Source organism: Psychrobacter immobilis, from assembly GCF_904846285.1.
Taxonomy (GTDB): domain Bacteria; phylum Pseudomonadota; class Gammaproteobacteria; order Pseudomonadales; family Moraxellaceae; genus Psychrobacter; species Psychrobacter immobilis_D.
On the sequence record NZ_CAJHAD010000018.1, the window covers coordinates 1 to 57,671 of the forward strand.

At 43.4% G+C, this 57,671-nt stretch carries 40 protein-coding genes and 1 tRNA gene; 30 read left to right on the plus strand and 11 right to left on the minus strand.

Annotated features, from left to right (window positions below; all coding sequences use genetic code 11):
- The first annotated feature begins 394 nt into the window (after positions 1 to 394).
- The 10 genes from JMX13_RS10345 (at position 395) to JMX13_RS10390 (ending at position 14,413) form a co-directional block, all read left to right on the plus strand.
- A tRNA-Trp gene (locus JMX13_RS10345) sits at positions 395 to 470 on the plus strand.
- 51 nt (positions 471 to 521) lie between these two features.
- Entirely contained in the window at positions 522 to 1,010 is a 489-nt protein-coding gene (gene secE, locus JMX13_RS10350) for a preprotein translocase subunit SecE (protein WP_201544317.1), read from the plus strand.
- Between the two features lie 69 nt (positions 1,011 to 1,079).
- Positions 1,080 to 1,610 carry a transcription termination/antitermination protein NusG gene (gene nusG / locus JMX13_RS10355; protein WP_201544318.1) on the plus strand — a complete coding sequence of 177 codons (531 nt, stop codon included), beginning with the start codon at positions 1,080 to 1,082 and terminating at the stop codon, positions 1,608 to 1,610.
- Positions 1,611 to 1,702: 92 nt separating this feature from the next.
- On the plus strand, positions 1,703 to 2,134 hold the full coding sequence (rplK, locus tag JMX13_RS10360; RefSeq protein ID WP_068405081.1) for a 50S ribosomal protein L11: 432 nt from the start codon (positions 1,703 to 1,705) through the stop codon (positions 2,132 to 2,134).
- Positions 2,135 to 2,836, plus strand: a complete 702-nt coding sequence (gene rplA, locus JMX13_RS10365; protein ID WP_201544319.1) for a 50S ribosomal protein L1 — start codon at positions 2,135 to 2,137, stop codon at positions 2,834 to 2,836.
- 431 nt (positions 2,837 to 3,267) lie between these two features.
- Positions 3,268 to 3,795, plus strand: a complete 528-nt coding sequence (gene rplJ / locus JMX13_RS10370; protein WP_201544320.1) for a 50S ribosomal protein L10 — start codon at positions 3,268 to 3,270, stop codon at positions 3,793 to 3,795.
- Between the two features lie 126 nt (positions 3,796 to 3,921).
- Positions 3,922 to 4,293, plus strand: a complete 372-nt coding sequence (rplL, locus tag JMX13_RS10375) for a 50S ribosomal protein L7/L12 (RefSeq protein ID WP_201544321.1) — start codon at positions 3,922 to 3,924, stop codon at positions 4,291 to 4,293.
- A gap of 857 nt (positions 4,294 to 5,150) precedes the next feature.
- Entirely contained in the window at positions 5,151 to 9,269 is a 4,119-nt protein-coding gene (gene rpoB, locus JMX13_RS10380) for a DNA-directed RNA polymerase subunit beta (protein WP_201612412.1), read from the plus strand.
- A gap of 188 nt (positions 9,270 to 9,457) precedes the next feature.
- Positions 9,458 to 13,678: a DNA-directed RNA polymerase subunit beta' gene (rpoC, locus tag JMX13_RS10385; RefSeq protein ID WP_201544324.1), complete on the plus strand. Its 4,221-nt coding sequence runs from the start codon at positions 9,458 to 9,460 to the stop codon at positions 13,676 to 13,678.
- Positions 13,679 to 13,885: 207 nt separating this feature from the next.
- Complete coding sequence (locus tag JMX13_RS10390) at positions 13,886 to 14,413, plus strand: DUF6586 family protein (RefSeq protein ID WP_201612413.1); 528 nt, start codon at positions 13,886 to 13,888, stop codon at positions 14,411 to 14,413.
- A gap of 155 nt (positions 14,414 to 14,568) precedes the next feature.
- On the opposite strand, the gene JMX13_RS10395 is transcribed toward JMX13_RS10390, so the two are convergent.
- A complete protein-coding gene (locus JMX13_RS10395; protein ID WP_201612414.1) occupies positions 14,569 to 17,265 on the minus strand; it encodes a penicillin-binding protein 1A in 2,697 nt (898 codons plus the stop codon).
- A gap of 193 nt (positions 17,266 to 17,458) precedes the next feature.
- Between JMX13_RS10395 and JMX13_RS10400 the strand changes: the two genes are divergently transcribed.
- The 11 genes from JMX13_RS10400 (at position 17,459) to JMX13_RS10450 (ending at position 34,543) form a co-directional block, all read left to right on the plus strand.
- Positions 17,459 to 18,514: a pilus assembly protein PilM gene (locus tag JMX13_RS10400; RefSeq protein ID WP_201612415.1), complete on the plus strand. Its 1,056-nt coding sequence runs from the start codon at positions 17,459 to 17,461 to the stop codon at positions 18,512 to 18,514.
- A complete protein-coding gene (locus JMX13_RS10405; RefSeq protein ID WP_201612416.1) occupies positions 18,514 to 19,167 on the plus strand; it encodes a PilN domain-containing protein in 654 nt (217 codons plus the stop codon). Before JMX13_RS10400 ends, JMX13_RS10405 begins: the two co-directional genes overlap by 1 nt.
- Positions 19,164 to 19,898, plus strand: a complete 735-nt coding sequence (locus tag JMX13_RS10410; protein ID WP_201612417.1) for a type 4a pilus biogenesis protein PilO — start codon at positions 19,164 to 19,166, stop codon at positions 19,896 to 19,898. The genes JMX13_RS10405 and JMX13_RS10410 overlap by 4 nt, the downstream gene beginning before the upstream one ends.
- Positions 19,898 to 20,431: a pilus assembly protein PilP gene (locus tag JMX13_RS10415; RefSeq protein WP_201612418.1), complete on the plus strand. Its 534-nt coding sequence runs from the start codon at positions 19,898 to 19,900 to the stop codon at positions 20,429 to 20,431. Before JMX13_RS10410 ends, JMX13_RS10415 begins: the two co-directional genes overlap by 1 nt.
- 27 nt (positions 20,432 to 20,458) lie before the next feature.
- On the plus strand, positions 20,459 to 22,840 hold the full coding sequence (pilQ, locus tag JMX13_RS10420) for a type IV pilus secretin PilQ (protein ID WP_201612419.1): 2,382 nt from the start codon (positions 20,459 to 20,461) through the stop codon (positions 22,838 to 22,840).
- Positions 22,841 to 23,003: 163 nt separating this feature from the next.
- Positions 23,004 to 23,567, plus strand: a complete 564-nt coding sequence (gene aroK, locus JMX13_RS10425; protein WP_201612420.1) for a shikimate kinase AroK — start codon at positions 23,004 to 23,006, stop codon at positions 23,565 to 23,567.
- Between the two features lie 99 nt (positions 23,568 to 23,666).
- Positions 23,667 to 24,854: a 3-dehydroquinate synthase gene (gene aroB, locus JMX13_RS10430; RefSeq protein ID WP_201612421.1), complete on the plus strand. Its 1,188-nt coding sequence runs from the start codon at positions 23,667 to 23,669 to the stop codon at positions 24,852 to 24,854.
- 144 nt (positions 24,855 to 24,998) lie between these two features.
- The gene (locus JMX13_RS10435) at positions 24,999 to 26,105 is read left to right on the plus strand and encodes a hypothetical protein (RefSeq protein ID WP_201612422.1); all 1,107 of its coding nucleotides are present in this window, start codon (positions 24,999 to 25,001) and stop codon (positions 26,103 to 26,105) included.
- Between the two features lie 972 nt (positions 26,106 to 27,077).
- Complete coding sequence (gene gltB, locus JMX13_RS10440; protein WP_201612423.1) at positions 27,078 to 31,541, plus strand: glutamate synthase large subunit; 4,464 nt, start codon at positions 27,078 to 27,080, stop codon at positions 31,539 to 31,541.
- A 143-nt stretch (positions 31,542 to 31,684) separates the two neighbouring features.
- Entirely contained in the window at positions 31,685 to 33,106 is a 1,422-nt protein-coding gene (locus tag JMX13_RS10445; protein WP_201612449.1) for an FAD-dependent oxidoreductase, read from the plus strand.
- Positions 33,107 to 33,307: 201 nt separating this feature from the next.
- Complete coding sequence (locus JMX13_RS10450) at positions 33,308 to 34,543, plus strand: FUSC family protein (RefSeq protein ID WP_201612424.1); 1,236 nt, start codon at positions 33,308 to 33,310, stop codon at positions 34,541 to 34,543.
- Positions 34,544 to 34,632: 89 nt separating this feature from the next.
- Here JMX13_RS10450 and JMX13_RS10455 read toward each other — a convergent pair whose 3' ends face one another.
- On the minus strand, positions 34,633 to 35,754 hold the full coding sequence (locus JMX13_RS10455; protein ID WP_201612425.1) for an ABC transporter substrate-binding protein: 1,122 nt from the start codon (positions 35,752 to 35,754) through the stop codon (positions 34,633 to 34,635).
- Between the two features lie 405 nt (positions 35,755 to 36,159).
- Here JMX13_RS10455 and JMX13_RS10460 point away from each other — a divergent pair, with 405 nt between their 5' ends.
- Entirely contained in the window at positions 36,160 to 36,423 is a 264-nt protein-coding gene (locus JMX13_RS10460) for a hypothetical protein (RefSeq protein ID WP_201612426.1), read from the plus strand.
- A gap of 213 nt (positions 36,424 to 36,636) precedes the next feature.
- Here JMX13_RS10460 and JMX13_RS10465 read toward each other — a convergent pair whose 3' ends face one another.
- Positions 36,637 to 37,467, minus strand: a complete 831-nt coding sequence (locus JMX13_RS10465; RefSeq protein ID WP_201612427.1) for an HAD family hydrolase — start codon at positions 37,465 to 37,467, stop codon at positions 36,637 to 36,639.
- 352 nt (positions 37,468 to 37,819) lie between these two features.
- Here JMX13_RS10465 and JMX13_RS10470 point away from each other — a divergent pair, with 352 nt between their 5' ends.
- On the plus strand, positions 37,820 to 38,419 hold the full coding sequence (locus JMX13_RS10470) for a hemerythrin domain-containing protein (RefSeq protein ID WP_201612428.1): 600 nt from the start codon (positions 37,820 to 37,822) through the stop codon (positions 38,417 to 38,419).
- Positions 38,420 to 38,497: 78 nt separating this feature from the next.
- On the opposite strand, the gene JMX13_RS10475 is transcribed toward JMX13_RS10470, so the two are convergent.
- Together JMX13_RS10475 and parC are read right to left on the minus strand one after the other, a co-directional pair.
- Positions 38,498 to 39,544 (minus strand): TIR domain-containing protein, encoded by a 1,047-nt coding sequence (locus JMX13_RS10475; RefSeq protein WP_201612429.1) that lies wholly within the window; start codon positions 39,542 to 39,544, stop codon positions 38,498 to 38,500.
- Positions 39,545 to 39,620: 76 nt separating this feature from the next.
- Positions 39,621 to 41,945: a DNA topoisomerase IV subunit A gene (gene parC / locus JMX13_RS10480; protein ID WP_201612430.1), complete on the minus strand. Its 2,325-nt coding sequence runs from the start codon at positions 41,943 to 41,945 to the stop codon at positions 39,621 to 39,623.
- A gap of 583 nt (positions 41,946 to 42,528) precedes the next feature.
- Here parC and JMX13_RS10485 point away from each other — a divergent pair.
- The 5 genes from JMX13_RS10485 to JMX13_RS10505 all read left to right on the plus strand — a co-directional run bounded on the left by JMX13_RS10485 (position 42,529) and on the right by JMX13_RS10505 (position 49,283).
- Positions 42,529 to 44,256 carry an AMP-binding protein gene (locus JMX13_RS10485; RefSeq protein WP_201612431.1) on the plus strand — a complete coding sequence of 576 codons (1,728 nt, stop codon included), beginning with the start codon at positions 42,529 to 42,531 and terminating at the stop codon, positions 44,254 to 44,256.
- 554 nt (positions 44,257 to 44,810) lie between these two features.
- Complete coding sequence (locus JMX13_RS10490) at positions 44,811 to 46,592, plus strand: AMP-binding protein (RefSeq protein WP_201612432.1); 1,782 nt, start codon at positions 44,811 to 44,813, stop codon at positions 46,590 to 46,592.
- Positions 46,593 to 46,782: 190 nt separating this feature from the next.
- On the plus strand, positions 46,783 to 47,499 hold the full coding sequence (gene rph, locus JMX13_RS10495) for a ribonuclease PH (protein ID WP_183620154.1): 717 nt from the start codon (positions 46,783 to 46,785) through the stop codon (positions 47,497 to 47,499).
- A gap of 73 nt (positions 47,500 to 47,572) precedes the next feature.
- The gene (locus JMX13_RS10500) at positions 47,573 to 48,064 is read left to right on the plus strand and encodes a hypothetical protein (RefSeq protein WP_201612433.1); all 492 of its coding nucleotides are present in this window, start codon (positions 47,573 to 47,575) and stop codon (positions 48,062 to 48,064) included.
- A gap of 340 nt (positions 48,065 to 48,404) precedes the next feature.
- Complete coding sequence (locus JMX13_RS10505) at positions 48,405 to 49,283, plus strand: hypothetical protein (RefSeq protein WP_201612434.1); 879 nt, start codon at positions 48,405 to 48,407, stop codon at positions 49,281 to 49,283.
- Positions 49,284 to 49,409: 126 nt separating this feature from the next.
- On the opposite strand, the gene hemJ is transcribed toward JMX13_RS10505, so the two are convergent.
- From hemJ to serB, 6 genes are all read right to left on the minus strand, one after another.
- Positions 49,410 to 49,844, minus strand: a complete 435-nt coding sequence (gene hemJ / locus JMX13_RS10510) for a protoporphyrinogen oxidase HemJ (protein WP_201612450.1) — start codon at positions 49,842 to 49,844, stop codon at positions 49,410 to 49,412.
- 104 nt (positions 49,845 to 49,948) lie between these two features.
- Positions 49,949 to 51,118: a biotin synthase BioB gene (gene bioB, locus JMX13_RS10515; RefSeq protein WP_201612435.1), complete on the minus strand. Its 1,170-nt coding sequence runs from the start codon at positions 51,116 to 51,118 to the stop codon at positions 49,949 to 49,951.
- A 231-nt stretch (positions 51,119 to 51,349) separates the two neighbouring features.
- Positions 51,350 to 51,856, minus strand: coding sequence for a hypothetical protein (locus tag JMX13_RS10520; protein ID WP_201612436.1), 507 nt, complete (start codon positions 51,854 to 51,856; stop codon positions 51,350 to 51,352).
- A gap of 211 nt (positions 51,857 to 52,067) precedes the next feature.
- Positions 52,068 to 52,457 (minus strand): AciT family ciprofloxacin tolerance protein, encoded by a 390-nt coding sequence (gene aciT / locus JMX13_RS10525; RefSeq protein WP_201612437.1) that lies wholly within the window; start codon positions 52,455 to 52,457, stop codon positions 52,068 to 52,070.
- A 227-nt stretch (positions 52,458 to 52,684) separates the two neighbouring features.
- Entirely contained in the window at positions 52,685 to 53,695 is a 1,011-nt protein-coding gene (locus tag JMX13_RS10530; protein WP_201612438.1) for a DUF368 domain-containing protein, read from the minus strand.
- A 136-nt stretch (positions 53,696 to 53,831) separates the two neighbouring features.
- Positions 53,832 to 55,019 (minus strand): phosphoserine phosphatase SerB, encoded by a 1,188-nt coding sequence (serB, locus tag JMX13_RS10535; RefSeq protein ID WP_201612439.1) that lies wholly within the window; start codon positions 55,017 to 55,019, stop codon positions 53,832 to 53,834.
- Between the two features lie 520 nt (positions 55,020 to 55,539).
- On the opposite strand from serB, the gene JMX13_RS10540 reads away from it, so the two are divergent.
- Entirely contained in the window at positions 55,540 to 57,075 is a 1,536-nt protein-coding gene (locus tag JMX13_RS10540) for a hypothetical protein (RefSeq protein WP_201612440.1), read from the plus strand.
- A gap of 188 nt (positions 57,076 to 57,263) precedes the next feature.
- Positions 57,264 to 57,500 carry a PA3496 family putative envelope integrity protein gene (locus JMX13_RS10545; RefSeq protein ID WP_045443968.1) on the plus strand — a complete coding sequence of 79 codons (237 nt, stop codon included), beginning with the start codon at positions 57,264 to 57,266 and terminating at the stop codon, positions 57,498 to 57,500.
- Positions 57,501 to 57,671 lie beyond the last annotated feature (171 nt).

Here is a 57,671-nt window from a genome sequence, read left to right on the forward strand (position 1 = left end):
GCATTAATACTATCGGAGCAATCTGACAGTGTTAGTTAGCAAGTAAAAAGCCATCCTCTTAGAGGGTGGCTTTTTTTTGGATGATTTATTTCGATAAATGATTAAAATAAATTTTTGTAGAGTAGGACAGACAGTAAAGCAATACTAACTCAAATGTATTTATAAAATACGCTTTGAAAGGAGCTTACTATCTATTGTAATTTTTAAGCGAGCTTGCTATATTAACGCTGCAGCTTATAAGCACCTTTTATGTTAAATTTTTAAGATTATGATGCATACAAAGTGTTTAAATAATAAGCTTTAAGAGCAGCAACATGAGAGTGATAGAAGAATTTTATTCCTAAATGCTTGCATTCTATGCTCAATATTGTATAATGCTGTCCTTTACACCCATAGGCGATTGGCTCAATTGGTAGAGCATCGGTCTCCAAAACCGAGGGTTGTAGGTTCGAGTCCTACATCGCCTGCCATCTTTTTATCACATCTTTGTCATACCCCATCATCTCCGAAGTGAGTTCTTTATGAGCAATAGTCAAGATAACCTCGACAATAAGTTATCTGATGCCAAGGCACTTGATGGTGGAATACTGTCTAAAGATAAGCATATCTCAGCGGGCAATCAAACGACTGCTGTTGAAGTTGCTAAGACAGGTTCAATAAAAGATGTGATCTTGTGGCTACTTGCCGCAGCTGTTTTAATTAGTGCAACTTTAGTTAATCAATATCTACCTGGCTATTGGCAACCTGCTAATGACCTCTGGGTACGTATTGGTATTATTGTTGCGCTTTTTGTGTTGGCATTGGTTTGTTTGGCAATGACGCATCAGGGTACTGCTTTTAAAACCCTATTAAAAGATGCTGCTGTCGAATTACGCCGTGTGACATGGCCTGGTAAAGACGAAACTTTTCAGTACACGTGGCAAACGATTGTCATGATTGCGATTGTTGGTTTCCTTGTTTGGCTACTAGACAACTTTTTTAATTGGTTCGTTGGCATATTTATTGGCTAATCACGCGTATTGGCATGATTTTCCAAGATGTATTGATAACGACTTAAATTTAATGATCAGGAGCGTGATATGCGTTGGTATATTGTCCAAGCATTTTCAGGATATGAAAAGCAAGTACAGCGTTCATTAACTGATCGTATTAATCGTAGTGAATTCGCTGAATTTTTCGGCGATGTATTGGTACCTACTGAAGAAGTCGTCGAAATGAAAGATGGCAAAAAACGTAAGAGTGAGCGTAAATTCTTTCCGGGTTATGTATTGATCCAGATGGAAATGAACGACAATACTTGGCACATCGTAAAAGATTGCCCACGTATTATGGGTTTCGTTGGCGGTACGCCAGAAACACCAGCGCCGATTACCGAAGTAGAAGCTGATCGTATTTTAAACCGTTTAAATCAGACTGAAACCGACCCACGTCCTAAGACTCTATTTGAGCCCGGCGAAGAGTTGTTGGTTATCGATGGTCCATTTACTGACTTTAAAGGGTTGGTTGAAAAAGTGGATTACGAGAAGTCTAAACTACATTTAACCGTAAACGTATTTAATCGTCCGACTCAGGTCGAGCTTGAGTTTAGTAAAGTTGAGAAGCTAGACTAAACCCGTAACAAATTCATCAACCGGGGAGCTGTTAGTCAATAAGGTTTATACCACGTTGATTTGGCGCTATTACCCATTTAGGAGAGTATCTCATGGCTAAGAAGATTGATGGTTACATCAAACTGCAAGTGCCTGCAGGCAAAGCAAATCCTTCACCACCGATTGGTCCAGCATTGGGTCAAAAAGGCGTGAACATCATGGCGTTCTGTAAAGAATTTAACGCTGCGACCTCAAACCAAGAGCCGGGTTTACCGATTCCTACTGAGATCACTGTATACAGCGATAAGTCTTTTACCTTCATCATGAAGTCACCACCAGCTGCATACTTACTACGTAAGGCTGCTGGTATCGCTAAAGGTTCTGGTACACCAAACACCGCTAAAGTCGGTAAAGTTGACCGTGCTCAGCTAGAAGAGATCGTTAAGACTAAAGATGCAGACTTAACTGCTGCTGGTCTCGATGCTGCTGTCCGTACCATCGCTGGTACTGCACGTTCAATGGGTATTACCGTGGAGGGTGTGTAAATGAGTAAACTTACTAAGCGTCAAAAATTAATCGCTGAGCGTGTAGAAAGCGAAAAGCTATATACTATTGAAGAAGCGGTTCAAATCCTAAACGATTTACCAGCTCTTAAATTCAAAGAGTCTATCGATATCGCAGTAAACTTGGGCGTTGACCCACGTAAATCTGACCAAGTCGTTCGTGGCGCTACCAATCTACCTGCTGGTACTGGTAAAACCAAACGCGTTGCGGTATTTGCTCAAGGCGCTGCTGCTGAAGCCGCCAAAGAAGCTGGTGCTGACATCGTTGGTATGGATGATTTAGCAGATCAAATCAAAGCCGGTAACATGGACTTTGATGTCGTTATTGCTGCTCCTGATGCCATGCGTGTGGTTGGTCAATTAGGTACTATCCTAGGTCCACGTGGCTTAATGCCTAACCCAAAAGTCGGTACGGTAACTCCTAACGTTGCTGAAGCGGTTCTTAACGCTAAAGCTGGTCAAGCACAGTATCGTGTTGATAAAGCGGGTATTATCCACACGACTATCGGTCAAGTTGGCTTTACTGCTGAGCAAGTAATACAGAATGCTGAAGCACTGATTTCAGATTTGAGACGTGCTAAGCCTGCTACTTCTAAAGGTACTTTCCTGAAGAAAATCACCTTGTCTAGCACGATGGGTCCTGGTCTAAGTATTGATCCAGTTCCATATCGCACAGCGAAATAATTAAATAGATGCCTTTATTTGACGATTTCAAATAGAGGTATAAAAATATTTTAAAGAATTAGGTCAGCGTAGCAAACGCTATGCTGTCTAAGACCGTAGGTAGAAAGCGGTTTTGCGCTATCATTGATAATCTTCGGATTATTTTGTAATAACAACGAGCTGCTTTTGTTAATCGACGACAGATGAAAATCTTAGTTGTCCTACGCAGACGGTGGCCCACCCAGTTTAAGACTAGAGCGAGTAGGGCAACCTATTACTCAACGTCATTCTGATAACGGTGCCGTAATCAGTCGTTATGAGTAAACTCTTTATAGAGTTTATAAATAACGTGTCGTATCAAGTCAGTCTTATTAAGTTGTTCAAATTGTTTAAAACCTCGGTTTTAAAATATTGAATAATTAGCAGATTGATTAGATTAAAGGAGTCAACTTATGGCATTAACGCTAGAGCAAAAACAACAAGTTGTGGCTGAAGTGTCTGAAGTTGCTGCTAATGCTTACTCAGCAGTAGCTGCCGAATATCATGGTATTGGTGTTGCAAAGCTTACTAAGCTACGCGAACAAGCCCGTGAAAAAGGCGTCGTTTTGAAAGTGGTAAAAAATACCCTAGCAAAACGCGCGTTTGAAGGCACTAAGTTTGAGAGCATGTCAGACCGTATGACTGGTCCATTACTTTTGGCTTTCTCTATGGAAGATTTGGGATCTGCTGCTCGAGTCGTTTTCGACTTTAGCAAAGATAACAAAGCTTTAGAGACCAAATTGGTATCAGTCGGTGGTGTTGTTTATGGTCCAGAAGAGCTAGAGCGTGTATCGAAGCTACCAACTCGCGACGAAGCACTATCTATCTTGATGGCTACTATGAATGCACCAGTTACCAAGCTTGTTCAAACTATGAACGCTGTTCCTAGCAAGCTTGTTCGCACGGTAGCAGCAATCAAAGACGCAAAAGAAGCGGCATAATTGCTTGTTTTAACGTAACTTTGACATCGCAGATTGCACTTTATTGCTAACCCTATTTGAAAATTTAGCAAGCAATCCAAGCGATATTAAAATCAATTAATTTTTATCAGATAACGGAGAGTTCTCATGGCACTATCTAAAGATGACGTGTTAAACGCAATCGCTGAAATGTCAGTAATGGATATCGTTGAATTAATCAGCGCTATGGAAGAAAAATTCGGCGTAACTGCTGCTGTTGCCGCTGCTGCACCTGCTGCTGCCGGTCCTGCTGCTGCTGCTGAAGAGCAATCAGAGTTTGACGTAGTTCTTGCCAGCTTTGGCGAGAAGAAAGTTGGCGTAATTAAAGCCGTACGTGAAGCTACTGGGCTTGGCTTGAAAGAAGCGAAAGATTTGGTTGAAAGCGCTCCAGCTCCAATCAAAGAAGGCGTAAACAAAGCTGAAGCTGACGAGTTGAAAAAGAAACTTGAAGAAGCTGGTGCAACTGTTGAACTAAAATAAGCCTCGCTTATCTTAGTGTTGTACAAAAAAAGCTGGTAATGCCTTGCATTGCTAGCTTTTTTTTATTATAATTCGTAGCTTGACCTTTTGTGTCTGCCAACAGTCGCATGCAACATCACGGTGGATACCCATCAAAAGGACAGACGATAGCTATGCAAGTAAACACAGCGCAAGCACACTTAGTAATTTTTGAAGTCAGTTAATATAAGCTAAACGTCGATCGATGTTTGGCGTTTTTTTGTGTCCGCATGCTTTCCTATTAACACTATAGTTTGTATTGATTTTAACAGTCATTGCTCTAAAATTTATAGTTACTCCAATTAGCATTAATTCTGAAACGTTATAAATCTTAGGTTATTTATTTAGCATGGTTTTACTGTCAGTAGGTAGGCTCGTAGACGGTAGATATCAGCGACGATATTACTTATGATGGTAGATAGTGAGTAGTTTGCTGTTTAGTGCTAGATAGTGTAAGAATTGAATTTTATAGGCAACACCCTTGTTTAAGATATCAACAACGCTTTAAAGGTATTACCCACACTTTAAGTGAATTTATCAACAGAATCAATAGTATTTAAATACCAGTGCTTGGTTGTAAGTATTATAGGGTGTACGACATTGAAATTTGCAATGTCAGCACCCATATAGGCATGTTTAGATGCCGATTTTACGCTTAAATAAGCTGGGTTAATCATGCACTATACGCGTGAATTAATCATCAGTCATTAAATGAGCAGGAATAACCGTTTTATATTATCGTTTACGTCGCCAAGTTTGCATAATATTAATATCAACTAATATTGATGCACGCTGGCCACGCTTTCAATTTGTTTCCACGTTTACTGTAAGGACTCTCGATGGCATATTCTTATACTGAAAAAAAGCGTATTCGCAAAAGTTTTGCTGAATTGCCTACTGTGATGGACATTCCCTATTTGTTGTCTATCCAAGTAGATTCTTATGAGCAATTTTTGCAAGAGCATAAAAAGCCAAAAGCTCGTGAGAATACTGGTTTGCAAGCTGCGTATTCCTCTATTTTCCCAATTGAGAGTCACTCTGGTAATGCTGAGTTACAATTCGTTGAATATTATTTAGGTACGCCTGAATTTGATGAGCGTGAGTGTATCTTACGTGGCTCGACCTTTGCTGCGCCGATGCGTGTCAAAATTCGCCTTATCATCAAAGACAAAGACAGCAAAGATAAAGACAGCAAAGCGGCAATCAAAGATATCCGTGAGCAGAGCGTCTATATGGGCGAGATGCCATTGATGACTGCCAACGGCACCTTTATTATCAATGGTACTGAGCGAGTGATCGTATCGCAGCTGCATCGTTCACCGGGTGTATTCTTTGACCATGATAAAGGTAAGTCGCATTCAAGTGGTAAGGTGCTATATAACGCCCGTATCATTCCTTACCGTGGTTCGTGGTTAGATTTTGAGTTTGATGCCAAAGATTTGGTTTTTGCTCGTATTGACCGTCGTCGTAAGCTTCTTGCATCTATCATTCTACGCGCGTTAGGTTTAAGCACATCTGAGATTTTAGATTTATTCTTTGATAAAGTGACTGTTTATAAAGGCGAAGAGCAGTTCGAAATTGATCTGGTTGCTGACCGCTTACGTGGCGAGATGGCACAGTTTGATATCGTAACGCCTGAAGGCGAAGTGGTTGTCGAGCAAGGTAAACGTATTAATGCCCGCCGTATCCGTCAGCTTGAAGAAGCGGGTATGACCAAAATCTCTATCCCTGATGAATACTTATACGAGCGTATTTTAGCGGAAGATATCGTCGTTAATGACGAAGTTATCGCTAAAGCCAACACGCTGATTGACCATGAGTTGTTGGTCAAATTAAGTGCATTTGAAGCCAGTGAGTCTATCAAAGAATTCAGCATTCTGTTCACCAACGATATCGACCAAGGTAGTTATATTGCCGATACACTACGCGCAGATAGCACCTCAAGCCGCGAAGAAGCCTTGATTGAAATTTATAAAGTCATGCGCCCAGGTGAGCCACCAACGGTTGAAACCGCTGAGAAGCTGTTTGACAGCATGTTCTTTAACGCCGATCGTTATGACTTGTCTAACGTTGGTCGTATGAAATTTAACCGCCGTTTAGGTCTTGAGTTTGTAGATACCGATGATGCTGATATTCAGCGCGAACGTAGCGTATTGACCAATGCCGATATCGTCAACGTCCTAAAAGAGCTGATCGAGATTCGTAACGGTCGCGGTGAAGTCGATGATATTGACCATTTAGGTAACCGCCGTATTCGTTCGGTTGGCGAGATGGCTGAAAACCAATTCCGTGTTGGTCTAGTACGCGTTGAGCGTGCCGTTAAAGAGCGTTTGTCTTCAGCGGAATCTGATAACTTATCGCCACAAGATTTGATTAACTCAAAACCTGTTGCCGCTGCGGTTAAAGAATTCTTTGGTTCAAGCCAGTTATCGCAGTTTATGGATCAGAATAATCCATTGTCTGAAGTGACGCATAAACGCCGTGTATCAGCATTAGGACCCGGTGGTCTGACCCGTGAACGTGCAGGCTTTGAAGTACGTGACGTCCATGATACCCATTATGGCCGTGTATGTCCGATTGAAACGCCTGAAGGTCCAAACATTGGTTTGATTAACTCACTAGCAACCTTTGCTAAAACCAACAGCTTTGGCTTCTTAGAAACGCCATATCGCCGTGTGGTTGACGGTAAAGTAACCGACGTTATTGAATATCTGTCAGCGATCGAAGAAGTCGGTACGGTTATTGCACAGGCTGATTCGCCAGTGACCGCAGAAGGCGCGTTATCTGATGAAATGGTCAGTGTGCGTAGCTATGGTGAATTTGTCCGTATGCCGCCAGAAAAAGTGACGCATATGGATGTGTCACCAAGTCAGGTAGTATCGGTAGCAGCAGGTTTGATTCCGTTCCTTGAGCATGATGATGCTAACCGTGCCTTAATGGGCTCGAACATGCAACGTCAGGCGGTTCCTACGCTACGTGCTGATAAGCCGTTAGTAGGTACCGGTATGGAGCGTCACGTTGCGCGTGACTCTGGTGTTTGTGTCATCGCTAAGCGTGGCGGTGTGATCGAAGACGTTGATGCCTCACGTGTTGTCGTTCGTGTAAATGAAGATGAAATGGTCGCTGGTGAAGCGGGTATTGATATCTATAACTTAGTTAAATATACGCGTTCTAACCAAAACACTTGTATCAACCAACGTATTATCGTAAACCAAGGCGATGCTATTGCTGTAGGTGATATCTTGGCTGATGGTCCATCAACGGATCTTGGCGAGTTGGCACTAGGTCAAAACATTCGCATCGCATTTATGCCGTGGAATGGTTACAACTTCGAAGATTCTATCTTGCTATCTGAAAAAGTGGTAAAAGAAGATCGTTTCACGACCATTCATATTCAAGAATTGACTTGTGTGGCACGTGATACTAAGCTTGGAACCGAAGAGATTACTGCGGATATTCCAAACGTTGGTGAAGCCGCTCTATCAAGCCTTGACGAAGCAGGTATCGTTTATATCGGTGCTGAAGTGGATGCTGGCGATATCTTAGTTGGTAAAGTCACGCCAAAAGGTGAGACCCAACTAACGCCAGAAGAAAAACTCCTACGGGCTATCTTTGGTGAAAAAGCAGCTGATGTTAAAGACACGTCACTACGTGTTCCAACATCAAGTAAAGGCACGGTTATTGACGTGCAAGTCTTTACCCGTGACGGCGTTGAAAAAGATGCGCGTGCAAAAGCGATTGAAAAATCACAACTCGATAGCTATCGCAAAGATTTAAAAGAAGAACTACGCATCTTTGAAGAAGCTGCTCGTGGTCGTATTGGTAATCTGTTAGATGGTCAAAAAGTCAGTGGCGGTTCTGGTCTAAAAGCTGGTACGGTTATGGCATTGGCTGATATGAAAGACATGAGCCTTGAGACCTTGCTTGATATTCAACCGGTTGAAGAAGAAATATCTGAGCGTCTCACGCAAATCGCCGAGTACTTAGTCGATAAACAAAAAGACATCGATGTGAAATTTGCTGAGAAAAAACGCAAATTGACCGCTGGTGATGACTTGCAGCATGGCGTACAAAAAATCGTGAAGGTCTATCTAGCGGTTAAGCGTCGTATTCAGCCTGGTGATAAAATGGCGGGTCGTCATGGTAACAAAGGTGTGGTATCGCGCATTATGCCGGTTGAAGACATGCCTTATGACGAACATGGTAATACCGTTGATATCGTCTTGAACCCGCTGGGTGTACCATCGCGTATGAACATCGGTCAGGTTCTCGAGACGCATTTAGGTATGGCAGCGAAGGGCTTGGGCGAAAAAATCGATGGTATGCTCAAAGCACAAGCAGCGATTAAAGATTTGCGTGATTTCTTAGACCAAATCTATAACAAAGTGGGCGGCGAGCAAGTAGATCTTGATAGCTTAAGTGATGATGACATCATGGCGCTATCTGATAACTTACGCGGCGGTGTACCGATGGGCACGGCAGTATTTGATGGTGCACATGAGCATCAAGTCAAAGACTTGCTAGAGCTTGCTGGTATGGCGCGTGATGGTCAGCAGACCTTGTATGACGGTCGTACTGGTCAGAAGTTTGACCGTAAAGTAACTGTTGGTTATATGTATATGCTAAAACTTAACCACTTGGTTGATGACAAAATGCATGCGCGTTCTACCGGTTCTTACTCACTAGTCACGCAGCAGCCGCTTGGTGGTAAAGCTCAGTTTGGTGGTCAGCGCTTTGGTGAGATGGAAGTCTGGGCACTAGAAGCATATGGCGCGACTTATACCTTGCAAGAAATGTTAACGGTGAAGTCGGATGACGTTGAAGGCCGTACCCGTATGTACAAAAACATCGTCGATGGTGAGCAATATATGGATCCAGGTATGCCTGAATCGTTTAACGTGTTGACCAAAGAAATCAAATCACTGGGTATCAATATTGAGTTAAAGCAAACCCATTAAGCACGGCTGACTGAAGCTACCTTTAACATAGCTTTAGTTAATTATTATCCTTAGTGGTCAATCTAGAAGCAGTACGCGCATCGCTGCTGCTTTTAGTGATTTGTCTCAACCCTATTCATTGCCTTCATTCATCTTATTCGCGTTAATAGCACGCCATCAGATGATTATAAAGATAACGGAGAAGCAACTTGAAAGATTTACTCGATATCATGCAAAGCCCTACCGGCAACGGTAACCAAGAGTTTGATAGTATTCAAATTACCTTAGCCTCACCTGATGTGATTAAATCATGGTCACATGGTGAAGTTAAAAAACCAGAAACGATTAACTATCGTACGTTTAAGCCTGAGCGTGATGGTCTATTCTGTGCCAAAATCTTTGGTCCAGTAAAAGACTTTGAGTGTTTATGTGGTAAATACAAACGCCGTAAGTTCCAAGGTGTTATTTGTGAAAAATGTGGCGTTGAAGTCACGACTGCTAAAGTTCGTCGCGATCGCATGGGTCATATTGACCTAGCTAGCCCTGTTGCGCACATTTGGTTCCTAAAATCATTACCAAGCCGCATTGGTTTGTTACTTGATATGACGCTTCGTGATATCGAACGCGTCCTATATTTTGAAAGCTATATCGTGACTGAGCCTGGTTTAACTTCTTTAGAGAAGTACCAGTTGCTTGATGATGAAGATTATTATAAAGCGCTTGAAGAGTTTGGTGATGAATTCGTTGCCAAGATGGGTGCAGAAGCCATCCAAGACTTATTAAAAGACATCGATTTAGATATCGAAATTGATGAGTTGCGTGAAGCGATTCCGCAAACTGGTTCTGAAACCAAGCTTAAAAAGATGTCTAAGCGTCTTAAATTATTAGAAGCGTTCCGTGATTCTAATAATAAGCCTGAATGGATGGTCATGACCATCTTGCCAGTACTACCACCAGATTTGCGTCCGCTAGTACCACTAGAAGGCGGTCGCTTTGCGACATCAGATCTAAATGATTTATATCGCCGCGTGATTAACCGTAACAACCGCCTAAAGCGTCTGTTAGAGCTAAGTGCCCCTGATATCATCGTACGTAACGAAAAACGTATGTTGCAAGAATCAGTCGATGCTTTGCTTGATAACGGTCGTCGCGGTCGTGCGATTACAGGTAGTAACAAGCGTCCATTGAAATCCTTGGCAGATATGATCAAAGGTAAGCAAGGTCGTTTCCGTCAAAACTTACTTGGTAAACGTGTTGATTACTCTGGTCGTTCGGTAATCGTTGTTGGTCCAACCCTACGTCTACATCAGTGTGGTCTACCGAAGAAAATGGCACTTGAGCTATTCAAGCCATTTACTTATAACAAATTATTATCACACGGTTTAGCAACGACGATTAAAGCTGCTAAAAAGATGGTAGAACGTGAAGAGCCACAAGTGTGGGATATGCTGGCCATGGTTATCCGTGAGCATCCAGTACTGTTGAACCGTGCGCCAACGCTTCATAGATTGGGCTTGCAAGCATTTGAGCCAGTATTAATCGAAGGTAAAGCAATCCAATTGCATCCTTTGGTTTGTACCGCGTTTAACGCTGACTTTGATGGTGACCAAATGGCCGTTCACGTGCCATTGACCCTAGAAGCACAGCTTGAATCACGTGTATTGATGATGTCGACTAACAACATCTTGTCGCCTGCCAACGGTGAGCCAATTATCGTCCCATCACAAGATGTGGTATTGGGTTTGTACTATATCAGCCGATCGTCAATCAATTCTAAAGGCGAGGGCATGATTTTTGCCACCGTTAATGAAGCATTGCGCGCGATTGGTTCAAACGATTTGCATGTAAACGCTAAGATTAAAGTACGTGTGACTGAAACGCATATCGACGAAGAAGGTAATGAGACTAAAGAAGTCAAGTTACAAGATACCGTCGCTGGTCGCCTACTTATCTGGAACATCATGCCTAAAGGTATGTCGTTCGATGAGTGTAACGAAGAGATGACGAAGAAAAACATCTCTAAATTGATTAACTCTTGCTACCGTAAAGTTGGCGTGAAAGAAAGTGTTATGTTTGCTGACCAATTGATGTATCTTGGTTTTGCCCAAGCAACACTATCTGGCGTGTCTATCGGTATCGATGACATGGTCATTCCACCATTGAAAAAGCAAATCATTGAAACCGCAGAAGGCGAAGTTCGCGAGATCGAAGATCAATTCGAGCAAGGTTTTGTGACTGCCGGTGAGCGTTATAATAAAGTGGTTGATATCTGGTCACGTACCAATGACAAAGTCGCCAAAGCGATGATGGACAACTTAGCCACTGACAAAATCATGAATGCTAAAGGTGAGGAAGAAGAGCAGAAGTCATTCAACTCTATCTTTATCATGTCAGATTCTGGTGCTCGTGGTAGTGCGGCCCAGATTCGTCAGTTGGCAGGTATGCGTGGTTTGATGGCAAAACCGGATGGCTCAATTATCGAAACGCCGATTAAAGCCAACTTCCGTGAAGGTTTGACCGTACTTCAGTACTTTATCTCAACGCATGGTGCCCGTAAGGGTCTTGCGGATACGGCACTGAAAACCGCTAACTCGGGTTACTTGACTCGTCGTTTAGTTGACGTGGCACAGGATTTGGTTATTACTAGTGAAGACTGTGGTACTGAGCAAGGTTTGCTCATGAAGCCACATATTCAAGGTGGTGAGATCATTGAGAAGCTCGGTGAGCTAGTACTTGGTCGTGTAACCGCTCGTGATGTAACCTATAACGATGATGCTGATAAAGTATTGATTCCAGCAGGTACCTTGATCGATGAGCATTGGGTAAATGTGCTTGATAGTAATGCGATTGATGATATCTGGGTACGTTCAGTGATTACCTGTGATATCGAGCATGGCGTTTGTTCACAGTGTTATGGTCGTGACCTTGCACGTGGTCATCAAGTTAATATCGGCGAGTCAGTCGGTGTTATGGCAGCGCAGTCTATCGGTGAGCCTGGTACTCAGTTAACGATGCGTACTTTCCACGTTGGTGGAGCGGCGAGCTCTGCGTCTGTGGACAATAGCATCTCAGCACGTAATGCTGGTCAAGTGCACTTTGAAAACATGAAAACGGTGCAACATACCGATGGTCATTTGGTTATCGTGTCGCGTTCAGCTGAACTGGCATTGACTGATGAGCTTGGTCGTGAGCGTGAGCGCTATAAAGTTCCTTATGGTTCAAGCGTGCTTGTGAAAAACGAAGAGCAAGTTGAAGGCGGTCAAACCATTGCTAAATGGGATCCGCACACGCATCCAATTATTACCGAGTTCGCTGGTACCGCACGCTTCAGTGATATTACTGATGGTTTAACGGCAACGGTAAAAGTTGATGATGCGACCGGTATGAGCTCGTTTGAGATTCTAGCGACTCGTGACCGTTCAAGTTCAGCCAAAGACTTACGTCCGGCGATTATCTTGAACACTGACGAAGGTAAAGAAGTGGTTTACTTCTTGCCAGCTGAAACCATCATTCGCGTTAGTGACGGTGAAAAAGTAGCAGCCGGTTCGATCTTAGGCCGTGTACCACAAGCGTCTTCAGGTACCAAAGATATTACCGGTGGTCTACCACGTGTTGCTGATTTGTTTGAAGCACGTCGTCCAAAAGATCACGCTATCATGGCAGAGATGTCAGGTGTCGTGAGCTTTGGTAAAGAGACCAAAGGCAAAAACCGCTTCATCATTACCAATGAAGATGGCGAGATTCATGAAGAGCTGATCCCAAAATGGCGTCAAATCAACGTCTTCGAAAACGAGACCGTTGCTCGTGGTGAGGTTATCGCTGATGGTCCACAAAACCCGCACGATATCCTACGTCTGAAAGGACAAACTGCGCTTGCTGACTATATCGTTAACGAAGTACAGGACGTTTATCGTCTGCAAGGCGTGAAAATCAACGATAAGCACATCGAAGTTATCATTCGTCAGATGCTGCGCAAAGTTGAAGTAACAGATGGCGGCGATTCAAGTCACTTTAAAGGCGATCAGGTTGAATATGCTGATATCAAAGCGTTGAATGCTAAACTGGAAGCGGAAGATAAATTCCCAGTTAAGTATGAGCGTCAACTACTGGGTATTACCAAAGCAAGTCTGGCAACAGAAAGCTTTATCTCAGCAGCGTCATTCCAGGAAACAACGCGTGTCCTAACCGCAGCTGCCGTGACTGGTAAAGTGGATGAGCTACGTGGTCTGAAAGAAAACGTCGTTGTTGGTCGCTTGATTCCTGCCGGTACTGGTCTGGCTTATCATAAAGCCCGTAAAGAAAAAGCGGAGCAAAAACTGCAAGATAAAGATTTGAATGCAGCGTTTGATATGACAGCAAGTACTGATAGCACAGATTTTGCAAGCTTCGATGAAGCGTTTGCCCAAGAGCTTAATCAAGGCAATCATTAATCTGAGTCAAGCTTAGTTTTTTCCTTAATAAAAAAGCCAGCCTAAGTTGCTGGCTTTTTTGTGCCTTTAAGAAAATGAAGCATAACGGGTTATTTTCTTAGGAAGTTACTTAAGAAAATAGTACACTGCAATAAAGTAGCTTTATAAAACAGTCATAGCTGTTTGAATAACAGCTCATCATCATTAACAATTAACAAGGAAAGACGCATGGCAGGTAAGACTCGCGTTGCCAAATACCAAGCTGATCGTACCAATCAAAAGCTATATTTTTGTCGTTTGGCTTGTCAGGCGGCAAGTAATACCAGCGATAAACAGTTATATCAAGCCCATTGTGAAACAGCTATTTTTCATTTATATGGGACATATCTTGCTTTTGTGCAAGAGCTTGGGCACTTTTATGGCTTGAATATGACGGCGCCGACATTGACATATATAGAAGAAGCACTTAGCACACGTACCCAAGTATCGCCCGAAGTGCAGCGCTTACAACAGCTACAGCAACAAGGTTTTTTAGCCAATATAGAGCATGCTTATCAGCGTTGTCTCTATGCGGTATTGCCTGATACTGTAATAAGTGACAAGGCAGATGGTGAGACTAAAGAAGCGCCTGACCTGATTGTGAATGTGGTAACGTTATCAAATCAGTGGTTGCCAGATGAGGCAACCATCCGTGAATGGCGTCAGCAGTTTAGGGAGCTGATTGAACAGCTGCGTGCGGGTATGGTAGAGTTTTAATATCATTAGCAGATTAGCAGATTAGCAGATTAGCAGCCGTTATAATTAATAGGCTTTCACTACATAAATGAGCTTTAAGAGCGCATAGAAATATCCTACGCAGTAGACTGAGTAGGACATTTTTTATTGAAGTATTAGGCAAAACCCCAGTTAATTTATTCTGGCATTGGCGGCATACGCTCAACTGGTGTTGCTGCTAAGGGCTTATTTTGAGAATTGCTATCGTTATTACGGTTTGGCTTGGGTTTTTCAGCGGCTGGACGATTTTGAATTTGTTCTTCAGCCGGTTTAGGCGTCGGTGGCTTACGTTGCTGGGTTGTGGTCTTTACCGGTTTTTCTGATTTGCCGTCATCGGCAGTGTCGTCTTCAAGCTCAGCAGCCCCTTCATCCATCATCTCTATAATAGTCTGTTTTTGTTTTTTTGATTTAGCACGGTTATTAATAGAAACCCATTGGCTAGGGGTATCCTTAAGCTGTGCTTTCATAAAGTCCATCCATACCGGCAGCGCTGCTACGCCACCATACTCACGGCGACCCAGCGTTGATGGCTGATCAAACCCCATCCAGACGACCGTGGCATTGGTAGGATGAAAACCTGCAAACCAGGCATCTTTCGCCTCATTCGTCGTCCCCGTTTTACCACCAATATCATCACGCCCTAGGGCTCTGGCTTTAAAAGCCGTACCGCGCTGGATGACATCGCGTAAAATATCTGCCATCTCGAAAGCCACTCTGGGCTTTAAAATACGCGGCGCTTGCTCAGCACGGACGTACTGTATGACTGGGGCTTTTAGGCGATCTGAATCTGGGCTTGCATCATAAATATTCAAATTAAGCGCTTTATCATCTTTTGCTTCAGTATCACTGTTCTTTGCATCGATATCAGCATCAAGCTCTTTGTCTACTGCTTTATCTTTAGGGCTAACCTTTTTATCTTTAGCAGCAGCTTTATTTTCTGCTTCTATTTTTGCCTCATAATCTTTAATCAGCTTTTTGTTAACATCTTCAAGCTGCTCATTGAAGCATAAGGCACAAGCCTGCTGCGGATTGGCCTGAAATAACAGTTTATTATTATAGTTATAAATTTGATCGATGAAGTAAGGCTGGATACGGTGCCCACCGTTAGCAAAGGTTGAATAAGCTGTTGCCATTTGTAATGGCGTTGCTTGCCCAGCGCCTAATGCCAATGATAAAGTTGTAGGTAGCTTTTCTTTATCAAGACCAAACTCATCTAATAAATTGCGTGCATCGGAGATACCAATGGATTGCAACAAACGAATAGACACTAGGTTACGAGATAAATAAAGCCCGCGGCGCAAGGTGATATCACCCAAAAAACGCCCATCAGAATTCTTTGGTTTCCAGTCACCTACTTGAATAGGGCGGTCTGAGACAATACTGTCTGGACGATAGCCTTTTTCTAATGCAGCGGTATAAACAAGCGGTTTAATCGTCGAGCCGGGTTGACGCCAGCCTTGCAGCGCGCGATTAAACTTACTGTGATTAAAGTCAAAACCACCCACTAAGGCTCGAACCGCGCCCGTTTCAGGATTTAGAGAAACCAAGCTGCCTTGCACTTTAGGGATTTGACCCAACTGCCAACCACCGTTAGTAGTAGGCATCAGGCGTACGATATCATTTTTGCTCACAATCTGACTGGCGTTACTTGGAAAATATCCGATTCGATCGGCAGAAATGTATTTGCGCGCCCAGCTCATATCAGACCAGTTAACCGTTACATTCTCACCAGAGGGCATGGTCGCTTCAAAGCTGCGAGAATTTACCTTGGTCACTTTGGCCGGAGACATATTGCTATAGCGACTAAAGTTCTCAAGCGGTTCGCCATTGGCTTCTGCCCCGCGCCAGCCATGACGGTGTTCATAAGCAACCAAACCTGCTAGTACCGCTGATTCTGCCGCTTTTTGCGCTTCACTATCAACAGTCAAACGCACCCGCCACCCGCCATGCATCACCTGCTCACCATAACGGTCAACCAAGGCTGAACGTGTCATTTCTGCTAGATAAGGCATATTCATATCAAGTTTTTCTTGATAAAGATTAATGCCAATAGGGGCGTTAATGGCTTCGTCGTGTTGAGCTTTATCGATATAACCAAGCTCATGCATGCGTCCAATAATCCAGTTACGGCGGGTGAGGGCGCGGCTAGGATTAGCAACAGGATTGTATTTAGAAGGGGCTTTTGGCAGGCCTGCTAGCATGGCCATTTCAGCAACGGTCAGGTTCTCTAGAGATTTACTGTAGTATTTTTTGGCCGCAGCTCGGATACCATAAGCGCCTTCACCTAAATAGATTTTATTGACATATAAGGTAAGAATCTCATTTTTGCTCAACTCGTCTTCAATTTTACGCGCTAAAAACAGCTCTGTGAGCTTACGATTTAAAGTACGCTCTGAGCTTAAAAAATAGTTTTTGGCAACCTGCATAGTAATGGTAGAGCCACCGGTTTGACTATCGTCGTCGGTCACAACTTCGGTGACAGCGCGACCAAGACCTTTAATACTAATACCGCTATGTTGAAAAAACGACGAGTCTTCTGCTGCTAAAAAAGCATTGGTTAAACCTTTAGGGATTTCTTCAAAAGTAACCGGTAACGACAGACGATTGCCATACTGACCAATGAGCTTGTCATCACTACTATAAATCTGTAATGGCATCTCTAAACTTGCGGTTTTAATTTCTTGAATGCTTGGTAAGGTTGGCGATAAATACATCGCCATGCCATAAAACCCAATCGGTACAGCAAGGGCTAAAATGAGCGCCAATGCTAAGCAGGCGATGAAAAGCCCCACCAAAAAGTGAATGAGACGAGCGGTAGCATTTTTTTTGGTCATAATCAGACTTATCAATTAAAATTTGCAACAGGTAGGAGATTATACCTTGAACAAAATAGGCAAGTAATAATAAATGTGTAAGTTAGCCTTAATAAGTAATTTAAATGCTTGAATCTATCTGTTAAGTAAAGTATTGTACTAAATTATTACAAATAACTATCAGATTGTACACTTAACATAAGGTATAGAGTTTGTGAGGCTATTTACTTCTAAAAGTCGGCATTTGATTGGCGTGGATATTTGCACCACTTCAGTAAAGCTGGTTGACATCCAGCGTCAACAAGGCATATTTCATTTAAAATCTTACGGTATTGAAAGATTACCGGAAGGCGTAGTCGTTGACAAACTTATTGTAGACACTGAAGCTGTCGGTAATACCATAGCAAGCTTAGCACGTCGTTGCCAAGTTGCGGGTAGTAGTGCTGCTACTTCAGTTTCAGGCTCTGCCGTGATTACCAAAATCATAGATATGGATATGGTGCTTAATGATGTTGAGCGCGAAGCTCAGATTCGTTTGGATGCCGATCAATACGTCCCTTATCCATTAGAAGACGTTAATTTAGATTTTGAGGTATTGGGTCCTTCGCTTGTTAATGACAACATGGTGCAAGTTTTATTAGCAGCTTCTAGGTCGGAAAATGTTGACCAAAGAGTGGATGCTCTAACCTTTGGTGGTTTGCAAACCAAAGTGATGGATATCGAGTCGCATGCTATTGAGCGTGCCTTTGGTTTGATGGCAGATAGCCTGCCAAATGTACCAGATTTAGTGGCAATCGTTGATATCGGTCATAACCAAACTACTTTATATGTTGCTAAAAATGGTGAGTTTATATATAGTCGCGAACAATTATTTGGCGGCGTACAGCTTACTGAAGCGATACAAAATCGTTACGGATTATCCGCTGAAGAAGCAACCATCAGCAAACGCGAACGTACTTTACCAGACGATTACTATCCTGATGTGTTGACCCCCTTTATAGAAAACACCATCCAACAGATTACACGCTCACTGCAGTTCTACTTCTCATCGAGCCAATACAATAGTATTGACCATGTGGTACTTGCTGGTGGCAGTAGTTCTATTGCAGGACTTGCCGGTATGGCACAACAAAGATTGGGCGTTCCTGTAAGTATTGCTAATCCCTTTATCAACATGACCATTGCTCCGCATATCGATAATGAGCAATTGGCAGTTGATGCACCAAGCTTAATGGCCGCTTGCGGTCTTGCGTTAAGGAGCTTTGACTAATGGCTCGTATTAACTTATTGCCCTGGCGGCAAGAAGAGCGCGAACGTCGCAATAAAGAATTTATCACTTTAGTGGTGGCCGTTACTTTGCTTGCTCTATTAGCGGCATTCGCTTCATGGAGTTATTTTAATAATGAACTTGATGAACAATTAGATGCCAATACACTGATTGAACAGGAAAATGCTCGCCTAGATAAAGCTTTGGTAGAGATTGATAGCTTAGAGCAGCGCCGTGAAGATATCATCTCACGTATGCAGGTTATCCAAGATTTGCAGGGTCGACGCCCTGTTCCTGTGCGCTTATGGGATGATCTTGCCAAAGCGATGCCGCCAGCGCTTTATTTAAACAATTTAAAACGCGAAGGTGATGTACTTACATTGACAGGTCTTGCCGACAATCCAAATATTGTCTCTAGCTTGATTCGTAACCTGGATAGTAGCAAATGGATGGGTAACTCAGCTGTTAGTAATATACAGCAAAATATTACTGCCTATGAAGCTGCGCCTGCTTTAGAAAATACGGTGACCACAGGTGAACAGCCGCGTCCTGTTTATCCTGAAGACAGTTATGTTCAGTTTGTCGTGACGACCAAAGTACAGTCGGAAAAGGTTGAAGATGCTGATGCTAATACTGCGCTTGGAGGTGAGTTATGAAACTGAGCCGTAAAAAAAGCCTTGTTAAGACCAAGAAGACTGCGGTAAGTGCTAAAAAGCAATTTGATCTGAATGAGTTTCGCCGTAGCTTTGAGTCCTTGGATGCGGAGAACTATGGCAGTTGGCCACTTCCCGTCAAAGTCACCGTGATTGGATTTATTATTGCTTTAATTGCTGCATTGTCATGGGCACTGCCGATTAGCAGTAAAATTGATGAGATTACTGCCGCTGAAAGTCAACAACAGACTTTGCTTGATAGCTACCGTGAGAAAGAATCACGGGCGCGCCATTTAAAAGCCTATCAAGCTCAAGTAATTCAAATGGAAACGGAGTTTAATACTTTACTCGACCAGCTACCAAAAGACACCCGCGTATCAGAATTGGTCGAAGGTATCAACATGACTGGCGTTGGCAGTAATATTCGTTTTCAAGACATCTCCGTAGAGCCTGAGATTGAAAATGAATTCTTTATTGAGCAGCCTATTCGTATTGCAGCCTTAGGAGATTACCATCAGTTCGGTAGCTTCATCAGTGGACTTGCTGCTTTGCCGCGTATTATTACGATGCATGATTTTGAAGTCAGTAATCCACAGCCAACTTTAGATGTGTTGCCAGAGCTCAATCTGGTGCTACAAACCAAAACGTATCGCTCAAAAGAAGCGGCTCCTGAAGGTGATGAAGCCGTCGCGACTGATGCTGCCGCTACAACTGATACTGCAGGAGGCAACTAATGAGTATCCAAAAACTGCCCATGCTGCTGATTTCAAGTGCCATTGTTTTATCGATGACGGGCTGTACTGACCGCATCGGTATGGCAGAGCAGTCGATGGCTGATATTCGTAACCAGCCAGCGCAGCCGATAGAGCCGCCGCCTAAAGCGGAACTCGTAGAAGATTTTGTCTATAGTGCCAGTGCGCAGCGTAGCCCATTTTTGCCACCAAGCTTAGTGAATGTTCAAGGTCCTGTCACCTCTATAGATGGCGTGCGTCCTGACATAACCCGAGTGAAAGAACCACTTGAACAATATGAGCTATCACAACTCGTCTTTCGCGGTGTCGTTATTTCCCCTGAAGGTCAGCAATATGCCTTAGTGCAGCGTCCTGATGGTTCAGTTGCGAGCGTTAGAGTCGGTAATTATCTTGGCTTAAATGACGGCCGTATTGTTGAAATCACGCCGACCCAGATTAACTTGATTGAAATTGTGCCAGACAGCCGCGCTGGGTTTGTAGAAAAACCCCAGTCGCTGGTCTCCCCTATAAGCTAAGTCGGCAGATTTTTTGAGGAATATATAATGACAGTACGCAATAACAAGGTAATGACGATGAACAACCGCGTATCTTCTACTTTTGCCATCTCTGCATTGGCAATGAGTATGGTAGCAATTAGTAGCAGTGCTCATGCTGAGCAGCGCATTAATAACGTCTCTGTGGTACAAACGGCACCAGCCGTTACCCAAATGCGTTTGGGTTTTGCTGGCAAGCCAGTATTGCCTGCCGCTTATCAGCTTGATAATCCAAGCCGTTTGGTATTGGATTTTGAAAAAGTTCAAAACGGGCTTGCTAATCGATTTAATGAATACAACGTTGGCATGATCAACGATGTTACGACGTTAAATAGCGACAATACCACCCGTCTGATTGTTGGACTGAAACAAGCGGGTAGTTATACCACTGCTATTGAGGGTAATGATTTGTTGCTAACGATTAGCGACCCGAGTCGTTCAGTCATCACCAATGACCCTGTGCGAGATGTTCTTAACAATAATGCGGGTATTACTACCACTGCGGTTGTCACGCCGATAGTTGAGAGCAATAGCGTAGCGGTTGCGCCGATTAAGACCAAAGTAATGAACACTCAAGCGTCTAAAATACCAGCATCTAAAACACAAGTACCTGCCGATACCATGGTGGTACGTGTCAACCCCTTGCTAAGTCCACAACTTGCGGCTTCACAAGTGAGCAAGCAGTATAGTTATGATGGTTTAACCGCGGTTAATTTTACCGCAGGCAATGACGGTGGCGGTAACGTCAGTATTGCGCTTGCCAATGAAGCCATTCCTGTTGACGTACAGCGCCAAGGCAATAAACTGGTGGTACGTTTAACCGGCAGCACCGTGCCTAGAAATTTATTACGTCGCTTAAATGTTAATAGTGGTCTGGTTGATAGTATTGATACGAAAAATCAAGGTCAAAATGGCGTCATCACTATCAATGTCAAAGAAGATTATGAGTATCAAGCTTATCAATCAGGTAATCAATTAAATATCAATATCAGAAAGCCTGAGCTACTGCGCGAACCAACGCTTGAAGAGAAAGTTTATAGTGGTGAAGCACTATCCATGGAATTTCAAGACGTCGAAATCCGTAGTGTATTAGATATCTTGGCACAGTTTACTGATATGAATATCGTGGCTAGTGATTCGGTCGCGGGCAACATCACTTTGCGCCTGATTAATGTGCCTTGGGATCAAGCGCTGGATATTATTCTAAAAAGTAAAAATCTTGGTAAGCGTGAAAATGGTAATGTGATTTTGGTTGCGCCATCAACTGAGCTTGCTGAACAAGAAGCACGCGATCTTGCAGCACAGCAAGCAGTTGAATCCTATGCGCCACTACGCACTGAATACATTCGCTTAAGCTATGCTAAAGCCGCTGATGTCTTGACCCTTATTTCTCAAGGCAGCGGTTCGTCAGGTGGTAGCAGCGGTACAGGTGGCGCCAATTCTGTCGATAACAATACCTTATTGTCTAACCGTGGTACGGTAACCGTCGATGAGCGTACCAATACCTTGATTGTCAAAGACGTGGCTGCAAGCATTGAAAATATCCATAAGCTGATTGGCAAAATTGATATTCCAGTCCGTCAGGTAATGATTGAAGCGCGCATTGTTAGCGCTACCGATAGCTTTAGTAAAGAGATTGGCGTGCGTTGGGGCATATTGTCGAACGGCGCTGCTACCAATCGTAACTTGTTGGTCGGTGGTAGTAATCAGACATTATGGGATTTAAAAGATTTTGACGTCCAAACTACAACAGTCAACGGTCAAACCGTTTCTTATCCTAAGTACGACATTAGCCGTCCTGATAACTTAAACGTAGACTTAGGAGTTGCCAACCCAGCCGGTAGTATTGCTTTTGGTTTGCTCGGTATATCTGATTTTATGTTAGATCTTGAGCTGTCAGCTATGCAAGCGGATAACCGCGGTGAAGTTATTTCAACACCAAAGATTTTGACCGCTGATAAACAGACAGCAAAAGTATCTTCTGGCACGCAAATTCCTTATCAAGAAGCATCGGCCAGTGGCGCGACCACTACCAGCTTTAAAGAAGCGGCATTAAGTTTGGAAGCGACGCCAAATATTACCCCAGATGGCAAAATCGCTTTGCAGCTGAACATCACAAACGGTACCCCAATTAGATCACTTGATGGGCAGGTTGCTATTGCTGAAGATTCTGTCTCAACCAATGTGATTGTTGAAGATGGTCAGACCATTGTTTTGGGCGGCGTCTTTAAGAATAGTAAAAGCAATGGAGTCGATAAAGTACCTTTCTTAGGTGACTTACCTTATATCGGTCGTGCCTTCCGCCGTGATGTGCGTAATAACTCTAAAGAAGAGCTATTGATATTTGTTACGCCAAAATTGATTAATGATGGTATTAGCCGTTTAAATTAATCAGTGTTGAATTATTTATAATAGAAAAAAGCAAGCATCAGCGCTTGCTTTTTTTATGGCAAATTTTTGAGCTTGCTTAGATTTTACTGACAATAATCAACGCGCCTTACTAGCCAGAATAACCATGACGTTGTATCATAGCTAATTTAGCTGAGTGCGTATTATGGTTGAGGAATTACCGTCGGTATTTTTAGTAGGGCCGATGGGAGCGGGGAAGACCACCATTGGCAGGTTACTGGCTAAGCAATTAGGGCGCTCGTTTGTAGACAGTGATTGGTATATTGAGTCACAAACTGGTGCGGATATTGCTTGGATATTCGCTAAAGAAGGCGAGGCGGGCTTTCGCGAACGAGAGACACGCGCCATCGATGAGCTAACGCAGCAATCACAAATTGTCTTAGCGACCGGCGGCGGTGCAGTGATGGCAGCTGAAAATCGTGCCTTTCTTAAAGAGCGCGGCATCGTCGTCTATCTTAATGCTCCCGTTGACGTGCAAATGGCGCGTACTGCCAAAGACAAGTCGAGACCATTATTACAACAACCGAATCCTAGAAAGATATTACAAAATTTATATAGCGCCCGCGACCCCTTATATCGGCAAGTGGCGCATATTATCATGCCGACCGGTCATACCTATCCTCGACATATGGTCAATCAGTTATTGCAGCAATTAGACTCATTTTGTGAATCCACTTCTATCAGCTCAGCACCTCAAGAAGATGAATAATAACAAATCAATTTTATTAGATAAATTAGATAAATTAGATAAAGTTTAATAAATAACGCCGCTCAATTTAATTCAATCCTCATACTTAAGGAGATTTTCATGGCAACGCCACTGTTTCATGCCAACCTAACAGTACAAACGCAAAGTCATGATTATCCTATTGTCATTACTGAAAATAGCACTGCAAACAGCCCTAAAAACATTGTCAGTAACACTGCTGAAAACGTGTCTGAAAATGGCGTTGAAAACGCTGCTAATAACAGCGCTGAAAAAAACAGCATGGCAAGCCAAATTGCTCCTTATATTGCGGGTCGCCAAGTCCTTATTGTTACCAATGAGACGGTTGCGCCTTTATATTTAAAGCCTTTACAAGGAGAACTTGAAGCGCAGTTTACCGTCAAGGTCTGTGTGCTGCCAGATGGTGAGCAATATAAAAATCAAACCAGTATCAATCAGATTTATGATGCGCTCATGGCGGAGCACTTTAATCGTGATGTGACCCTAATCGCGCTTGGTGGCGGCGTTATCGGCGATATGACAGGCTTTGCTGCCGCAAGTTTTATGCGCGGGGTCAATTTTATTCAAATTCCAACGACCTTGTTGTCACAAGTAGATTCAAGCGTTGGGGGTAAGACGGGCATCAATCATGCCCAAGGTAAAAATATGATTGGTGCTTTTTGGCAGCCGCAAATGGTTTTAGCCGATATGAGCACGCTTAAAACCTTGCCCGCACGCGAACTATCAGCAGGATTGGCGGAAGTCATCAAATATGCACTGATTATGGATGCAGACTTTTTAACTTGGCTTGAGCACAATCTACCAGCGATGATAGCGTTAGACTTAGCCGTACTTGGCGAAGCGGTGAAACGCTGTTGCCAGTATAAAGCCGATATCGTCGCACTAGATGAAAGAGAGTCCGGTGTGCGTGCCCTATTAAACTTCGGCCATACCTTTGGTCATGTGATTGAAACCCATGAAGGCTATGGTAATTGGCTACATGGTGAGGCGGTCGCGGCTGGGATGGTGCAAGCGGCTGAGCTTTCACAAAAGCTTGGCTGGTTAACGAGTAATGACGTTGCTCGTCTTAAGCGCGTATTAGTATTGGCAAATCTACCCATTACGCCGCCAGCGATTGACGTACAAACGGCGCTTGGTTTGATGGGGCATGATAAAAAAGTCAAACACGGACAAATCCGCCTTATTTTGTTAAAATCATTAGGTAAGGCAGTTTTGACCAATGATTTTGATGCTGCGCTGTTAACCGAGGTATTGGCACAGCATCATTAATAAAGGCGATTAAAGGTTAATACTTTAATTTATAGCCTTATTTTTAAATATCTCATTTTTTGAGTCTATCTTTATAAGTATTGCGTTATAAATAACTCTTTATAAGACTATTTTTATAAGACTTTTTCTCCCAAGGATATACCCATGGCAGCATCACGCTCGACGACTCGCACAGCTGGGCAAAAATATCGCCGTCAAGCACTGATTTGGCTGATAGCGACACTGCTATTGGGCGTGTTTACCGCTTTGGTTTGGATGTTTAGCCAAACGCCAGCGATGGGCGCGAAAATCGAAAATGCGCCGATATCTGCACCAAAAACTCTGAGCGCAGAGCTTGAGCAGCCACTAAAGATTGAATCCTTACATGAGCTTGACACCGATGTGCAGCCAATCAGTTTTGATACCACGGTAAAAGACTTGCGCAGTTATCCTGATGAGTTTAAAGACAAGCGTTATCTACTGGCTAATAAAGGCAGATGGACAGTGCAGGTGATGAATGTCGGTGAAAATGATGTGATCGTTAGTTATTTAGAAGGCCGCGAAGATCGCGAGAAGTTTGCTTATTTTCGTTACCTTGATGAAAACAATCAAGTGCGTTATATGCTGACTTATGGGTTGATGAGCAGTCCACAAGAAGCGGTTGGCGCGGCTAAGCTGATAGACTTTAAACTGCCTACGAATGTGCGTGTGTTGCCAGAAGAGATCAATCGTTATGTCAGTATTATCGATAATTATGAACGCCCTGACCCCGTCAAAGATTTGAGTGCTAAACGCACGCGCGCTGTGAATTTGCGCCCAACCAAACGCGAAGTACCCGTGCGTCAGAAAGCGCCAACTAACGATAGTGCCAGCGAGCAAGCAGCAAGTAATGCCAACCGCGCAGCTCAAGAAGGGGCGAATAATAGTGCTGCTGAAAGTATTCGTCAGTCAGTCGATACCTCTGATACCTTATCGGTTAATGAAGAGCGCACGGTCGGTATCGAAGAGCAGACCGCGATCGCCGCGACGCCTAAAAATGCCGATAATAGCCGCAAACCTGAAGCAAGTAACAATAATGAACCGAAAAAACCACCCGTGGTTGAAGCGCCTAAACCGCCTAGTGCGAATGCAAATAACAACGCCGCTAATAAGAATGCCAATGCGGCTAGTAAAAATTCCAACGCCAGTGCTAGTAATAATGCTTCAAAAAACAATGCTTCGAAAAACAATAATGACAGTATAAAAGAGCTTATTGAAGAAAAAGGTAATTAATTTGACTAGCCCATTTAGCTGTTCGTGGATTGTGTTCATTGATTGAATTGAAGACATGCCCTAAGTATTTCATTTATAAAGTCCATGCCATATTTTATGTCGTGGGCTTTTTTTCTGTTAGCAATTTTGACTACCGCTAAAATACTTAAAAACGTTTAGATGGGCGGTTTTAATAGGATTCATTCTAGAGAGTTAGTTATCAATGATTGATGGATAACATAAGTTTTTACAAAATCTATAGTATGAGTTTATAAAAAAGACTAGATTTTTTATCAATCATTAACTAAGATAACTAAGGGCGACGTTCTGTATAGTTATCGTAAACCTCTATTTAACACCTCTACATGGAGTAAGTAAGCTTGATAAAGATGAGCCCTTACAACAATGTCGTCGTCTCAAGCGCTGCTACTTGTACCTCTATTTAAGCATATCGCAAGTGGCGCAACTCCTCATTATTATCCTGCTAAGGGGTTGTTAAGGCGCTTGAATACAGAGCGTCTGATATTTAAATTTGACGGTATACCATAGTAATATTTGCTACTTTATTAGCCGGTTTTTTCACTACTTTGCTCATTTTCTATCGAAGTTTTTAACGCGTATCCTCGCTTAATAATGATTGTACGACTCGCATTGAGTATACAACAGATAGAAGGTAGGCAAAGGCTGACAGCAACTGATAGAGAATAACGTATAAATCCTGAAAGGATCGGTAGGGTGGTAGCCATTTATATCACCTTATATCATCATTAAATTCCTTTTAGTTAGTAACGTTAAATCAATAGCTTTGATGACTATAGAATAAATAGAGTCGTGATAAGTATTTTTATCAGCCTCAAAACGCTTGCATTATTTTCTCTGCTTGCGCTTTATTAATCCGCTTATGTGAATATATTTAGCCCGTTCTGCCTGCGGAGTTTGGTTGATACCTCATATTGGAAGTATAGGCCGTCCGCTCACTTAAAAGGACAAGCTATGTCAATGATTTCCTCCTCTACGCATTTGGCGACGCCAGATGACTTCTCTGATAACTGCGGCTTTGGTTTGATTGCTCATATTGAGGGACAAGCCAGTCACGATTTGGTGAAAACAGCTATTCATAGTCTAAGTTGTATGACGCATCGCGGCGGCGTTGCTGCTGATGGTAAGACCGGTGATGGCTGCGGTTTATTACTGGCGACGCCGACGACATTTTTTAAGCATATCGCGGCTGAGCAGAGCTTTACTATTACCGCTAATTTTGCTGTTGGCATGGTTTTTGTCAATGTAGATGAGACAAAAGCGCAATATAGCCAACAGGTGCTCAATGAAGAGCTTAGCGCCCAAGGCTTAGCAGTGGCTGGCTGGCGCGATGTGCCGCTTGATTTAAGTATCGTTGGTGAGATTGGTCGTCAGACATTACCCGGTTTTCAGCAAATATTTGTCAATGCGCCAGACGAGATAGCTGCCGATGATTTTAACCGCAAATTATTTGTCGCACGTAAAAAAGCTGAACAACGCTTGGTTGATGATGAGCTGTTTTATGTTTGTTCATTAAACTGTCAGACGATTATTTATAAAGGTTTGGTCATGCCATCAGACCTGCCAGCCTTCTTTTTAGACTTACAAGATACGCGTTTGGCATCACATATTGTGGTCTTTCATCAGCGTTTCTCGACCAATACGCTACCACGTTGGCCACTGGCGCAGCCGTTTCGCTATTTGGCACACAATGGCGAGCTTAATACCATCACTGGCAACCGTAGCTGGTCTGAAGCCCGTACGCCAAAATTAAAGTCCGATAAATTGCCCAATTTGAATGAGCTAACGCCTTTGGTGAATAGCACGGGCTCGGATTCATCAAGCTTAGATAATATGCTTGAAGTACTGATGTCAGGTGGCATGAGTTTATTCCATTCGATGTCGATTTTGGTGCCACCCGCTTGGCAAAATGTCGACAGCATGGATATGGATCTGCGCGCGTTTTATGAATTTTACTCACAGCATATGGAAGCGTGGGATGGGCCAGCAGGTCTGGTGATTCAAGACGGTCGCTATGCTGTCTGCATGCTTGACCGTAATGGTCTGCGCCCGTCACGTTGGGTCACGACCAAAAACGGTTATATCACTATGGCGTCTGAGGTCGGTGTTTGGGATTATGCGCCAAAAGATGTGCTTGCAAAAGGTCGGGTCGGTCCCGGTCAGATGCTGGTTATCGATACCATGACTGGTCAAATTATGGATACTAAAGCGATTGCGACGTTACTCAAGAAGGCGCATCCGTATCGTAAGTGGCTACGTGATGAAGCGACCCGTATCCGTGATGATGAGCGCTTAGAAGAAACGCTTGCCGCCCAAGCCTGCCGCGGTGAGCCGCTAAAAGCTTTGCAAAAAATGTATCATATTACCAACGAAGAGCGTACCGAAATCATTCGCCCTAATGCTGAAAATGCGCAAGAGCCAGTCGGTTCGATGGGCGATGATACGCCGATGGCCGTGCTATCGCAGCAAATACGCCATGTCGGTGACTTCTTCCGCCAGCAGTTTGCACAGGTGACCAATCCACCCATTGATCCATTGCGTGAATCAATCGTGATGTCGCTACAGACTTGCTTGGGAGCTGAAACCAATGTGTTTGCACCGTCAGCACGCGACGCACATCGTATTATCTTATCGTCGCCGGTTTTATCAGCCAGTAAAATGCAGCAGCTTGAGACTTTGGACGATCCAGCATTCCAGCTGGCGCGTATCGATTTAAACTATGATGCCAATCTTGAGCTATCAGCAGCTATTAAAGCTATCTGCGAGCAAGTGGCTAATAGCATCCGTGCTGGTCAGACTTTAATTGTTTTATCTGATAAAAACATTGCTGCCGATAAAGTGCCGGCCAATGCCATTATGGTCACGGGTGCGGTGCATCATTATCTGATTGCCCAAGGTATTCGTACCGATGCTAATTTAATCGTCGAGACTGGACTGGCACGCGACTCGCATCAAGTGGCGGTATTGATTGGCTTTGGCGCGACCTGCGTTTATCCCTACTTAGCTTATGACGTCATTGATGATTTGGTGGCGACCGGTGAGCTGCTCGGCGATCCAATCCAAGCGCGGGTAAATTTCCGCAAAGGCTTAGATAAAGGTTTGCTAAAAATCTTATCAAAAATGGGCATCTCGACCATTGTGTCTTATCGTGGCGCGCAGTTATTTGAGGCGGTTGGGCTCTCTGAAGAAGTGGTGAGCTTATGCTTTAAAGGCGTGCAAAGCCGGATTAAAGGCGCAACCTTTGCTGACTTAGCTGCCGACCAAGCACAGTTGGTGGCTAATGCTTTTAAACGTCGTGCGCCACTTGATCAAGGTGGTTTGCTGAAGTTTGTCTTTAATAAAGAATACCATGCCTTTAATCCTGACGTCATTAATAGCCTACATACCGCAGTACGGACAGGCGATTATGATAATTATCGTAATTATGCCGATTTGGTCAATAGTCGTCCTGTTGCGACCTTGCGTGATTTATTGCAATTAAAGACTGACAACGCTATCGATGTTAATGAGGTTGAAGATATTTCAGCAATCTTGACGCGCTTTGACTCCGCTGGGATGTCATTAGGGGCATTATCACCCGAAGCTCATGAAGCGATTGCCATGGCGATGAATACCATAGGCGGGCGCTCAAACTCTGGTGAGGGCGGCGAAGATCCGGTACGTTATGGCACGCTGCGTAATTCAAAAATTAAGCAAATTGCCTCTGGTCGATTTGGGGTCACACCTGCTTATCTACGTTCAGCAGAAGTCTTGCAAATTAAAGTTGCTCAAGGGGCAAAACCAGGTGAGGGCGGGCAGCTGCCGGGTGGTAAGGTCAATGCGCTAATTGCGCGTCTACGCTATTCGGTACCGGGGGTTACGCTCATATCGCCGCCACCGCATCATGATATTTATTCGATTGAAGATTTGGCGCAGCTGATTTTTGATTTAAAACAAGTCAATCCAGATGCCTTGGTTTCGGTTAAATTGGTTTCGCGTCCCGGTGTTGGTACCATTGCAACGGGCGTAGCAAAAGCCTACGCCGATTTAATCACCATCTCAGGCTATGATGGTGGCACAGCAGCGTCGCCACTGTCATCTATCCATCATGCAGGCTCGCCTTGGGAGCTAGGGCTTGCTGAAACGCATCAATCACTACGCGTCAACGGTTTGCGCCATAAGGTTCGCATTCAAACCGATGGTGGTCTAAAAACAGGTCTTGATGTGGTCAAAGCCGCGATTCTAGGTGCTGAAAGCTTTGGTTTTGGCACCACGCCAATGATTGCGGTTGGTTGTAAATACTTGCGTATCTGCCATCTTAATAACTGTCCGACAGGGGTTGCGACGCAAAAAGCCCAGCTACGCGATGAGCATTTCATCGGTGAAGCAGAGATGTTGATCAACTTCTTTAAATTTGTGGCGACTGAAACGCGTGAATGGCTTGCAGCATTAGGTGTGCGCACTATGGAAGAGCTGGTCGGGCGTACTGACTTGCTTGAAGTGTTAGAAGGCAATACCGATAAGCAGCGTCATTTGGATTTAACGCCATTATTGTTTAGTCATCCAGCCAGTAGCGGTAAAGCGCAAACCTGTCAGGTTGCGCGTAATGAGCCGTTTGATAAAGGCTTGCTTGCTGAGCAGATGATTAGTGATATGCTGCTCAGTATCCGTCAAGGTAACGGCGGCGATTATAGCTACGCAGTTGGTAACTGTGATCGCTCAATCGGCGCACGTATCTCGGGTGAGATTGCGCAGGTATGGGGCAACCTTGGCATGAGTGACATGCCCATTAAGCTGCATCTAAACGGAACCGCAGGGCAAAGTTTGGGTGTATGGAATGCTGGCGGCTTACATATTGAGCTTGAAGGCGATGCCAATGACTATGTCGGTAAAGGCATGGCAGGCGGTGAGATTGTGATTTATCCACCGAAAGATTCAAGCTTTAGTGCGCAAGAAACCGCTATCATCGGTAATACCTGTCTCTATGGTGCAACGGGTGGTAAATTGTATGCTGCGGGCACGGCAGGCGAGCGCTTTGGGGTACGTAACTCTGGCGCGCATGCGGTCATTGAAGGCACGGGCGATCATTGCTGTGAGTATATGACGGGCGGCATCATTACTATTCTTGGACGTACTGGTCTAAATTTTGGCGCGGGCATGACGGGTGGTTTTGCTTATGTGCTTGATATGGATGGCGACTTTTTTGATCGCTGTAATCATGAGCTGATTGACTTAAATCGTATCTCAAGTGAGCAAATGGAAGGTCATCGTATTTACTTGCAACAAGTGCTTGAAACCCATGTCGATAAAACCCGCAGTGCGTGGGGACAGACGATATTGGCGGACTTTGAGCATTATGCGCGTAAGTTCTATTTGGTGAAGCCCAAAGCAGCGAACGTTACGACCTTGCTTAAGACCACGACGGCTGATCCGCAATAAACGAGATGAGTCAGCAATAGAGTTTACGAGCAGTTTTTAATGCATAGGTTTTAAGCAGGTAAATGACAGTCCGTATCCGTAAATTTGCCTCAGTGAGGCTACAGATATTGGCTGTCGTCACCCACTATAAAAGAGACAACACCATGGCAAAACGCTTAGAAAATAGTTTTCAGTTTTTAGATGTTCCACGCCTTGAGCCCACCAAAAAAGACATCGCGACGCGTTCAACTGAGTTTGTTGAAATTTATCAGCCGTTTGAGAGTGAGTCAGTGGCGCAGCAATCGCATCGCTGCCTTGAGTGCGGCAACCCGTACTGTGAGTGGAAATGTCCGGTACATAACTACATTCCTAATTGGCTTAAATTGGCGGCAGAAGGTCAAATATTTCAGGCAGCAGAATTGTGTCATCAAACCAATACTTTGCCTGAAGTCTGTGGGCGCGTTTGTCCACAAGATCGTTTATGTGAAGGCGCTTGTACGCTAAACGACGGCTTTGGTGCCGTAACGATTGGCAATGTCGAGAAGTATATCAACGATACCGCTTTCGCCCTTGGATGGCGTCCTGATATGTCGGATGTGATATGGACGGACAAAAAAGTTGCCATCATCGGGGCTGGTCCAGCAGGTTTGGGCTGTGCGGATATCTTAGTAAGAAATGGCGTCAAACCCGTTATCTTTGATAAGCGCCCAGAAATTGGCGGCTTATTAACCTTTGGTATTCCAGAGTTTAAAATGGAAAAAGACATCATGCGCAATCGCCGTGTCATCTTTGAAGGCATGGGCATGGAGTTTCGTTTAGAGACCGAAATCGGTACCGATGTCAGTATTGATGAGCTGTTAGGCGAGTATGATGCGGTATTTATGGGTATGGGTACTTATAATTATATGCGTGGCGGCTTTGCTGGTGAAGAATTAGAAGGCGTCTATGATGCGCTAGATTACTTGATTGCCAACGTCAATCGCTGTAACGACTGGGAAAAAAATCCAGAAGAATATATCGATTTAAAAGGTAAAAAAGTAGTGGTATTAGGCGGTGGTGATACGGCAATGGACTGTAACCGTAGCAGTATTCGTCAAGGGGCGCAGCAAGTGGTTTGTGCTTATCGCCGTGATGAAGAAAATATGCCTGGCTCCCGCCGAGAAGTGGTCAATGCCCGCGAAGAAGGCGTTGAGTTTTTATTCAATCGTCAACCGACCGAAATCATTGGTTTAAATGGCAAGGTGAATGCGGTCAAAGTGATTACCACGCACTTGGGCGCTCCTGATAGTCATGGTCGCCGCCACCCTGAGCCCATTCCCAATTCAGAAGAAATTATTCCGTGTGATGCGGTCATTATGGCCTTTGGTTTTCGTCCTAGCCCTGCCGATTGGTTTACAGGTCAGCAAATAACAATGGACAGCTCTGGTCGAGTAGTAGCCGCCGAAAAACAAACCTTTAAATTTCAAACCAGTAACCCCAAAATCTTTGCTGGTGGCGATATGGTGCGTGGGTCTGATTTGGTCGTGACAGCGATTTGGGAAGGTCGTGAAGCGGCGGAAGGCATTCTAGACTTTTTAGAGGTGTAGCATTCAGCTCTAGCCAAATAATATCTTGGAGTGCTTTTTTGTTGTTATGTGCTAGCATGTTTTGACCTTTAACGTCTTTTATCTTTTAATAGGTAAAAGGCGTTATTTTTTGATCCTTGCTTTATTATCGCTTTCTCAGTGGTTAAGCTAGCAGTTATCATTTAACCGCATTTTATTCATTTATTATAAGAGATAGCCTGCGTGAAACCGACTTTTTGGCAACGATTTACTGCACCGTTTGTGGAGCCTTACGCCCGTTATCAGCATGCGGATATTTTGCATGCCATACGTTTAGGTATTGCTGTGCTTATCGCACTGTTGTTAAATGAGTTTACGCACTTGCCGCACGGCGAGTGGACGACCATTACTGTGTTTGTGATATTGGGTTTGTTGCAATATCAAGGGGCGATTTATACCAAGGCCAAAGAGCGGATACTCGGCACCTTATTAGGTGTGGTGGTCGGGCTGAGCTTTTTATGGTTGATTCAAGATACGGGCGGTTGGCTGTGGCTATATTACGGGCTGATTGGTATTATCAGCGGCATTATTGGTTACGTGGCGGTTAAGCAATTAGGTTATATCGGGCTGCTAACAGGGATTACCATGCTGATGATTGTTTCAAGCCCTGACCATAGCAATATTGCCCAAGATGGCTTATATCGAGCGTTTAATATTTTACTTGGCGCAGGGGTGGCGGTCGCAGCGACGTTGATTTTACCGCTTAAATCGACGTTAATGTGGCGGTTTTTATTGGCCAGTAATCTTGAAACCTGTAGCAATTTGTACGCTGGGGTTGGCAATCATATCGATGCGGATGTTTTGGTGCCTAAGCCGTTTAAATATAGTAAAGCGACCAGCTCAGCCAGTATTATTTACCCAAAGAGCAGTTCTGTACCTGATACACCAGTCAATAAATCTTTGGTCAAGGCGCTACAAAAAATCAATAAGCGTTTGCTTGCCGTACGTCCGCATATCGCGGCGACAGCTAGCGAATCGGGAATTGAAAAAGAAACGCTAGAGACTATTCAGCGTACCCATCGTAATATCATTGGAACCATTGATTTGCTGTTAAGCGCCGCGCCGCGCTTGGCAAACATCGAGATTGATGATGAAAACCACATTTTACTTATCCATTATCAGCACGAATTGACGCAAGCGATGCAGCATATGGCAGCGGTATTACGTAGCCCAAATGATGAAGTATTTCGACCGATTACGCGTATCGCGGTATCAGAATATCCAAGTGTAGAAAACTTAGGCTTTGAATGGCAAGGCTATTTTTGGCTCACGCAAACCTTACAAGTACAGTTGCAGCGGCTCAGTGATTTATTGCAAACGACTAAGCCGCAATGGTTTGCCGCCTCTGGTCTGCGCTATCAGCGCCGCGAGCAGCGCCGTATCGAGCATAAAGGTAGCGAAACCGATTTGCACTTATAAATTAAAGCTAAATAAAAAAACAAATAAAAAACACTGACTTGATAGAGTCAGCGTTTTTCACGGTCATGTTTACTAAAATACAGCAATGACTAACGACCAGTTTTTAGTTTATCCCAATATTGCTGATAAACTCGCAAGGCTTCATCGCCGACATCTTCTTGGAATTCCGCTTTTGCTAGTATGGCTTTGCTAGGATAAATGGTTGGATTGTTGCGTACTTCTTCTGGCATCAGCTCACGGGCGGCGATATTAGGCGAGGCGTAACCAATCTCTTCGCTGACGATTTTAGAGTTCTCAGGACGGAGTAAGTAATCAATAAATTTGTGCGCCGCATCGACTTGTTTGGCGTTTTTTGGAATGACAAAGTTATCCATCCACAAGATAGCGCCCTCAGTTGGGTATTTATACACCAAACTGGTCAAACCTTCGTTATTGGCGATGATAGCTTCACCATTCCAACTCATGCCAACCGTGGTTTCGCCTTCCATATACGGCATGCGTGAGGCGTCCGAGTTAAAGGTCTTCACATTTGGCATCAAGGTTGTCAGCTTTTCATAAGCAGCTTTGATTTCCTCAGGATTTTTACTATTACCTGAATGTCCAAGGGTCAATAGCGCCATGCCAAATACTTCGCGCATATCGTTCATCAGCATCACTTGACCTTTATACTCAGGACGCCATAAATCATTCCAGCTATTTACGGTGGCAGGATCGACCGCTTCGCCATTGATGGCCAGACCGGTACTGCCCCACATATAAGGAATCGAGTATTTGTTTTCTGGGTCAACCTTAGTATTAGTAAAGGAGGTATCAAGATTTTTAAAGTTGCTTAATTTGGATTTGTCGAGCTCTTGTAGCAGTCCCTCTTTTGCCATTTTTTCGACATAATACGTCGATGGAATCGCTAAGTCATATTGGCTAGAGTCGTCGAGCAGTTTGAGCTTGGCGTACATGGCCTCGTTAGAATCAAAGGTGGTGTAATTGACCCGAATGCCCGTTTCTTTGGTAAAGCCATCCAAGATTTCCTGCGGCATATATTCAGACCAGTTATACAGGTTCAACGTTTCTGCACTGGTAGCAGCACCGTCGGTAGCGGTGTTATCTGACTTGCTACAGCTAGCAAGCGCGAGCCCAATCGCCACGGCTAATAGCGCTTTTGGTAGTATACGAGCGCTACGAGCAGCAGAGTGGGACGATGATAAATGAGTCAAAATATCTCTCCTAAAGTAAGAATGATGCAAAGCAAAAAAATCCGTAAAACAGGCGCGATGCTAAATATTTACAGCTATATAAACTATTATGGCTATGATTGTGCATAATTTAAAGGGCAATCATGCATAGCATTTTTGATAGTATCGTTACAGTCAGTGCAAATAACCATACTATGTGAAGGGGGCTAAGTGCTGCTAAGTGACGGTAAATGATAATGAGCGTGGCTTTCTTACACATCGTTTAACAAGATGGTTTTTTAGAATAAACAGATTTACCATAGCATAATAACGAGAAAGGCAACATGATAAGCCAGTCTTATGTCAACATAGCTGCCGCCTGAGACTTTAAGCAAAATAAAAATAAGACGATTTTAACCAAATTGATTGAATTAAAAGAGGAATACAATGAATAATCGTGTACGCGCTGGCATAGTGATGGCTTTGATTGGCATCATAGGTTTTATGATGATATTTAATTCAGGCTCTCCGACCGCTATCGTTGATTGGCCGGTTGAAACTTATATGGGTTTGGCATTTACCATTGGCTGGCTCAGCCATGTACCCAATTGGCTGGCTTATCTGCTAGCAGCGTTGGTGCTTATCCTGATGGTCGTCGGCTTTTATAAAATTGGTGGCTGGGTTTATAGTCTGATGACCAGGAAGCGTTAAGTGCTTTTTTACTCTATATTTAATTATTGAGATAGTTATATGCGGCATTAGTCTTGGTACCTCGCTACCTTGTTAAGTCGACCAGATCTGAGTGATGACGTAAAAATTAGCAATAACTAGAAAAACAAAAACCCTTGTCAGCGATTGGCAAGGGGGTTTTTTATTGGTTATAAAGATAAACGCTATGACTACTTTCTCTTAACATTCTTATACTTATGATGCTATCTTAAATTGTTCAAGCACTGCTTGTATTCCGTACTCTTCAATCGTGCCAGTGACGAAATCTGCGCGCTCGATTAGTGCGGGCTGAGCATCGCCCATCGCTACCGCATAGCCGACTAAATCAAACATCTCTAAATCATTCATGCCATCACCGAACGCCATGCATTCACGTGCATCTACGCCATAATACTGACAGACGTCTTTGATACCGCGTGCTTTAGAGGCGTTTGCTGGCAGAATATCTGCGCCAATATGATGCCAATGTACCAGCTTTAAATCGTCCTCTGCAAAGTCGATATCTTGCATCTTCTCTTGTTGATTGTTAAAAAATACTGAGCATTGATAGACAGCATTCGATTGGTAATAGACTGGGTCAACGATAGAGTTGGGTGTTATGGCGTTATATTCACGCAAACGCGCATTTTCGCCTGACCAAGCAATGTGCGTCGCCGAGTCAAACTTATGAATCAGCTGACTTGTCTGGCATAACTGCACGATTTTGTCCGCTTGCTCAGAAGACAATGGATAATGGCTAATCAGGCCTTTATTATCAAAACTATATTGGCCATTCATACAAATAATGGCATCTAAAATATCTGCTTCGAGCAAAGCTAAAATATCCGCCGGCAATATCGCTTTAGAGCGTCCCGTCGAAATCACCAATTTAATATCAGTCTTAGCGAGCGCTTCAAGGGTCGCTTGGTTGTGCGCGGCGATAATACCGTTACGGCTGAGCGTGTCGTCAATGTCAAAAAATATCACTTTCGGCACCGGTAACGCCTGATTCATATTGGCTGTCGCCGCCTTATCTACAATAAACATGACTATCCTTTAGATTTGAAAAACGACTATGTAAGTATTCAATAAATTGTGTAAAGTCGTTGAAATTTGCTTAATAATTTTAAGTGTTACTACTAATAATATCATTTGGATTTATGAGTAATTATCTATTTTATAGTGCTAAAAATACAGCAATAGGGTGATTGTGACTCATTTATGTATCGCTTTTATAATGATAATCGCCTTTCACATTCTGAATACACTTGCCAGCAAGCAGTTGATTTTCTGCTTTTTGACTTTATATATTATCTAAACATAGAGTCCTATAAATTTAGTATTGTTAATAAGTTTGTAAGTAAATTCTATTGGGGAAATTTCGTATAAGGACACTAAAATGCCTGAATCTACTGATAACACTGTTAGCCAAAAAGCCTTAGACGAGGATTTGTTTACTCTGTCGCCGCGTCATCCTGACAGTCGGCTAGAGGCGGATTGGTTGTTCTTATTTAATAAGCTACCGCCAGATCAATGGTTTAGCGCAGATTATGCTTATAAAACCTCGGGCTGGCTAAAAGTACATACTAACATACGCAAGCGTCAGCGTATCTTGACACAGATAAGTGCAGGCTATCAATCTGGCGAGTATGACTGGGCAGAGTATCGCTCGCAGCTACTCAAGCGCATCAATATGCACATTCTTAAGTTGCATCAGCATCATGGCGTAGAGGATGAGGGCTTTTTCCCTGAGTTTATTAAGATGTATCCGCAGTTACAGGCAGGGTTTGAGATATTGGGTCGCGACCATGTGCGTTTGGATGCGCTACTCGATAAGCTGCAAGTGGAAAACGATAGGCTGGCGAGAAGTGAGGTCGAAGATAAAGCGCTGGCAGTGCAATTACATCAAACATTGGTAGACGCAACCGATTTACTCTCGCAACACCTGACCGATGAGGAAGACTTGGTCATTCCTATTTTGGGGTTAAGGCAGGGTTAGGAGAGTAGGGTGCATTTTACTGAGCAGCTTTATAAGTTATTGATATTATCAATGTGTACAACTGCATTAAAATAAGCGTTATATTTTAATTTTTAAATTTAGTTCACTCTTTGGTATTTCTAAATAACTTACTGCTGTTAGAGCGTGAGGAGTAACGCTCATAAAATTTATTGTAAAATACTCATCATCCCAGTGGAAATCAATGTTATCTTCATCGATCGAATCAACATAGTCTAGTAGGAAATCCTGATCTTCTTTTGCATATTTATTAACTTTATCCGTTAACCATTTCGTTAGATAATCATATCTAATAAAATCTTCAAATCGTAAGGTTCTTTCATGATTTAAAGCAAAATGCTTGTGACTTAAATAATGATTTGGATGAGCACCACCTGAATACTCACTTATGCCAGTTGATACCGATAAAATTTCTGATGAATATATGATTATCGAATTACCAATTTCAATGTAAGCATGTTCCATTTGAGGTGATAAATTCAAACCATATTTTTTTTCATCATTCCGAAAGGTATCAATGAGATCGTAGACCTCTCTTTCAATAAAAGAGTTGATATAGTTTGCATCAAAAAATGTATTATCTCTACATAGGTAATAGTCGATATGGCAATCATATGGGGTATTAATTTTAAGCTTATAAAAGTCTGATTTTTTGACACAGTCTTCAAGTAAGATGTCATGTTTATCGACTGAAGCTAAATATTTCTCTCTTTGAAAATTTAATGATTCTATCAGGTTTTTATTAAAGTCTGTTTGAATGGTTTTCATATAATGATATTTAGATAGGTTTTTTGGGACTTCACAGTCGTCAATTAGTATAGGTAAGATATAAATATCATCTGAAAGCTTTTCCTCAGAATATCTATCCATACGCTTAATTTCTCTTTGAATGTATCCTCTTTTATTAGTTGCTACTTTTGATAAAAGGATAATAACAAAATCTGACTCTCTTAGAGCTTCTTCAATTTCGTAATCCCATTGCATGCCTACTTTCAACGCTTTAAAATCCAGCCAAGGCTCATAGTGATTAGATTTGAGGAGTTCATAGATAAATTCAGCATCATCTGTATCTTCGGAAGCGTGACTGATGAAAACTTTACGATACATTAAACATTCCTTAATTTGCCTAAAATAATGGGTTTCGCTATTGCTCCACCCACTTTACTGAATTAAATTTACGAGTTTAGACTGCAACCTCAACACTCGTCACATTCTGAAAGCCTCTTGGTAACTGACCGCCGCGATTACCGCGAGTGCTCGTATAATTGGCTAAATCATTTGGTTTTAGCGTCACATGGCGTTTGCCAGCGGTAATGATCAGGCTGTCTTGCTGACTGAGTGGCGTGATAGCAAGCACCTCTTCACCGTCTTTTAATTTAATCATCTTATTACCCTTACCACGAGCCTGTTCAGGCAAATCATCAAGAGCAAATATCAATAGATATCCGGCATTGGTCACGACAGCGAGATGGTCAGGCGTCGCGCTTACAGTGCTGTTTTCACCTTCTGCATTTTCGTTATTAGCATTGGCAGTCATATCTGCTGGCGTATCGATACGTGCTACAGGCAGTAAGCGACTGTCAGCCGCTAGATTGATAATGTTTTTGCCCGCTTTTTGATTGCTATCGAGATTGCCAATAGTATTGATAAAACCATAACCTGCCGAGCTTGCAAGGATAATACGTTGATCTTCCGCGCCGATTAATAGCTGCTCAAAGCTCGCGCCTGCGGGTGGTTTGAGTACGCTGGTCAGCGGATCGCCTTGACCGCGTGCTGAGGCGAGGCTATGGGCGTCGATACTATAGCTGCGTCCTGTGCTATCGAGGATGTAGATTTTTTCGTTAGATTTGCCACGGACGTGTGCTTGATAGCTATCACCTGAGCGATAGGTCATGCCAGCGGCATCGACGTCATGGCCTTTGGCAGCGCGTATCCATCCCGCTTTCGATAGGATAGCAGTGACAGGCTCGCTTGGTACGAGATCCGACTCTTTTAACGCTTGAGCTTCCTCGCGTTCTGCCAATTGCGATACGCGCTCATTGCCGTGTTCCTTCATATCAGCGGTAAGCTCGTCAATCATCAGATTGGTCAAGCTGTCAGGATTGTCCAAGTATTCTTGAATGATAGCGCGTTCGGCAGCGAGCTCATCTTGCTCGCGGCGCAGCTCGATCTCTTCTAACTTTGCCAACTGACGCAGACGAATATCCAAGATAGCATTGGCTTGTATCTCAGTGAGGTCATAATCTTGCATTAACGATAATTTTGGATCGTCTTCTTCGCGAATGATGCGAATGACTTCATCAATATTTAGATAGGCAATCAACAAACCTGCGAGGATATGCAAGCGTTTATCGATTTTATCAAGGCGATATTGCAAGCGGCGCGTGACCACTGAACGGCGACAGACGAGCCATTCTTCTAGGATTTCTTTAAGGTTTTTGACTTGTGGCTTACCATTTAAGCCAATCATATTCATATTAACGCGGTAATTGCTCTCGAGGTCAGTACTTGCAAATAAATGGCTCATGACGCGCTGCACATCGACGCGGGTAGATTTTAGCTCTAAGACGATACGACAGGCGTTTTCGTGATCTGATTCGTCATGAATGTCAGTAATCCACGGCAGCTTTTTATCGATCATTAGCTTAGCGATTTGCTCTTGAATTTTATTACCGGATACTTGATAAGGTAACGCGTCGATAATAACGAGATTTTTTTCTTTAGGATCAATATGAAAGGTCGCGCGCATTTTATAGCTGCCACGTCCAGTCTCATACATCGCCTGCAAGTCTTTTTTACTGGTGATGATCTCAGCTGGGGTCGGCAAGTCAGGCGCTGGTATCGACTGCGTTAATTGCTTAACCGATAACTCAGGGTTTTTTAGCAGCCGAATCGCGGCGCGTACCACTTCATTAAGGTTATGCGGTGGGATATCGGTTGCCATACCGACGGCAATACCTGTTGTACCATTTAATAAAATATTGGGCAGGCGGGCGGGCAGGGTAGTTGGCTCCTGCATGGTGCCATCGAAGTTATCTTGCCAATCGACCGTACCTTGTCCGAGTTCTGCAAGCAAAGTATTGGCATAAGCGGACATTTTGGCTTCGGTATAGCGCATAGCAGCAAAGGACTTAGGATCATCAGGGCTACCCCAGTTACCTTGACCGGTAATGAGCGGATAGCGATAACTAAACGGCTGCGCCATCAACACCATCGCTTCATAACACGCGCTATCACCATGTGGATGATATTTACCCAGCACGTCACCGACCGTACGCGCCGACTTTTTCGCCTTTGCCGTCGATTTTAGTCCCAGCTCGCTCATGGCATAGACGATACGACGTTGCACAGGTTTTAGACCGTCAGCGATATTGGGTAGCGCCCGATCCATGATGACGTACATCGCATAGTTGAGATAGGCTTGTTCAGTGAATTCCGCCACGGAGCGGGTATCCATCGGTTCGTTGGGAATAATAGCGTCAATCGTATGATCAATAACATCGGACATATAATAGGGTTCACTTATCAGTTTTAATAGCTATAAATAATTGGTGCAAGTGTGCAAATAGGATATTGCTATCGTAAAGGATATTGGCAGAATTAAAAAGGCATAAGTCACAATAGACGACAGGTCATGACGTGCTACATAAGCATAAAAAGGTTAGGCGCTGTAACTTCGCATATTTTAAAAGTTATACGCACGTCTTTGACAGTAAATAGCGCAAATAGTTCACTAGAAAACCACAGAAAACGTATTGATAGATTAATGTTTATCAATATATCGTGAGTCATTTAGATGGTATATCTGCTTAAGTAGTTGATATTAATATTAATAGATGTCGTCAAGCCATTCTAAGAACTGAAGTATCAATCTTTTATATTGAGTAGTTTGTATAAAGTGTGTATGTTAATCAACAAAGGGCTATTTACCGCTATATTGTTGACCCATTGCTATACGTTTATATCGTCTGTCGCCTGCCGTCAATAGAGTTATATAGAGGGTGAGCTGATAAGGCGATGTTTAGTATGTTTATCACTCGGTGATAAAGATGGTTTGGCAGCAGCACACTATTATTAGGAGCAGGAAGATTATGGAAAATCAAGGTAACTTAATTCGTCGTGATGACAAAGCGTGGCTCAAAACCTATGAAAAGCTTGGTATTCGATATCATATTGATATGCCAGCCGCCAATACCTCTTTAATTGATATATTTGAACGGAATTTTGTTAAACATGCTGGTCGTACTGCCTTTGTGTGCATGGATGTAAAGCTCTCCTACGAAGATTTAGACCGTTATAGCAAACAGATTGCCGCGTATTTACAGTCGCTCGGACTAAAAAAAGGCGATAAAGTAGGGGTGATGATGCCCAATATCTTGCAGCTACCGGTTGCTGTATTAGGTGTCCTACGTGCTGGCATGACCTTGGTTAACGTCAATCCACTTTATACGACCAAAGAGCTTCAGCACCAGTTGGAAGATTCTGAGACCAAAGTGCTGTTTATCTTAGAAAACTTTGCCAAAACCTATGAAGATATTGGCAAAGACTTGGTGGATCACGTGGTGGTCACCTCGATGGGTGATTTGATGAGCCCCTTAAAAGGCTTTATCGTTAATGCGGTCGTGCGCCATGTCAAAAAACTGGTCCCTGATTATACGCTTAAAAATAGCGTAAACTTTAAAAAAGCACTCAATAAATTATCGGCTAAAAAGTATAAACGTCCAACCAATATCGGGCTTGAAGATGTGGCAGTACTACAGTATACCGGTGGTACAACAGGTGTCGCAAAAGGCGCAATGCTCACGCACGGCAACTTGGTCGCCAACTTAATTCAGTGTGACACGTATCTTGGTGATGCTTTTGATAAGTTTGAAGGGCTTAATGAGCAGCCTGTTATTATGACTGCCTTGCCGCTGTATCATATTTTCTCATTCACGGTTTGTGGTATGTTCGGCTTATATCGTGGCTGTATCGGACTATTGGTGCCAAACCCACGTGATGGCGCAAGCTTAATCAAAGCTTATAAAGATTATCCACCGGCGTTTTTCCCAGCGGTAAACACGCTATTTAATGCGCTCGCTAATAGCGATGCATTTAAAGCCCTAGACCATAGCAAGCTTGAGATGTCTATGGGCGGCGGGATGGCAGTATTAAAAGACACGGCGGCTAAGTGGGAAAAAATAACCGGCAACATCATTGTGCAAGGTTATGGTTTGTCGGAAACCTCTCCCGTTGCTTCCGCAAACCCGCAAGGTACCGGTGAGTTCTCAGGTAATATCGGTCTACCGATGCCTGGAACGGACATGGCCATCTTGGATGAAGAAGGTAATGAAGTCGCACTGGGTGAGCGTGGCGAGATCTGTGTTCGTGGTCCGCAGGTAATGAAAGGTTACTGGAAGCGCGAAGATGCGACAGCTGAAGTGATGACGTCTGACGGTTATTTCCGTACCGGTGATATCGGCGTGATGGATGAAGAGGGTTACTTTAAGATTGTTGATCGCAAAAAGAATATGATTCTGGTATCAGGCTTTAACGTTTATCCAAACGAAGTGGAAGATGTGATGTCAGCTCATCCAAAGATTTTGGAATGCGGCGTCATCGGTGTCGATGATGAAAAGAGCGGCGAAGTGCCGAAGATTTTTGTGGTGCGTAGTGATAATAGCTTGACTAAAGAAGAAGTGCTGGCTTATAGCAAAGAAAATCTAACCGGTTACAAGCGTCCTCGTTATGTCGAATTCATTGACGAGCTACCAAAATCTAACGTCGGTAAGATTCTACACAAAGACTTGCGTGCTTTAGAAGAAAAGAATCACGGTTAAATGATTTATCCCGAGTGTGGCATTTTTATTCATATTTATGAGTATTAATGCGTGCTAAGGTGGTATGAATAACCTTAAGCACTCGATGGCGCAATGATAAAAATGATAAGGTCTATGCAAATGACCTTATCATTTTTTTTATTTTTCTATGAGGGTTTGGTACTATTTATAGAGAATGGCGCGCAAAACTGCTATAGTTCCTGCCGATTATATTTTTGTATTGCACGATAAAAGTGCATGTTTAAGCAGTTAATATTATGATAAAAGCTTCGATCACGATGTCTTTAAATAATAGCTTTTGGCGTTATTGCCTTTGCAACTGGTTATACAATAGGTTTTCAGCATTTGCATATAAGCACTATTTATAATAGCGACAGTAAAATTAAACATACTGCTTATATGTTTAAAAGTTTGTGAATAGTAATTATGCTTAACGCTCAGATATTGAGCAGTTTCTTATTCACAAGTTTTTAATTTTATAAATACGTGGTTGGCGACCACGCTAAGGGCAGCACCTATACTCTATATTTTAACAGCAACATTTAGGGAAGATTATGACGGACAGTATCAATAAAGAAACCAGCAACCATAAAGCTGCGGGCAACGCTCAATCCATAGTTGAAAATACATTTCCTACCATGCCGACCATTGATAGTGACAGTCCGTGGCTGAGTACTTATGAGCGTTATGGCATCGAGCCGACCATCGATATGCCCGATGATAGTACGTCTTTACTTGAAGTGTTCGAGCGTAACTTTAGCCGTTATGGGCACAAGCCGGCATATATTTGTATGGGCGCGTCAATCACCTTTAAGCAATTAGACTTATACAGCCGTCAAATTGCCAGCTACTTACAGTCGTTAGGATTGGTGAAAGGCGATAAAGTTGGGGTGATGATGCCCAATATCTTGCAGTATCCTATCGTAATGCTTGGTATCATCCGTGCCGGTATGATTTTGGTCAACGTTAACCCTTTATATACCAGCCGCGAGCTGTCGCATCAGCTGCATGATAGTGGCGCTAAAGCCTTATTTATCGTCGAAAACTTTGCCAAAACTTATCAAGATGCCGAAGACAAAGGTCAAGTGAAGCACGTTATCGTCTGTAAGCTTGGTGATATGTTGGGGCTGATTAAAGGGTCTATCGTCAACCTAGTCGCGCGCCATGTTAAAAAAATGATTCCCGCTTACCGTTTGCCTGAGAGCACCAGCTTTAAGTATGCGCTAAATGCTGTCTCAGCCAGCAAATATAAACGTCCTGATTTAAACCTAAGCGATGTGGCATTGTTGCAATATACGGGTGGTACGACTGGTGTTGCCAAGGGCGCGATGCTCTCGCACGGCAATTTAGTCGCCAATATGCTGCAGATTAGTGCGCTCATGGACAGTGCTTTCGAAGATGATATCGACGCTACAGATGTTCTTTTGACCGCCCTACCGCTATACCATGTGTTCTCATTTATGGTTTGTGGGATGTATAGTATGTACCAAGGTTGCGCAGGCTTGCTTATCCCGAACCCACGTGATTTGGATGGTCTCATTAAAGAGATGGGCAAATATAAACCTGCTTACATCCCTGCGGTAAACACCTTGTTTAACGGTTTGGTTCATAAAGAAGGCTTTGCTGACCTAGATTTCTCTAACCTAAAAGCATCGATTGGCGGCGGTATGTCAGTTTTGCCAAGCGTGGCAAAAGAGTGGCATAAAATCACTGGTCTACCTATCGTTGAAGGTTATGGTTTGTCTGAGACCTCGCCAGTGGTTGCTTTTAACCCGATGACTATCTCTGAATTCACTGGTAAAATTGGTATTCCTGCCTCTAGCACCGACGTAATTTTGATTGATGAAGAGGATAATGAAGTTGCACTAGGCGATCGCGGTGAAATTTGTGTTAAAGGTCCGCAAGTGATGATTGGTTATCGAAATCGCCCTGAAGAAACGGCTGAAGCCTTTACGGCCAGTGGTCACTTTAAAACAGGTGACATCGGTATTATGGACGAAAAAGGTTTTATCAAAATTGTCGATCGCAAAAAAGACATGATTTTGGTTTCTGGTTTTAACGTGTATCCAAATGAAATCGAAGAAGTCATGAGCGAGCATCCTGCTGTGTTAGAATGCGGCGCTATTGGTATTCCAAATGATGAGCGCGGCGAAGATCCAAAGCTGTTTGTGGTCAAAAAGGGTGATGTGACCGAGCAAGAGCTGCTTGATTTTGGCAGAAAGCAATTGACTGGCTATAAACGTCCACGTCACATCCAGTTTGTTGATGAATTACCAAAATCAAACGTCGGTAAAATCCTCCGTAAAGAATTGCGTAAGATGGAAGGGTTAGAATAACGTTAACGCTAAATCCTGCTAAAGCAGCGGCGTAATAGCTTGGGTGAATCTTGCTATTGCGCCGCTGCCACGTTAGGATATCGTCATATTTACGTCTGCCCGCACCTCTGTTGACGTAATGACCAATCCATTATTTTATAACTCTATATAACCATAACTCTGCTTTTACAACATCGTCCTAGGAAATATTATGCGTATTGACAACCGTGAGCTTAACCAACTTCGCTCAATTAGCTTTGAGCGCCATTACACTAAGCATGCCGAAGGCTCAGTATTGGTCAGCTTTGGCGATACCAAAGTATTGTGTACCGCGAGCGTTGAGTCGGGCGTACCGCGCTGGCTCAAAGGTAAAGGCAAAGGTTGGATTACCGCAGAATACGGTATGTTGCCACGTGCGACCAATACCCGTAACCAACGTGAAGCGGCACGCGGCAAGCAATCTGGTCGTACGCAAGAAATTCAGCGTTTAATCGGTCGTAGCTTACGAGCGATGATTGATTTAAGTAAGCTTGGCGAAAATACCATTTATCTTGATTGTGATGTCTTGCAAGCAGATGGCGGCACGCGTACTGCTAGTGTGACGGGCGCCGCTATTGCCCTTATTGATGCGTTAGAAAGCCTACAAAAAACCAAAAAATTGAAAGCTGATCCATTGATTGGTTTGGTGGCTGCAGTGTCTGTTGGTATGAAAGATGGCGAAGCGTATCTCGATTTGAACTACGAAGAAGACGCCAGCTGTGATACCGATTTAAATGTGGTCATGACTCAAAAAGGCGAATTTATCGAGCTGCAAGGGACGGCAGAAGAGAAGCCATTTACCCGCGCGCAAGCAGACGATATGCTGATTCTTGCCGAAAAAGGCATCGCTGAGCTGATTGCTATGCAAAAAACAGCCCTAGGCTGGTAAATCTCTAAACGTTCTTTTATGACTTTTTATTTAAACTTTTAACCATTCACTGCTTTTGAACAGGTAATTATGCATGCTAAAGCTGACTGATGACGGCGCTAAAATCACCTTACAAGGCCAGTCGCCAGCGGCTGACAATGGGCTGTTTTGGTTTGGCTCCGCATTATTGGTTGGGGCAGTGGCGGTTGCTTTGGCAATGAGCCTGCTGCCTGAGCGCTTGGCTATTGGCGCTTTGGCACTGCTGATTGTGGGTAGTTTTATTTTCAATCGTAAGCGCCTGCAACGTAAACAAGCCATGAGCGGCGTTATTAGTAGTGGCATCTTGTGGGTGCGTGATGGTGAGCTGGTGCATGATAATCATGGCAAACGTGAGCATATTCATCTGACTGATGGCGACAAAATCACATTAATTGGCGAGCAGCTACAGATTGTCGATTGTGATGATATTCGTAAATACCTAATTGGCGGTTTTGATAATATCCAAGAAGCAAACGCGGCCAAAGCCATTTTACAAGGGCAATCGCTGAGCAAACGTCATGCCAATATCAAAATGAGCGACGATTAACGTATTGGATTATTAAGGTATTGATAGGCTTGAATGTTTTAGTCTATTTTTCTATGAACAATATTCAAACTTATGACTGATTATCCTTCCTAAATCTCCGCTCACACTTCTAAAATTCCTATCTCGTTTTACCGCTTATCCTTGATATAATACCTTTTATCGCTTACCTTAAAGCAATAATACTTGCAGATTCCTGTACAAATGGTTTATAAGTAGGATTGAAAAATCTTATCTTACTGATCGTTCATACGGTTATTGATACTTAGCCTTGATAGCGGTTTATTAAATTAAATTGAATCGGCTATATCAATATCCATAATATGGTGACAAGGAGTTGGTCATGTCGCGTTTGTCCATTTGGTCAATCACAACGTCGTGCAGTACATTATTATTTACCTTTGGTGCAATTTTTCAGGTCAGTCAAGCAAACGCCGATAGCATGAGCGCCCTGATTGCGCAAAAATCTAGCCAACCTGATTATAGCGTCCGTTATAACCCAGAGTACTCGGTGGTTCCTCCTGCCAAAATCAGCACACGCTCTACCATTCAACGCCCTGGCAATGCTGCTAGCTATCGCTCAAATGTAGGTAATGTACAACCAAGTTATTCTACCAATAGCGCCTCTAATAACGCTTACTCCAATAGCAACTCTTTTAATAACAGCTATTCCAATAACTCATATTCTAGCCAAAATGCTTATATCGGCAATGCCCAAAGTAATTACCGTTATCCGGAAGTACAACGCCAAGCACCGTCGGTTATACCCGCATTTTTATCTGGCAATTATGACAATGTCGATAGTGAATATTTACCCCTGCTCAGCAATGCTGAAACCCAGAGCAGTCGGGCGGCGAGTGAAGTCATCAGCACCGCGCGCAAGATGGCATTAAATGAGCGTACGATTATTAAAGGTGGCTGCTGGGACTATCTAAATGCGGTGTTTAATCGAGCAGGGGTGAGCCGCGATACCATCCATAAAGGCACTTACGGTCAAGGTCCTTATGCCAATAGCAACGAGATCGAAGTCGGTGATTGGCTCTATTATATCAATCACGGCTACAATGGTGTCGAGCATAGCGGACTGTTTGTTGGCTGGGTCGATGAGCGCGCCAAACAAGCATTGATACTTAGCTATGCCGGTGAAAATCGCCGTGAACCTGCGCGCTACCGTGTTTATGATTTAAGCAATGTCTATCAAATCATGCGACCAAACGTTTAAAAGCATTTAATCAGCTTATTGAGACCTAAAAAATCGTCCATCACTTATTACAGTAATGGACGCTTTTTTGTAGATGTTTAAAATAAAAATACTTCTAAGGTAAATAAGCTTTACTGTTAGGTGTTTTTAAAAGGGTTTTACCACCACCAAAATCACAATAAAGATTAACGCAAATACGGGTACTTCGTTAAACCAACGCCAAAATTTATGTGATTTATAATGCGGGTTATCAATGAGCTTTTTACGATAAAATCCGCAGGCGCCATGATAGCCAGAAAGTAGCACCACCAATAATAGCTTGACGTGTAGCCAGCCCTGAGTTTTATAAACATCCCAGCCCATTCCCAACATCCATAAACCAAAGAACCAAGTGGCTATCATCGACGGCGTCATGATGCCGCGATAGAGCTTGCGCTCCATAATGGCAAAACGCTCGTGGCTGATGCTATCGTCACTCATCGCATGATAAACGAACAGGCGCGGCAAATAAAATATCGCCGCAAACCAGCACACCATAGAGATAATGTGTGCCGCCTTAATCCAATTAAAATAATCTGCCATCATACTCTCTCTTACGTTTTAATATTTTATGCGCAATTTCGTGATCAATAATGTCGGCAAGCTTAGCGCAGATGACGCGATAATGGTAGCGGCATACTTGGCATTTACTCTACTAAGACAACTTGCGATTGATGACCGCTCATGGCGTCGAGAACCGGTACATGCTTTGGTGCTCGTGGCGCGGCGAATTGCTTGGTTAAACCAAGCTCGCGCATCAGTCTATCGTCACCTGATTGACTGGCATTGCCTGTGGTCAGAAGCATATCACCATAAAAGAATGAATTGGCCCCTGCCATAAATGCCAATGCTTGCTCAGAGTCAGATAAGCTTTCGCGCCCAGCAGATAGACGGACATAGCTACTTGGGCAGCAAATGCGTGTGACAGCAATCGTCCGTATCCATTCAAGGACGGGCAGCTGACCTTCTGCTAAAACCTTGTCGCCAATCGGCGTACCTTGAATAGGCACCAATAAATTGACCGGAATCGACTCGGGCGCTTTGGGCATTTTGAGCAGCTCATGTACCCAGTCAATGCGATCATCACGGCTTTCGCCCATGCCAACGATATTACCGCTGCAAACGTTAATACCTGAGTTGCGTACGTTTGCAATGGTATCTAGACGCTCATCATAGCTGCGGGTGCTGACGACTTGCTCGTAGTAGCTTCTTGAGGTATCCAGATTATGATTGTAATAGTCTAAACCTGCATCCGCCAACTGTGCAGCCTGATCTGTATCTAGCATCCCAAGGGTCATACAGGTTTCAAGCCCCAAGGCTTTCACCTCTTTGACTAACTCGACCACATAAGGCATGTCTTTGGCGCTCGGGTGCTTCCACGCTGCACCCATACAAAAACGCGATGAGCCTGTGGCTTTGGCGCGTTTGGCAGCGGCAATGACCTTATCGACCTCAATACGTTTTTCTGCCTGTAGCTTAGTGGTATCGCGGTGATGACCAGACTGGGAGCAATAACCGCAATCTTCAGGGCAGTTACCGGTCTTAATAGACAGCAAAGTACTAATTTGTACTTCATTGGCAATGAAGTTCTGACGATGTATGGTTTGAGCTTGTAATAACAAATCCATCAACGGCAAGTCGAACAACTGAGCAATCTGTTCACGGCTGTGCTTATCAGGTGTTTGCTGCTTAATTTTGGTTTTAGTTGCGTCTGTTGCTAATGTCGCTAAAGAATCATGGGACGCGTTTTTATTATTAATTGTCATATCAGTATGATTATTGGCATTCGGTTCTGAGATATTAAGCAATCCTGCCATGAGATAAATCCTTTTATAACGGTATTTAGAAGTGTTAGATAATTTAATAGCTATTATTTAAATTAAGAACAATTAAGTAACTTTGGGTTTTTACCTTTTATGAAGTTAAGACGATAAAATCTAGGCAATAAAAAAGGTTGCCGTATAGTATACCGCAACCTTTTTAGAAAATCAGAATAGTGCTAAGTGGCTTGTTAGAGGTTAAGTCAGCGACTTAACTAGGTGACTCAATTATTTACCCAACTTGTGCTTAGCAACACCGACCCAATGGTTGGCAAATTTTTGTGCTTTATAAGCATAAGGCTTGGCTTGCTTGATGTAAGGTTTGCATTGTTCTGGAACGGCTGGCACGATATGTTTGGCAAGCTTATTGAACCACATCATTAGGCTATAGTCGCCCTCGATGCTCAAGTTACCTTCTTGCACAGCGGTCATAAACGCAGGAAGACTGCCTTTGGTCAATAGTTTAACGCCTGTCATTGAGTCTTTAAAATTAATCGTCAAATCCGCTTCTTTGGCATGACCACTATGTTGGCTGAATGTACCATTATCAAAACTATAATAGCGCGCGATATCAGCTTCAGTGCTGGCAAGCTCGATGGTGACTTTACGGTCAGCAAACAGCGCTTTAACGTCTCCATCTTCGCTATCAGCCAACATTGATAAACGATAACCAATCATTGCCAATAAAACATCTAATGGATCAGACTTAATATCTAATACAGGAACAGTAAACATAATGGAACTCCTAAAGAACCTAAAGAATGAGAAATAAGACGCAAAATAATGCGTACTTTATAACAATTGTGGCGACAAATATATAATTAGATTATAAACGATTGAACGAATGATAGGTTCCAATTCTTTAGGAGTTACGTAGAGCGTCTTAAGTATCTTGTAACATTCAATGACAGCAGTATGAATGGGGCAAACTTAATAAATTATTGAGTTACTGAAAGCGCGGCTGATAGTCATCATCATAGACAGGCGTATGTTCAATATAGCGCGCCGCTTGTAGCTCACGTTGCTCATGTACGGTGCGACTGACGTCTTCGTAACGCAATGCTCTATAGAGTACCCAAGCAATCAAAGGCAACCAGCTGATACCCATAGCGACCACATAATTGTGCCATTCTGACAACACCAACCAATAGGTTAATAAACTGTGAATGGCTTCAACCGCCAACCAATATGCCATACCGCCAAACAGATACCATAGCAACCAACGCTGCGACGATAAGGCAAGCGCCAGTAACAAACCCATTAGCAGACCAGTACCCAATATGGCACCAGCGCTCCATGTCATACTCGCAAAAATAGAAAATATGGTTAATAACATTGTTCATCTCGCTCTTTATCAGGTGAATTCCAACACCGTCATTATGGAAGTTTGCGACCTAAAGCTAAAGAGGCTAGTGACGACTTTGCGACAACAGCTGACGTTTGATTTTTTCAAACCATATTAAGAAAACACTGTGCAAATTCTGCCATTATGACCAACAAAAAAAGCGCCACAATCATGGGCACTTTTTGGACTTAATATATCTTTTTAACGTAGATTTAGCTTTAAGGACGAACGCCGCGGCGTCCCCACCACGATAAAGCAGTTACCAACACTGCTCCTAACAGCATCAAACCTAAAGTAGTCAGCCAATGAGCGCCAGTAGGATATTGCCACGGCATGACATTGTTGATGGCATCGCTACTTAGTGTACCTAGCGCATCAGTTTTCCATGGCCATACTTTCACAAGCGAACCGGCGATAAAGCCTGTCAGCAAGGCAAGAGTTGCTTGATAATAGCGTGATAGCAACCACTTGAGCATGCGGGTAAATAATAATAACCCCGTTGCCATACCCGCAATGACTGTGAATATAATGCTAAAGTTTAGCGTATGCACCGCTTCGAGTACCGAATCATAAGCGCCCATTAATAATAGAATAAATGACCCCGAAATACCGGGTAATATCATCGCACAAATGGCAATTGCGCCAGCAAGGAATAAATAGGGTAGGCTCGGTGCGGTAGTCAATAACGGCAAGCTACTAATCACAATGGCGCTACTAGCGCCCAGCAAAAATAATGCGACCCGTCCTATATTCCAGCGTGTAATCTCAGTTAATAAGATAAAGACAGTGGCTACCACTAAACCAAAAAAGAATGACCAAATCAGTAAAGGCTGATTGTCCAACAAATGCTTAAGAAGTCCGGCTAAAGTAGCAAAACTGGTGGCGATACCGAGTAATAAGCACACTAAAAAAGTAGCATCGACCTGTCGCCAGACCGCTATTAAGCCTTTAAGCCCGCCTTCTTGACGAAATATCTGCCAAAGATTGGGACCTACGCTACTTAAGGCATTAATCAAGCGCTCGTAAATCCCCGCAATCAAGGCAATGGTGCCGCCAGAAACACCGGGCACTATGTCCGCCGCACCCATCGCAATACCTTTGACATAAACACCCAATAGCTGTTTTGGATTATCGTGATAAATAGGTGTGCTTTCTTTAATCAAATGCTCATTATCTAGATGATGGGAAGATGACGGCGCATCTGGCCGTGGGGATTGTGATGCCGTCATGGACATTCCTTTCTTATTTAACAAGTTAAAGGTGAGATAAATAGGGTAAAAGAGATATAGGTATAAATATGCTTCAACCATGAGCTAGGCTAAAGATAAACCCTTAACCTAGCTCATGGTTTAGCATGTTTAATCATTATTTAGGTCGGGAAAAGGCTGGATAGCCAAGCGCATAAAGGACGCCTTCAAGCCCCGTGACATTGACCGCAGCATCTGCACGCGCTTGGACGATGGGCTTAGCATTAAACGCTACGCCCAAATCAGCCAAAGTCATCATCGGCAAATCATTGGCCCCATCACCGACGCAGACTACCTGTGACATATCAATGCCCATGCGCTCAGCGGTATGCTCAGCAATCGCCGCTTTTTTAGCACCATTAATAATAGGCAGTTGCACATGACCGGTGACTTCGCCTTCGTCGATATCTAGCGCATTGGCATGCACTTCATCGATGCCTAACTGCTCAGCGATATAGCGGGCAAAATAGGTAAAGCCGCCTGAGACTAGAACTGTATGATACCCCAAGGCTTTAAGAGCACTGATCGTGGTGCGCGCGCCTGTTGACAAGGTCAAACGCGTGCAAATATCATCCAGCACGCTCGTTGGAATGCCTTTTAATAATGCCACACGCTGAGCAAAAGATTCATCAAAATCCACTTCACCGCGCATTGCTGCTTCGGTAATGGCTTCTACTTGCTCGCCAATCCCAGCGGTTTTTGCCAGCTCAACGATGACTTCCTGCTCAATCAAAGTAGAGTCCATATCAAAGCAAGCCAGCTTATGAGTGCGTAACATATGACCGACCGATAAGATGTGACAATCGACAACGTCTAAGTGGTCGCCACTGCTTGCGCTTTGCGAGTTTTTATAGTCTTCCGCTAAGTCATGACGCAAACGCGTGGTCAATTGGTCATCAATAATGTGCGCTGCAGCCGTCTTCTTAGCAGGATGCATCAGAGTATCTGTGACCGGCACCAGTAAATAGCGGAAAACTTGCACATCGACAAACGAGCGCTTAGCGAATGGCTGTGTGGTGTCTATATCAGCAATCTCAACATTAACAAAATTGGCATCAGCATCTTCTGCCACGGTGACCAAATGCCAGTTAGGCTGCTCATCTACCCATGATTGCACATATTGATGAATGTCGAGCGAGGATACATGCGTAGGCAATACCACAATCAACGCAAATACGGGCAAGGATTGCAGCGCATCAAAATCTTGCAGATTAGTGCCCTCAGGCAATAATGATGCTACAGAATCAACGGCTTGTTGCCAGGCTTTGCTGTCTTTTGGTAACGAGTAAGATGTATTTTTTTGCATCGCTCAATTGTCCCTTGTATGCTGATATAAGATTAGGAATAATAACAGTTTTACTCGGCAGCGCCTATAGATGAGGTACAAAGTCTCACAGTCAGATAAAAATGCTTATCATCACCAAAAAGCGCCTTGGAATAAAAGAAAATTCTTACAATAAATTTATGATATTAGCTGACGCCATAACCCTTACTATGGTGATATAGTAGGAGAAATGAGCGGGAGGTTTTTTGATTTACGCCTGAGCCAAACATACTTGCACAACAAATCTCCTGTACGATGGCAAGGTCTCATGGATTGAGTTTTATTGAATAATTATTTGATGCTTATGAAATAGCGCTTTATTGAATAACTTCTTATGAAATAGCTTTTTATGACGTGTCCGTCGCTTAGAGGCGGCGTGGTTATACAGAGCCAAAGTAGATTGAGCAAAAGTATATTAAACAAAGATAGCTGCATATTCTTCCAGAAAATGAGCCATAGCCTCGTTTTTTAATTCCATTTATCCAAAAAAGTTTAACATATCATGATGTATTTAGCGCCGCGGCAAGGGTTGTTTGCCATTATTCTTCTGGTTAGTTTTTGTTTGCAGACCCTATTATTGGTCATCAGTATCGATCAGCAGCTGACCAACAGCCGTGCCCAAAAGGGCGAGCAAATGGTCGCCCAGCTCATCGATGAAGCACGCTTATCTTTAGAAAATAAAGACCGCGTCAGTCTAAGCGTCATTGCCAATCGCTATACCAGTGAGCAGGACGTGACCCGCATACTGATTAAAGACAATAATGGCGATATATTGGTACCGGTTGGTAATGCGCCGATGCAGCAAGGTGATACCATTAGTCAAATCGCGACCAAAGGCGATGCGGTCATCGGTAGTGTGGCCTTGACGCTAAAAGACATTAGCAAGGGTGAGATTATCGCCATGCAATGGCCGTTTGTTATTGGCTCGATGTTGCTACATTTATTGCTATGGCTGATCTATGGCTATATTGCGCGTCCATCCAGAGAGCAAATCAATGCGCTGAGCCGTGATATTCAAGATTTGCATCGCGAGCAGTATAGACAACTCGATCAACGTGAATTTGAGCGTGGTTATGAACGAAATTTTGAGCGTGACAGTGAATCAGAGTATAACTCTGACCCTAGCCTTAAATCTGACTCAACTGGTTTTGATAGCGTAGTTAAAGAAACAGCTCATGATACCAGTGGTAAAAAAACAAATACTCGAAAATTAGACATCCATAGTGCCGTAAATCAGTATGTTAGAGGGCAACAGGGTCAGGATGCAGCACTGAACAATGATGACAATGAAGCTGAAGACCATAACAATAACCATCCGCTAGATAGTGTCGTCAGTAATGAAACGGACAGTATACAAGACGAAGTGACGGCTACTAATAGTAGCAGCCACAAAGCGAGTACTGCTGCCAGACTGTCTGCGACCCGCCCGTTCGACAGTGTCAGCGTCCAGATTGTCTTTCATGATGAGTTCAATATGCTTGAGCGCTTAGCACCGTCGCAGCGTCTGCCTTATTTGGCATTATGTACCCAGCTATTGAATCAAGCAGTGACCGAATTACTTAAACAGCCATTGTTGCTTGGGGTCAGCGCGCTCAATGAGCCCCACTTTGATGAAAGCGGTACTTATGTGATGCTAAAAGCAGATAATAGCCACGCCAAAGTCGCATTGGCAGGCGTGATGCTCGGCAAACTGTATCTGATGCTGAATAAAATCATTCATGATAAGCATATCGAGCTATCACGATTTGCCCTACCAGCAAAAGCTGGGGTAAGTGACAATGCCCAAGTCGAAGCGATGAGTCATCTATTGGATAGCGTAGGTAAAAAAGAGCAAATGCTTATTTTGTTACCTAATGCCGGTCTTAAACAAATCAGTCATCATGTACAAGTACAAAGCATTATGCGTCCAACAACCGTTTATGAGCGCGAATGTGCAATATTCGATGGCGGTAATGACGCCATGATACAACGCCTAGCAGATGTGCGTAATGCGGTCCTAATGATTGAAGAGGCGGAAGAGACTGAAGAGCAGGAGTAAACCGCAGCGTTAGATACAGATGAGCCTCTACAATTGCCTGCGCAATAATCGTCAGTACACGCTTTAATTTTGCGCATAACGAGGTCATAGAAATAAAAAGGATTGACAACGCTCAATAGAGACTTTATAAGGCATATATATATTCATGTATTTTTAATACTTTTGCCGAAAAATAATAGGAGTTTGTCATGAGTGACGCTGATATTGATGACGATTTTGATGATGACTTTGTTGATGATGACGATGCAAAGATGGTGGAAGAGGCTGAGACCAGTGTGCGTACACGCTTAAGTAGCCTTGAAAAACGCCGCTTGATCGATAATTTGCTAGAAGAGAAACGTTTGGCTAAAGAGCTAAAAGACGATCTTGATGACATCGATAATTTTGATGAAGATGGTGATGACTGGGATGATGACGATCTCTAAGTCGTCATTACCCTCATCAGTTTGCAGTTTAATGACAAAGCAAAACCGCTTGCTCACTGATTTTTAGCCGAAAGTTGTTAAGTAATCAGCCTGATAAGCAAGCATGACATCCTGATGTCGCATGCATTGTGCTAAGCTGGTTGTCAGGTATTTTTAATACTGTTCTCAATG

Bases quoted from the DNA above. Each gene is read 5' to 3' on its own strand.
- JMX13_RS10410 (WP_201612417.1), top strand. From the start codon at position 19,164: ATGAAACTGAGCCGTAAAAAAAGCCTTGTTAAGACCAAGAAGACTGCG.
- rplA (WP_201544319.1), top strand. From the start codon at position 2,135: ATGAGTAAACTTACTAAGCGTCAAAAATTAATCGCTGAGCGTGTAGAA.
- gltB (WP_201612423.1), top strand. From the start codon at position 27,078: ATGTCAATGATTTCCTCCTCTACGCATTTGGCGACGCCAGATGACTTC.
- JMX13_RS10490 (WP_201612432.1), top strand. From the start codon at position 44,811: ATGACGGACAGTATCAATAAAGAAACCAGCAACCATAAAGCTGCGGGC.
- aroK (WP_201612420.1), top strand. From the start codon at position 23,004: ATGGTTGAGGAATTACCGTCGGTATTTTTAGTAGGGCCGATGGGAGCG.
- nusG (WP_201544318.1), top strand. From the start codon at position 1,080: ATGCGTTGGTATATTGTCCAAGCATTTTCAGGATATGAAAAGCAAGTA.
- JMX13_RS10395 (WP_201612414.1), bottom strand. From the start codon at position 17,265: ATGACCAAAAAAAATGCTACCGCTCGTCTCATTCACTTTTTGGTGGGG.
- JMX13_RS10390 (WP_201612413.1), top strand. From the start codon at position 13,886: ATGGCAGGTAAGACTCGCGTTGCCAAATACCAAGCTGATCGTACCAAT.
- pilQ (WP_201612419.1), top strand. From the start codon at position 20,459: ATGACAGTACGCAATAACAAGGTAATGACGATGAACAACCGCGTATCT.
- rpoB (WP_201612412.1), top strand. From the start codon at position 5,151: ATGGCATATTCTTATACTGAAAAAAAGCGTATTCGCAAAAGTTTTGCT.
- JMX13_RS10435 (WP_201612422.1), top strand. From the start codon at position 24,999: ATGGCAGCATCACGCTCGACGACTCGCACAGCTGGGCAAAAATATCGC.
- hemJ (WP_201612450.1), bottom strand. From the start codon at position 49,844: ATGGCAGATTATTTTAATTGGATTAAGGCGGCACACATTATCTCTATG.
- JMX13_RS10445 (WP_201612449.1), top strand. From the start codon at position 31,685: ATGGCAAAACGCTTAGAAAATAGTTTTCAGTTTTTAGATGTTCCACGC.
- bioB (WP_201612435.1), bottom strand. From the start codon at position 51,118: ATGGCAGGATTGCTTAATATCTCAGAACCGAATGCCAATAATCATACT.
- JMX13_RS10460 (WP_201612426.1), top strand. From the start codon at position 36,160: ATGAATAATCGTGTACGCGCTGGCATAGTGATGGCTTTGATTGGCATC.
- JMX13_RS10405 (WP_201612416.1), top strand. From the start codon at position 18,514: ATGGCTCGTATTAACTTATTGCCCTGGCGGCAAGAAGAGCGCGAACGT.
- rplJ (WP_201544320.1), top strand. From the start codon at position 3,268: ATGGCATTAACGCTAGAGCAAAAACAACAAGTTGTGGCTGAAGTGTCT.
- JMX13_RS10530 (WP_201612438.1), bottom strand. From the start codon at position 53,695: ATGACGGCATCACAATCCCCACGGCCAGATGCGCCGTCATCTTCCCAT.
- JMX13_RS10505 (WP_201612434.1), top strand. From the start codon at position 48,405: ATGTCGCGTTTGTCCATTTGGTCAATCACAACGTCGTGCAGTACATTA.
- rplK (WP_068405081.1), top strand. From the start codon at position 1,703: ATGGCTAAGAAGATTGATGGTTACATCAAACTGCAAGTGCCTGCAGGC.
- parC (WP_201612430.1), bottom strand. From the start codon at position 41,945: ATGTCCGATGTTATTGATCATACGATTGACGCTATTATTCCCAACGAA.
- serB (WP_201612439.1), bottom strand. From the start codon at position 55,019: ATGCAAAAAAATACATCTTACTCGTTACCAAAAGACAGCAAAGCCTGG.
- JMX13_RS10520 (WP_201612436.1), bottom strand. From the start codon at position 51,856: ATGTTTACTGTTCCTGTATTAGATATTAAGTCTGATCCATTAGATGTT.
- rph (WP_183620154.1), top strand. From the start codon at position 46,783: ATGCGTATTGACAACCGTGAGCTTAACCAACTTCGCTCAATTAGCTTT.
- rplL (WP_201544321.1), top strand. From the start codon at position 3,922: ATGGCACTATCTAAAGATGACGTGTTAAACGCAATCGCTGAAATGTCA.
- JMX13_RS10475 (WP_201612429.1), bottom strand. From the start codon at position 39,544: ATGTATCGTAAAGTTTTCATCAGTCACGCTTCCGAAGATACAGATGAT.
- JMX13_RS10465 (WP_201612427.1), bottom strand. From the start codon at position 37,467: ATGTTTATTGTAGATAAGGCGGCGACAGCCAATATGAATCAGGCGTTA.
- JMX13_RS10485 (WP_201612431.1), top strand. From the start codon at position 42,529: ATGGAAAATCAAGGTAACTTAATTCGTCGTGATGACAAAGCGTGGCTC.
- JMX13_RS10540 (WP_201612440.1), top strand. From the start codon at position 55,540: ATGATGTATTTAGCGCCGCGGCAAGGGTTGTTTGCCATTATTCTTCTG.
- JMX13_RS10500 (WP_201612433.1), top strand. From the start codon at position 47,573: ATGCTAAAGCTGACTGATGACGGCGCTAAAATCACCTTACAAGGCCAG.
- secE (WP_201544317.1), top strand. From the start codon at position 522: ATGAGCAATAGTCAAGATAACCTCGACAATAAGTTATCTGATGCCAAG.
- JMX13_RS10470 (WP_201612428.1), top strand. From the start codon at position 37,820: ATGCCTGAATCTACTGATAACACTGTTAGCCAAAAAGCCTTAGACGAG.
- aciT (WP_201612437.1), bottom strand. From the start codon at position 52,457: ATGTTATTAACCATATTTTCTATTTTTGCGAGTATGACATGGAGCGCT.
- JMX13_RS10415 (WP_201612418.1), top strand. From the start codon at position 19,898: ATGAGTATCCAAAAACTGCCCATGCTGCTGATTTCAAGTGCCATTGTT.
- JMX13_RS10545 (WP_045443968.1), top strand. From the start codon at position 57,264: ATGAGTGACGCTGATATTGATGACGATTTTGATGATGACTTTGTTGAT.
- aroB (WP_201612421.1), top strand. From the start codon at position 23,667: ATGGCAACGCCACTGTTTCATGCCAACCTAACAGTACAAACGCAAAGT.